We start from the raw sequence: 56,631 nt of genomic DNA, 5'->3' as shown, positions 1-56,631 counted from the left end.
TAAGGGTTGTCGAGCAGGTAGCGCAGGCTTTGATAGATCACTTCGCTACCGGGTTCAATCCCCAGCGCGGACTTGGCCAGGGCCTTGGCGCGGTACGCTGCGTCGTCTTCAGGGTTGAACAGTAGCAGGGCCGGCGCAATGCCGTTGACCTTGATGGTCGGCGCGTACCTCGCGGCGAAGGACAGCGTCAGGCTATCGAGCCCGGCCTTGCTCGCACAATAGCCGATGTGGCGGCTGCTGCCCTTGCGCGTCACGTCGTCACTGATGTGCACGATGTCTGCCGGGCTCGAGCGTTCAAGCAGGTCGGCACAATGCAGGTTGATCAGGTAGGGCGCCAGCATGTGTACATTGAACATGCGGGTGAAGGCGAGCGCGTCGGTGTCGGGGGTTTCAGCCAGCCATTCGGAGGCATTATGCACGATGGCCCGCAGGCTGTCGGTGTGGGTTTTCAGCTCGGCGATGAAGGCGAGAATCCCGGCTTCGCTGGAGAAGTCGGCGAACACCGCCGTGGCGCCCAGATCGCGCAGGGCCTGCACACCGGGGCGTTCGGTGCGATAGCTGAAGATGACCGGCTGACCTTCCTCGAGCAATCGCTGTGCACAGTGCAGGCCGACTCGCTGGCCGGCGCCGGTGATGAGGATTGGGGCTGCGCAAGAGGTCATGTCGGGCTCGCTTTGCGGTAAGAGCCAAACTATACCAGCGCCGGGGTGGATCTACCTCCGTCCTGTGAGGCTCCGGGATTGAGGCCTGAGTACTGAGACCTGAGCACTGTGGGAGCAAAGCTTGCTCGCGATGGTCTGCACGTCGCGGCAGCCACACTGTTGCCCCGCGTCATCGTTGGCGACCATCGCGAGCGAGCGCGCGCCTACAGGGGAGTGGTGGTGGCTTCAATGATTCTGCGCAGAAGCCTTCACCGCCACCCGCCGAGCAGAATCACCACTCAGCCATCCCGCCAGTACCTTCGTCGACAGCGGAATGAAGAAATAAACCATCAACGGCGTCAGGCACAGCGTACTGACCAGCACCCGCGGCAAAAGGCTCAGCTCGCCCAGCAACGGCTCCAGCACAAAGTTGAACAACAACGACACCGGAAAGAACGCCAGCCAGATAGCCACCGCCTGTTTCCAGCGCGGCGGACGTACACCTGCGGCGCCGAACCAGCCTTCAATACCGCTGACCCGATGCTCCTTGGGGTGGGCAAACAGGTCGCTGCCACGCGCCAGCCAGGCTGTACGCGAGGCGGAATGCTCCCAGGCGTGCATGGTTTGCTCGTCGGCGAAGCGGAAGATGATCTGGAATTCGTTATCGCCGGGCGGCGGAGCAAGCACGCCGGAGCCAAGATAACCCTTGAAGTCGGTGGCCAGCTGTTCGCCTTCGCGCAGCCAGTCCATCAGGTCCTGATAGCGCCCATCGGCGACTCGACGCGCAACCATCAGCGTGACGGGGGAAGTAGACATTGTGTATCTCCGTAAGACAAATGCGTCTCTCCGGGTAGGAGATTCGCCAGGCGCAGCACCGGGGTAATGGGCTGCGCGTTGAATCAAGCAAGGATTATTCCTGATTCTGGATAATTCACCAGCGCCTTTGGTCATTCATGAATTTCTTGAATGGTCAGGGGGCAGTAGAGCTAAGATGACTGCCTATTCTTGCAAGGACGTGGGCCGCGAAATGCCTGTATTGACTGACATCGCCGCTTCTACGCTGCAAGCGCGTTCGCTGGAGCGCGAAGACCTGTTTCCCATTCGGGAGGTCTGTCGCCTGACCGGAATCAATCCGGTGACCCTCCGTGCCTGGGAGCGCCGTTATGGGCTGCTTCAGCCCACGCGCACCGAAAGCGGGCATCGCCTGTATTCCATGGCCGATATCGAAAAAGTTCGCAGCATCCTCGGCTGGATCGAGCGCGGTGTAGCGGTCAGCAAGGTCGGCAAGATACTGGCCAAGGCCGAACCTCTCCAGGCCCTGGCGAACATCATCCCTGACGAACTGGTGCTCGCCGACTATGCCCAGTGGCAGCAGCAAGTGCAGGCGGCGGTCAGTGGTTTTGATGAAGTGCTGCTGGAACAGATCTACGGCCAGATCTTTTCGAGTTATCCACTGGCGGTGGTCTTTCAGGACATCCTCATGCCGCTGTGGCAACAGTTGCTGCTGCGCCATGAAGGGTTCGGGCAAACCAGCGAATGGCTATTTCTCGACGGTTTCCTGCGCTCCCGGGTGTTGCAGCGCATGCAACTGATGCGCGTCATGCAACCGCGCCGGGTGATTGTCTGCGCCTTGGGCGACCAGGCCCGTGAGCTTGAGGTACTGGTGACGGCGCTGTACCTCAGCCATGTCGACTCGGCCATTCAGTTCCTGTCGATCGGTCAGCCTTTTGACGAACTCACCCTGGTCTGCGAACGGGTCAAGCCGCAGGCACTGGTGCTGGTGTCTAATCACGCGCCAGCCCCCGACTTTCCTCGACGTCTGAATCGACTGGCCCTGAGCCTGGATTGTCAGTTGTTCCTGGCCGGTGATGCGTCTGACCTGGCGCAAGAATGCCTGGCCGAGTCGTCGATCGGTTGCCTGGGCAGTGAAGGTGTGGTGATGCGCCAGCGCCTGAAACAATTTCTGGCGGGCAATCTCGATACTTAAATCAGAGGTGCAGGGAGGGGTGGGTCAGGCGATGTTGCTGAAGGATGAACTGACGCAGCCGCTCGGTTTCGTCCTTGTCGCTCTGACTTAGCTGATAAGCAAAAAAGCCGCTTTCGGTTTCTTTCTCGAATGTTCCGCGCAACGCGATCCGTTCATAGCCGGACGGGCTGAACCACAAGGCGAAGTGTTTCGGCGGTTTGGTCTTGTTGCGCACTTCCAGCAGAACACCTTTGAACGACACCTCATGTACCCACAGGGTACCTGGCTGGCCGTTGGCGTTTTCCAGTGCTACCGGCTCCTCAAGCACCAGGCGCCAGGGCCTCACCATCGGCCCGTCTTCGTAGATGCTGGGCACGCCGAGGCGCAGATGCAGCGCATGGAATTCGTCTTCGACCAGGTGCAATGGAAAAGTCATCTGCTGATTTTCGAAATTGGCCTGGATGGTGACTTGCTCGTGCGCAGCCAGGCGCGTGAGCAGATCACGGATTTGCGAACCACCATTTACCAACAGGCTCGACGTCGCATCCCGCATGTTCAGTTGCGGGTTGTGTTGCATGGTCTGGATGAAATCCAGCTCATCCTGCGTCAGGAGCGCGTCGCGTTGCATGATCTACTCGAAAGAAATAGTTACAAAGTCATCGGTGATTGTAGTTAATGACAATTAATTCGCCTTTTTGTTTTAACCGTTCGTCGCTTTCAGCGCGGCAAGCTCGGCCTGGACTTCAGCCAGTTGGGTCTCAAGTTGGGCAATGCGCTGCCGCGCCTTGACCTGAGCGCTGACGTCCTTCTGCACGCCAACGATGTACGTTATACCGTCGCTTTCGCTTTTTACCGTGGAAAGCGACAGCTCGTTCCAGAAGGGCGTCCCGTCCTTGCGGTAATTGCGCAGCGTTTCCCGGCATGAGCCACCTGTGCTCAAGGTCTCGCGAATGACCGCCAGTGCGTCCTGGTCGCGGTCGCCGGACTGCAGGAAGCGGCAATCCTGGTACAGGACTTCCTCGCTGGAATAGCCTGTCAAGCGTTCAAATGCCGGGTTCACGTAAATCAGGATGGTGTCTTGATCGCCTTCTTTCTCGGCAATCACGATACCGTCGTTGGAGGCGTTGATGACCAGTTGCAGCAGCTGGGCGTTGATCATTGAGAATCCTTTCCTGTCTGATTGACCTTCGCATTCTAAAAGAAACCATTGTGGGCCTGCTGGTAATATCCTCCTTAATTACTCAGCATTAGGATCAGATTGATGAAAGTCGCCATTTTTTCCGGCTCGGTTTACGGTTCTGCCGAAGAAGTCGCTCGTCACGCGGCAGGCATTTTGAAGGAGGCCGGTTTCGACACCTGGCACAACCCTCGGGCAACGCTTGCTGATGTGCAGGCTTTCGCCCCCGAAGCCTTGCTCGCAGTAACCTCGACCACTGGCATGGGCGAGCTGCCAGACAACCTGCAGCCGCTTTATTTCGCCATTCGCGACCAGCTGCCGGCGGCCTGGCGCGGTCTGCCGGGTGCGGTCATCGGCCTGGGCGATGCGAGCTACGGCGATACTTTTTGCGGCGGTGGTGAGCTGATGCGTGAACTGTTCGGCGAGCTGGGCGTTCGTGAAGTACTGCCGATGCTGCGCCTGGACGCCAGCGAGAGCGTGACCCCGGAAACCGATGCCGAGCCCTGGTTGGCAGAACTGGTGGTGGCCTTACGTAACTGACTCGCTCGGCCATCAAGCTGGCTGCCAATGCAACTACGCGAATCCCGGAGGCTGACTAGACTGCTGTCACGTGCAGAACAATAAGAACAGGAGTTCCTTGTCGTGAGCGTAGCCCCCGTCTCGTCACCGCCTAACGTCAAAGATCAGGTCAGCGCCGCCGAATGGCAGGCTCGCGTTGATCTGGCCGCCTGTTATCGGCTGGTCGCCCAGCATGGCTGGGATGACCTGATCTTCACGCACATTTCTGCCAAAGTGCCTGGCACTGAAGATTTTCTGATCAACCCTTTCGGGCTGATGTTTCACGAGATCACTGCGTCGAGCCTGGTCAAGGTGGATCAGGCCGGCAACAAGTTGATGGACAGCCCCTACGAGATCAATCCGGCGGGGTACACCATCCACAGCGCCGTGCATGAAGTGCGTCACGACGTGGTGTGCGTGCTGCACACCCATACGGCGGCCGGTGTCGCGGTGTCGGCGCAGAAGCAGGGCGTTTTGCCGATCAGCCAGCAGTCGCTGTTCGTCTTGTCCAGCCTGGGCTATCACGCTTACGAAGGTGTCGCGCTCAACCATGAGGAGAAAGCGCGACTGCAAGCCGACCTTGGTCAGAACAATTTCCTGATGCTGCACAACCATGGCCTGCTGACCTGTGGCAGCAGCATCGCCGATACCTTCCTGATGATGTTCATCTTCCAGCGCGCCTGCGATATCCAGGTGCTGGCGCAAAACGGTGGGGCCGAGTTGATCGCCATCGAGCCGCAGATTCTGGCTGGGGCCAAGGCGATGATTGCGGGTGTGACCAAAAGTGCTCAAGGGATGGGTGGTGCACTGGCCTGGCCAGCGTTGCTGCGCAAACTCGATCAACTCGACCCGGGTTATAAACTCTGATGGCACTCGCCGAGATTCCGCTGTGCGTCTGGCGCAAACGTGGCCAGACCTTCATTTTCCGTGGCCATCACATCCGTTACTGGACGGCGGGGCAGGGTGAGCCGTTGCTGCTCATCCATGGTTTTCCCACCGCCAGTTGGGACTGGCATTGCCTGTGGCCGCCACTGGCCCAGCGTTACCGGGTGATTGCCTGCGACATGCTCGGCTTCGGTGATTCTGCCAAGCCCACCCAGCATGACTACAGCCTGCTGGAGCAAGCCGACTTGCAGCAAGCGCTGCTCGCGCACTTGCAAGTCGCAGACCCGGTGCATGTGCTTGCCCACGATTACGGTGACAGCGTTGCCCAGGAACTGTTGGCGCGGCACCACGAGACGCGCATCGAGCTGGCCAGCTGCGTATTTCTCAATGGCGGCCTGTTTCCTGAAACCCATCGTGCCTTGCTGGTACAGAAACTGCTGCTCAGCCCGTTGGGCTGGATGATCGGGCGGGCCTTTAACCGGGACGCGCTGGTGAAGAGTTTCCGGCATGTCTTCGGCCCTCACAGTGGCCCGAGCGAGAGCGAGATGGACGACTTCTGGAGTCTGGTGGAAAGCAACCGTGGCCCGCGCATCATGCACAAACTCATTGGCTACATTCCCGAGCGCCGCGCGCAGCGTGATCGCTGGGTCGCCGCCATGCAACGCAACGAAGTGCCCATGCGAGTGATCGATGGCGAGGCCGATCCCATTTCCGGCGGGCACATGGTCGAACGCTATCGCCAGCTGATACCCAACCCCGACACGGTCGTGCTGCCCGGTATTGGTCACTATCCACAAATCGAAGCGCCTGCGCAGGTGCTCAAGCACTACCTGGAGTTCCGCGACAATTGCGTGTTACTGCCGCGCAAGGTCGCCTGTTCGTAAATCTGCGGTAAATATCGCTGTCGGCGTTTCTGCAGGAACTGCCGAAGGCTGCGAGCTTTAACGCATCATCCCCCTGCCTTATCGAGCACTATTCAGCCCCAGCCGTTTTCATTGTGACCCGCAGCCCCGTGCCTGACACTCGGGCTCATGTCCCTTTGGCCTGGAGTTGTCCCCCATGAGTGAGTCTGTGCGCTTCGAAGATAAAGTCGTGATCATTACCGGTGCCGGCGGCGGCCTCGGTCGCGCCCACGCGTTGCTGTTCGCCAGTCAGGGCGCGAAGGTTCTGGTTAACGACCTGGGAGGTTCGGCCCAGGGGGAGGGCGCCAACGCTTCGGCGGCTGATCGAGTGGTCGCGCAAATTCGCGAAGCGGGCGGCATCGCCGAAGCCAACCACGACTCCGTCACTGACGGCGACAAAATCGTCCAGCACGCCATGGACGCCTTCGGCCGGGTCGATGTAGTCGTCAATAACGCCGGGATTTTGCGCGACAAAACCTTCCACAAAATGGAAGACGCCGATTGGGACCTGGTCTACCGCGTCCACGTCGAGGGCGCCTACAAGGTGACCCGCGCGGCCTGGCCGCACATGCGCGAGCAAAACTACGGCCGGGTGATCTTCACGGCGTCGACTTCCGGCATTTACGGCAACTTCGGCCAGTCCAACTACGGCATGGCCAAACTCGGCCTCTACGGCCTGACCCGCACCCTGGCCATTGAAGGTCGCAAGAACAATATTCTGGTCAACGCCATCGCCCCCACCGGCGGCACCCGCATGACCGAAGGCCTGATCCCGCCGCAAGTGTTCGAACAACTCAAGCCGGAGCTGGTCAGCCCGCTGGTGGTGTACCTCGCCAGTGAAAACTGCCAGGAGACTTCAGGGCTGTTCGAGGTAGGGGGTGGCTGGATGGGCAAAGTTCGCTGGGAACGCAGCCTGGGCGTCGGGTTTGATCCGCGGGTGGGGTTCTCGCCGGAAGATGTGGCGGCGAATTGGCAGCAGATTTGCGATTTCGAGGGGGCGGCACATCCCAAGGATAATATCGAGGCGCTGAAGGAGATGATGGGGAATTTGCAGAAGTACTCGTTGTAAACGCAGGTTGTTTCTCTGTGGCCGCACCTGTGGGAGCAAAGCTTTGCTCCCACAAAAACGCCATAAAAAAGGCCGCTGCAAACGCAGCGGCCAAAGTAAGACGTTCGATCAAGGAGCTACAAATCAACGTCTGTGTACACAGTGCAATGAACCGAAAAATCTTCAATTCATCTGAATCCGGTCAACGATGCAGTGGACAACAACACACCGCCATCGATCCGCGCCTCCAGCCTGTTCCCCCGAAAGCCCACCCAGAATAAAGCCTTGTTCCCAAAGGAAAAATAGCGATTATCGACATGCACTGTTGCAGCATCGGCAACAGTGTCTGCGCGGCGCATCCACGCCCCTGATACCGCCCCATACACCCCGCATACCCCGCGCGGAGCCTGGGCGCTCAGGCCACCCATCCTTTTTGGCGGATGACGCCCAGGCGTTCGTGCTGCTGCGCGATGCGCAGCGCTTGATGCAGCAACGGCAGATCGCCGACATCGTTTAACTTGGAGTACGGTTCCAGGTCAGCAGTCAGTCTGGTTGCCTCATCCTGAGGTCACGGGGCAGGGGCGGGCTCAAAGCCCATGCGCCAGCTGACGGCGCGGGTAGCGGCCAGCAATCGCTGCGCTGCGGGGCCGTCTTCATCGGCGTGGAACAACGACGCCGGGCCGACAATGGTCATCACCGCCACCACCTGGCCCACGGCGTTGAACACCGGCGCCGACAATGCATCGACGCCGGGCATCAATAACCCGTGCACGTGATGCAGGCCGCGGTCGCGGATGCGTTCACACAGCGTTACGTAGGCCTGATCGTCCGCCAGCGGGTGGGGCTTGCCTGCCTGTAGCTCCATCTCGCGCAGATCCACGGTTTCGCGCTTGGGCAAGTAGGCACCAAACACCAGGCCGGTGGACGAACTGAGCAGTGGCAGCACCGATCCCAGTTGAGTCACCACCGTGACGGCACGAACCGCGGGCTCAATGTGCACAACCGTCGCACCCTGGTTGCCCCACACCGCCAGGAAACAGGTTTCGTTCAGTTCGTCGCGCAAGTCGGCCAGGGGCAGGGCGCCGACTTTCAGCACGTCCATACTGTTCAGGGCTGCCAGGCCCACGCGAAGGGCTTCACGGCCCAGGCCGTAATGGTTGGTCGCGGAGTTCTGTTCGGCAAAACCACTGGCGATCAACGCCTGCAGGTAGCGATGCACTTTGCTCGCCGGCATCTGCACGTGTTCGGCCAGGCGTGACAGCGAAGTCGAAGGCGACAACTCGGCGAGCGCCTTGAGGATGTCGGTGCCGACCTCGGCCGAGCGGACTTTCTGCTTGTCGTTGCTACGCGGCGTTTCCATGAGGGCGATCTGATCCTGTTACGAATGGGCGTCTTTATAGCTTGACGGTAGAAACCAATCAAATTACGTTATGCGTAATCGAATTACGATAAAAATAACCCGGGCGTGCCGAGATTTCTGCGAAGCAGGACTGGCCACGGCCTGCTCCCTGTTCAGGAGGCTCCATGAACCTCGATTCAACCGCGTCCGCAGCCGGGCCTGCCTACCAGTCCGGATTCGGTAACCAATTCAGCAGCGAAGCCCTGCCTGGCGCCTTGCCGATCGGGCAGAACTCTCCGCAGAAAGCCCCGTACGGGCTGTACACCGAACTGCTGTCTGGCACGGCCTTCACCATGGCCCGCGCCGAGTCGCGGCGCACGTGGATGTATCGCATCCAGCCCTCGGCCAATCATCCCGCATTCGTCAAGCTTGAACGCCAACTGGCGGGCGGCCCGCTGGGCGAGGTGACGCCCAATCGCCTGCGCTGGAACCCGCTGGACATGCCGGATGAGCCGACCGATTTCATCGACGGGCTGGTCAGCATGGTGGCCAACTCGGCGGCGGAAAAACCGTCCGGCATCAGCATCTACAGCTACCGTGCCAACCGTTCCATGGAGCGCGTGTTCTTCAATGCTGATGGTGAGTTGCTGCTGGTCCCCGAGAGGGGTCGCCTGCGCATCGCCACCGAGCTGGGGATGCTGGAGCTGGAGCCACTGGAAATCGCCGTGCTGCCCCGGGGCATGAAGTTTCGCGTCGAACTGCTGGACCCACAGGCCCGTGGCTACATTGCCGAAAACCATGGGGCGCCGCTGCGCCTTCCGGACCTCGGGCCTATTGGCAGCAACGGCCTGGCCAACCCTCGGGACTTCCTGGCGCCGGTCGCGCATTACGAAAACCTCCAGCAGCCGACTACCCTGGTGCAGAAATTCCTCGGCCAGCTGTGGGGCTGCGAGCTCGATCATTCGCCGCTTAACGTGGTCGCCTGGCACGGCAACAACGTGCCGTACAAATATGATCTGCGCCGGTTCAACACCATCGGCACCGTCAGTTTCGATCATCCGGACCCCTCCATCTTTACCGTCCTGACATCGCCCACCAGCACCCACGGCCTGGCCAATCTCGACTTCGTGATCTTCCCGCCACGCTGGATGGTGGCCGAGAACACCTTCCGTCCGCCCTGGTTCCACCGCAACCTGATGAATGAGTTCATGGGGCTGATCAAGGGCGAGTACGACGCCAAGGCCGAAGGTTTCGTGCCGGGCGGTGCGTCCCTGCACAGCTGCATGAGCGCCCATGGGCCCGACGGCGAAACCTGCACCAGGGCAATCAACGCTGAACTGGCGCCGGCGAAAATCGATAACACCATGGCCTTCATGTTCGAAACCTGCCAGGTCCTGCGCCCGAGCCGGTTCGCCCTGGAGTGCCCGCAATTACAGAAAAACTACGACACTTGCTGGGCCACGCTGCCCGCCACTTTCGACCCGACCCGGAGATAACCCATGACTCAGACTTCCACTACTCGCAGCTGGGTTGCTTCGGCCAACGACCATGTCGATTTTCCGCTGCAGAACTTGCCACTGGGCGTGTTCAGCATTGACGGCGGTGCACTGCGCAGTGGCGTGGCCATCGGCGATCACATCTTCGATCTGGAAGCGGCGCTGGATGCCGGTCTGTTCGAAGGCGCTGCCAAAGCGGCGGCCGAAGCCACCTGCGGCGGGCAACTGAATGCTTTTTTCCAGGCCGGTACGCCAGCGCGCAAGGCGTTGCGCGAGCGGCTGCTGCAGTTGCTGGCAGAAGGCAGCACCCTGCACGGCAAAATCGAAGCCCAGGGCGCGAGGCTGCTGCCGCTGGCGGCAAACTGCGTGATGCACCTGCCGGCGAAAATCAGCGATTACACCGACTTCTACGTGGGCATCGAGCATGCGCAAAACGTCGGAAAACTGTTCCGCCCGGACAACCCGCTGCTGCCGAATTACAAGTACGTGCCAATCGGCTACCACGGTCGAGCCTCGACCATTCGCCCCTCCGGTACCGACGTTCGGCGCCCGAAAGGCCAGACCCTGCCTGCCGGGCAGGCCGAGCCGGTGTTCGGTCCGTGCGCACGGCTGGACTACGAGCTGGAGCTGGGCATCTGGATCGGCCAGGGCAACGAGATGGGCGACTCGATCGCCATCGCTGACGCCGCCGATCACATCGCCGGTTTCTGCCTGCTCAACGATTGGTCGGCGCGGGACATCCAGGCGTGGGAGTACCAGCCACTGGGGCCATTCCTGTCGAAAAGTTTCATCACCAGCATCTCGCCCTGGGTGGTGACGGCTGAAGCACTGGAGCCGTTCCGCCGTGCCCAGCCCGCACGTCCCAAAGGCGATCCGCAACCGCTGCCGTATCTGTACGACCCGCGTGACCAGGCCGCCGGGGCTTTCGACATTGAATTGGAAGTCCTGCTGCTCACCGAAGCGATGCGCGAGCAGAATCTGCCGGCCCATCGCCTGACCCTGAGCAACACCCGGCACATGTACTGGACTGTGGCGCAGATGGTGGCGCATCACAGCGTCAACGGCTGCCAGTTGCAGGCGGGCGACCTCTTCGGTTCGGGCACATTGTCCGGCCCGAAGAACGGTCAGTTCGGCAGCCTGCTGGAAATCACCGAAGGCGGGAAACAGCCGATTGAACTGGCGAGTGGTGAGGTGCGTAAATTCCTCGAGGACGGTGACGAGATCATCCTGCGCGCCCGTTGCAGCCGCGACGGGTTTGCCTCCATCGGTTTTGGCGAGTGCCGCGGCAAAGTGCTGCCGGCGCGTTAAGAGGATCGGCCGATGGAACTCTTTACCTATTACCGTTCGACATCGTCCTACCGGGTGCGGATTGCCCTGGCCCTCAAGGGCCTGGACTATCAGGCGCTGCCGATCAATCTGATCGCGCCGGCGGGGGGCGAGCACCGCCAGGCGCTGTATCTGGGCCTCAACCCGCAAGGCCGGGTGCCGGCCTTGCGCACTGATGAAGGCGATCTGTTGATCCAGTCACCGGCGATCATTGAGTACCTTGAGGAACGTTATCCACACGTGCCGCTGTTGGCCACCGATCTGGCCGCTCGCGCTCATGAGCGCGGGGTCGCGGCGCTGATCGGCTGCGATGTGCACCCGCTGCATAATGTCAGCGTGCTCAACAGGCTTCGGCAGTTGGGTCACGATGAACAGCAGGTAGTCGAGTGGATCGGGCACTGGATCAGCCAGGGGCTTGGGACCGTTGAACAGTTGATTGGTGACGAGGGGTACTGTTTCGGATCGCAACCTGGGGTGGCGGATGTTTATCTGATACCGCAGCTGTATGCGGCTGAGCGCTTCAACATCTCCCCGCAGGCCTGGCCACGTATTCGCCGGGTGGCGGCGCTGGCAGCGGCTCACCCGGCATTCATCAAGGCACACCCGGCCAATCAGCCGGATACTCCCTGACTGCACACGCCAATATAAGCATCCTGCAACCTGTGGGAGCACAGCTTGCTCGCGATGGCGGGGTGTCATTCAACATCAATGTCTACTGACACGACGCCATCGCGAGCAAGCTTTACTCCCACAGGATTGGGTGTCAGTGGACGATGGTGTTCGGCGGCAAGTGCCCCAGCCGTTCGGTCAGGCGAATCCGCTGGATCGGATCTTCGCTGAGCATCAATGCATGCTCCAGGTCGAAGCGTTCGGCGTTGGGACAGTCCAGTCTTTGATACAGGCTCGCCCGGGCCAGGTAGTCGGCGGCGCTGGCGTTGCCCAGTTCCAGTACCCGCTCGGCGTCGATCAGGGCACCGATATAATCATCGTGAGCCAGATGCAGTTGGCGCAGGTTGCGGGACAGGCGTTGCAGCATCTGCAACGGTTCGGCGGTGACCAGATGCTCGGCGCTCAGCTTCATGTTCGGACCGTACTGGCGATGCAGCAACTCCCGGCAATCATTCGGGTACAGACGCCGCCCGCCGCAAGGATCAAGCAGGTGGTCGGCGCCCGGAACCCGCAGTAGAAAATGCCCTGGGAAATTGACCCCGACCATCGGTATTTCCAGGCGCCGGGCCAGCTCAAGCGCGATCAAGCCCAGCGCCAGGGGTTGTCCGCGTCGGCGTGTCAGCACCTTGTCCAGCAATGCCGCCTGCGGACGCAGCGGCGTGAAGTCGTCCTGGGCAAACCCCAGGTCATTCATGCGGCGCAGCAACGGTTGCGCCAACTCGCTCACAGGCAACATTGGCAAACCATGGCTAACCCGTTGCTGCAGATCCCTGAACCCAGCCAGTAGGGATTCGACGTTCAGCTTCTGGTCATGCTCGACACAGATCCACAGCGCCGCTTCGAACAGCGCGGGCGGTGATCGTTGCAGGCACTCGAAGAAGCATTGGCGGGGCGTCATCAAAATCTCCCGGGACATGCCTCGTTTTAGCCCCGTCTCCCTCATTCGTCCAGTGCCCCGGAAGGTTATGTCCGAATGCCTGAGCCGCAGCGCTGCTTATTCCGGCGCGCTTCAGCAAAATTCAGGCGCGAGCCTATACTGGCGACTACAAGAAGTGATTTTCGGGAGCCTTACGATGTTCGCTCTCATGCAAAGCAATCGCCTTGAATCGCTGCATCTGAGCGTCGACCCGGTCACCGGGTTGAAGGCGGTCATTGCCATTCATGACAGCCGTCTGGGCCCGGCCCTTGGCGGATGTCGATACCTTGCCTATCCTGACGACGAATCCGCCGTCGAGGACGCTGTGCGCCTGGCCCGGGGCATGAGCTACAAAGCGGCGCTTGCCGGCCTGGCCCAAGGTGGCGGAGTCGCCGTGATCATCCGGCCGATGCACGTGGAAAGCCGCGCCGCGCTGTTTGAAGCGTTCGGTCGTTGCGTAGACCAGCTCGACGGGCGCTACATCACCGCTATCGACAGCGGCACTTCGGTAGCCGACATGGATTGCATCGCCCAGCAGACCCAGCATGTCACCAGCACCACCTCGGCCGGTGATCCCGCGCCACATGCTGCAATGGGGGTGTTTGCCGGTATTCGCAGCACGGCAATGGCACGCCTGGGCAGCGATAACCTTGAAGGCCTGCGCGTGGCAATCCAGGGGTTGGGCAATGTGGGTTACGCGTTGGCGGAACAGCTGCATGCGGCCGGCGCTGAACTGCTGGTGAGCGACATTGACCACGGCAAGGTCCAGCTTGCGATGGAGCAACTGGGCGCTCATCCAATCGCCAACGATGCATTGCTCAGTACGCCCTGCGATATCCTCGCGCCATGCGGCCTGGGCGGCGTCCTTAACAGCAACAGCGTGTCGCAATTGCGCTGCTCGGCGGTGGCGGGCTCGGCGAACAATCAGCTGACCCATGTCGAAGTCGCCGACTTGCTTGAGCGGCGGGGGATTTTGTACGCCCCCGATTATGTGATCAATGCCGGCGGTTTGATCTACGTCTCGCTCAAGCACCGTGGTGAAGAGCTGACCACCATCACCGCGCACCTGTCGAAAATCAGCTCCCGTCTTACCGAGGTGTTCGCCCATGCCCAGGCGGAAAAGCGTTCCCCTGCGCGGGTGGCGGATGAGCTGGCGGAGCGGGTGTTGTATCGCTGATGCCCAGGCATGAAAAAGGCCCTGAGTCGCTGGACTCAGGGCCTGTTCAATTCGGGCGCTGTTTACTTTGGTGCTTTTGCCGCCTTTGCAGGTTTGGCGGGGGCATCGGGTTCAACAGCTTCAGGTTCTTGCGCTACTTCAACGGGGGCAACCACTTCGGCAGGCGCGCTCAACAGTTCGGACAGGGCGTCCGGTTGGCTCTTGAAGGCCTTGGCGAACACGTCGCGGTTCTTCGCCATGTAGATCCCGGCTTCTTCCACTTGCTGTTCGGTCAGGGACGGAACGGCTTTTTGCAACACTTCAGCCAGCAATTCGGCGAGTTCGAGCATTTTGTCATGACGGTCAGCTTCGGCTTTATCCATGAACAAGCGCTCCAGATCTCGGCTGCTGCGGTATACCACTTCGACGGCCATTCACCACCTCACATGCCTTCACATTAAGTTGTCGTATTCGACCACTGTATTTATATACAGCTAAAAGGATAAGCGAATCCTGCCGATTTGGGTAGTGACATTTCACTGTAGCTGCGTTTTGGCTGGGGGTGGGCTATAGGGAGGTACCTGTGGGAGCAAAGCTTGCTCGCGATTCGGGATACCAGTCCCCATCAGTGTTGAATGCCAAATCGCCATCGCGAGCAAGCTTTGCTCCCACGACCGGCTCCCACAACCCCAAAGTGCCTCAAATCCCCCAGCCAACATCTCACTTCTCACCCCTGGCCTTTTTTCTGCATGCCAAACAACCGTCACGTCAAAACCGCATCATCCGGTCAAACCGACCTAAGGAAGAACCACCGTGAAAATCAACTGGGCCGAGAAACTGCGGCAGAACGTGCACCAACTGGCCGAATCCCTGGGTAACCTGTTCGTCGAAAGCTTCCACTACCTGGCACTGTTCGCCATTGGAGCAGTAACCGCCTGGGCGGCGGTGATGGAATTTTTGGGAATGCTGGACAAGGGACACATCAAGATCGATGACATCCTGCTGCTGTTCATCTACCTGGAATTGGGCGCCATGGTCGGGATCTACTTCAAGACCAACCACATGCCGGTACGCTTCCTGATCTACGTGGCCATCACCGCACTGACTCGCCTGCTGATTTCCAACGTGTCGCATCACAACCCACCGGATATTGGCATCATCTACCTGTGCGGCGGCATCCTGCTGCTGGCGTTCGCGATTCTGGTGGTGCGGTACGCCTCCTCGCAATTCCCTTCGGTGAAAATCGAGCACCCGCAGCGCAAGGTCGGCGCGGGTTCCAGCGAGCATCCCGAAGTGGAAAAGGGCGAGCTTTAAAGCCCGATCGCCGGACGCGGCAAGCCCTTGGCTGGTGGCGGTGGCAGCGTCCGGTTGTCGCCGTCAGTCATCGCTTCGAGAATGGCCACGGCACTGTGGCCCTGCTCTATGGCGATGCCGAACTGAATGCTTTGCACCAGGCGCTTGAGGCGCTTGGGATCATTGCGCTGTTCGGCACTGATCATCCGTTTGGCCACCACGCGACCACTGTTGGACAGCGTCAGCATGATGCTGCCGTCGAGCCCCTGAATGCTCAGGTTGATCTGGTAATCCGGCGCGAAGGCATCGGTAATGAGCTGAAAAGGATTGTCCATGATGCGTCACCGCCTGATTGAACGTGCAGTTGTTGACCGACCATGATCGGGTTGGTTCGCGTTACCGGACCATCGGCTGGCCGCTCGCGATCTCTCTCGGGGAACGTAGCAAGCGGCATGCCGGAAAGATTGTCGAACAAAAGCACAACCGTGTAGGAGTGAGCTTGCTCGCGAAGAACCCGAGAACGGCGCGGGCTGCAAGCTTTCCCCCGCGTTGACGATCATCCTTGATCGCCGCCCGGAGCAAGCGCGCACCTGCAGCCTCAGGCGATTTCCGCCCGATTCAGGGCAGGAATGAAAAGATGATCGCAGACAGTGCAATCAAGCCGATCAATACCACGAACACATTCGAAGCCTGGCCCGAATACTGGCGTAATGCCGGTACGCGGCGGATGGCGTACATCGGCATCAGGAACAGCAGGCACGCGATGATGGGGCCGCCGAGTGTCTCGATCATGCCCAGGATGCTCGGATTGAACGTCGCCACTGCCCAGCAGCTGAGGATCATGAACACTGCTGTCGCGCGGTTCAGCCAGCTGGCGGACATGACCTTGCCACGGCCGCGCAGGCTCTTCACGATCAGGCCCTGGAAACCTTCGCTGGCGCCGATGTAATGGCCGAGGAAGGATTTGGTGATCGCCACCAAGGCAATCAATGGCGCCGCGTAAGCGATCACTGGCGTCTGGAAGTGATTGGCCAGGTAAGACAGGATCGAGATGTTCTGTGCCTTCGCCGCCGCCAGGTCAGCCGGGGACAGCGCCAGCACGCAGCTGAAGCAGAAGAACATCACCGTCACGACCATCATTGCGTGAGCAATGGCGAGAATGCCGCTGCTCTTGGCTTCGGCCTGTTCGCCGTAGCGCTGTTTCTGATCCACCGCGAAGGCCGAGATGATCGGCGAATGGTTGAACGAGAACACCATCACCGGGATTGCCAGCCACAGGGTCTGGAAGAACAGCGGCATCGGCATGCCTTCACTGGCGGTGGCGAAGAACGCGCCGTTCCAGTTCGGAATCAGGCTGATACCGAGCAGCAGCAATGCGGCGACGAAAGGGTAGACCAGCACGCTCATGCATTTGACGATCACGCCCTGGCCGCAGCGAACGATGGCCATCAGGCCTAGGATCAACCCTAGCGACAGGATGGCGCGCGGCGGCGGGGCGATGTGCAGCTGGTGTTCCATGAAGCTGCTCAGGGTGTTGGTCAGCGCGACGCTGTACACCAGCAGAATCGGGAAAATCGCGAAGAAGTACAGCAAGGTGATCAGCTTGCCGGCACCAATGCCGAAGTGTTCCTCCACCACTTCGGTGATGTCACCAGAGCGACCGGACAGCACGAAGCGGGTCAGGCCACGGTGTGCGAAGAAGGTCATCGGGAACGCCAGCACTGCGAGGATCAGCAGGGGCCAGAAACCACCGACTCCGGCGTTGATCGGCAGGAACAGGGTGCCAGCGCCGATCGCCGTGCCGTAGAGGCCGAGCATCCAGGTGGTGTCGTGTTTACTCCAGCCTTTGCTGACTGTCGCGGTGTCGCGTGTTACTTCTACAGCAGGATTTTCGGCAGCAGGTGTACGTACATCGGTCATCGTATTGGCCTCGTTATTGTTCTTGCTCGGGCTCACGTGGTACGGGCGGTCAGGGAATGCTCCTCAGCACTCCACCCAGCTCACGGCCAGGCCGCCCCGTGAAGTCTCTTTGTATTTGTCGTGCATGTCGGCGCCGGTATCGCGCATGGTGCGGATGACCCGGTCGAGGGAAATGAAGTGCTTGCCATCACCGCGCAGCGCCATTTGCGTGGCATTGATCGCCTTGACGGCGGCGATCGCGTTGCGTTCGATGCAGGGCACCTGAACCAGTCCGCCCACCGGGTCGCAGGTCAGGCCAAGGTTGTGTTCCAGACCGATTTCGGCCGCGTTCTCCAGTTGCTCCGGCGTCGCGCCCAGCACGTCCGCCAAGCCGGCAGCCGCCATGGCGCAGGCAGATCCGACCTCTCCCTGACAGCCGACTTCGGCACCGGAGATGGACGCATTTTTCTTGCACAGAATGCCTACCGCAGCCGCGCCGAGAAAAAAGGCGACCACGTCGTCATCGGACGCTTCCGGATTGAATTTCATGTAGTAGTGCAGCACCGCCGGGATGATCCCTGCCGCGCCATTGGTCGGCGCCGTGACCATGCGCCCGCCGGCAGCGTTCTCTTCGTTGACGGCGAGGGCGAACAGGTTGACCCACTCCATAGCGGACAGCGTGGAAGTGATGACATTGGGCTTGCCGATTTCCAGCAGGGCACGGTGCAATTTCGCCGCCCGACGTGGCACGTTCAGGCCGCCCGGCAGGATGCCCTCGTGACGCAGGCCTTGCTCGACGCATTCGCGCATCACCGACCAGATATGCAGCAGGCCCTGGCGAATCTCGGCTTCGCTGCGCCAGGCCAGTTCGTTGGCCATCATCAGCTCGGAAACCCGCAGGCCGTTCTGGTTACACAGCTTGAGCAATTCGGCGGCGCTGGAGAAGTCGTAAGGCAATACGACGTCGCTGGACGGTGCGATGCCCGACTCGGCCTCGGCCGCCTCGATGATGAAACCGCCGCCTATCGAGTAATACGTCTGCTCGGCCAGTTCGCCGGTTTCGCCGAAGGCGGTCAGGGACATCGCGTTGGGGTGGTAAGGCAGGCTCTCGTCGAGCAGCAGCAGGTCGGTTTGCCAGTCGAAGGCTATGGTGGTTTTCCCGGCCAGCTTCAGCTCGCGGGTTTTCAACAGTGTGTTGATCCGGTCTTCGATGCAGTTCGGATCGATGCTGTCTGGCCACTCGCCCATCAGCCCCATCACGCACGCGCGGTCGGTGGCATGGCCGACGCCGGTGGCCGACAGGGAGCCATAGAGGCGAATTTGCACACGACGAACGGCGTCGAGCAGATTCTGGTCCTGCAGGCTCTGGGCGAAGGTTGCCGCAGCGCGCATGGGACCGACGGTGTGGGAGCTGGACGGGCCGATGCCGACTTTGAAGAGATCAAATACACTGATAGCCATGCTAAAGCCTATACAAGCAATGGAAGAGAAATCGCTGCCATTTTTGTAGGACAAGCGCAATGTCGGCGATACTGCCCACCTCGGTCCTACAAGACCAACGAAATTTCCTACTCAAGCCTTTAGCAGGACTAAACGATGAGTCGTCAATTGCATGCTCAGACTTACGTCTGGTTGCACGTATTTTCCTGTGCCGCGCGGCACCTGTCGTTTACCCGATGTGCCGAAGAGCTGCATATCACGCCGGGTGCAGTCAGCCAGCAGATTCGGCAACTGGAAGAGCGCCTCGGATTCCGGCTGTTTCATCGACGTGCCCGGGGCGTTGAATTGAGCGCAGAAGGCCAGCGATTGGCCATTACCGTGAACGAAGCGTACGGCAGCATCGATGCGGAATTGCGACGACTGGACGCCGGAATGATCAGTGGCATCCTGCGGGTGCGCTCGATTCCATCGTTCCTCAGCAAATGGCTGACGCCTCGGCTGCCGCGTTTGCAGCAGCGCTTTCCGGATATTCAGCTGCGGCTGGTGGCCGAGGACAGCAGCGTGCCGTTGCACGAAGGCGACTTCGACCTGGCGATCGACCTTAACGACGGCAGCTACCCAGGGTTGTTATCCACAACTCTGCTGGACGAGCAGATTTTCCCGGTCTGTGCCCCGGGCCTGTTGCGCGGCCGCCCGCCGCTGCACGGCCCGGCGGACCTGCTGCACTTTCCGTTGCTGCACGACATCACCGCCTGGCGCGGCAGCTATGAATACGCGGAATGGGAGTTTTACCTCAACGCCATCGGCTTTGAAGGCGCAGACGTGCGGCGCGGGCATACCTTCAACCGCAACCACCTGACCATCGAAGCGGCGATTGCCGGCATGGGCGTGGCGATCGCGCGGCGTACCTTGCTCAATGACGAACTGGAACGCGGCACCTTGATCGTGCCGTTTGGTCTGGCGGTGCCCAACCATAAACGCTACGTGCTGCTCTATGCGCCTGGGGCGCTGAGTCACCCGGGCGTGCGGGCGGTACATGACTGGCTGGTGGAAGAGGCGGGGGTCTTTCGAAGCCTGCACCCGCTGGGCGAGCGGCAGATGTGAACAGCCTGGGGGGCTGGAGCCTGGCTACCCAACTCCCGACCTTAACAGTGCTTTTGGCGGTTGTCCGGCTTTTTTTGCGAATAGATATTTATCTTTTTTTAGGGGTTGAAATGTTCTTCCGCCAGCCTGATTGTGTAAGTAAGAGGTCACGGTGATGACGCCCAAGGGCTAGCCTTAAGGCCTCTCGCGAGCTAGCTGAAATAAGGGATGAACTATGCAAATCCAAGTCAACAGTGATAACCATATTCAAAGCAGCATCCGACTGGAGGAGTGGGTACGTACTACCATTGAGAGCACGCTCGAACGCTATGAAGAGGACCTGACCCGTGTCGAGGTTCATCTGCGGGACGAGAACGGCGACAAGCCCGGTCCCCACGATATGCGCTGCCAGCTGGAAGCGCGGCCAAAAGGCCATCAACCGATTTCCGTAACCCACAAAGCCGACACCCTGGAGCAAGCCATCGATGGTGCGGCGGAAAAACTCGAACATGCGCTCGAGCACCTGTTCGGCAAACTGCGGGGCAAACCACGCGCCGCGATCGTGCCGTTCGAAAGGGTTCAGGCTGATGCACTGCTCGAAGACGAGTTTCTCGAGAACGAACAGGCTGCGCAAAACGGCTGACGCCTGATGTGATCTTTTTCCAGCCAACGACAAACGGGCCTGCATATGCAGGCCCGTTTTTATTTGGGTGGGGCGCGGACATTTCTGAGAGTGAGCTTGCTTCGGGGGCGGTCCGGGCGTTAGCGATAAGGTGAGGGATCTGTTATCCCGCGTCGTTCTCAGGTTTTTCGCGAGCAAGCTCGCTCCTACAGAAGCACACAGCAGACTCAAGCTTCATCGAACTCTTTTGCGTATGAGAATATTTATCATTATTATTGGCGCCTGCTTAGCCGCGTGATGATCGCGCAGCTCCACTGTTTCAAGGCCGAAACATGAAAGTCAAAACCAGAGCGCTCCCCGTTTCCTATCGACTGGCGGTCACTTCGCGGGTGCTTGCCGCCGTGGTGGGTGGCTATGTGGTCGCCGCATTGGCCAGTGTCAGCGTGACCCTTTGTCTGCCGATGCCGCGCGCCGAAGCGGTGGTGACCGGGATGATGATCTCGTTTCTGGTGTACCTGTGCGCCGTGCTGTGGTGCTTTGCCTGCCGCAGTGCGTGGCAGGCCTGGTACGGCTTGATTGTTCCAGCCCTGGTGCTGGCGGCAGTTTCCGGTGTGGCTTACTGGATGGGGCGAGCATGAAGGAAGGCTTTCGTCAGGCCATGGCCTGGGTCCATACGTGGACCGGGTTGCTCTTCGGCTGGCTGCTGTTCGCGATTTTCCTGACCGGCACACTCGCTTACTTCAACGACGAGATCAGTCACTGGATGCAGCCGGAGATTCCGACGCGTTCGGTCTCGTCGCAACACAGCCTCGATCTTGCCCAGCACTACCTGCAGGAGCACGCACCGGGAGCTTCGCGCTGGCTGATCGACCTGCCGAGCGCTCGTCAACCGGCACTGACGGTGCGCTGGCAACAGTCGCCCGCCAAGCGCGGTGAGCGTGGCCAGTTCAGTGAAAAAAGCCTCGACCCCCAAACCGGCACAGAAGTGCAGGAGCGGGAGACCCGTGGCGGCGACTTCTTCTATCGCTTCCATTTCCAGCTGCAGATGCCCCATCCGTGGGGCCGCTGGTTGTCGACGATCGCGGCCATGGTGATGTTCGTCGGCTTGATCACCGGGATCATCACCCACAAGAAAATCTTCAAGGACTTCTTCACCTTCCGCCCGCGCAAGGGCCAGCGTTCGTGGCTGGATGGCCACAACGCCGTGGGTGTGCTGGTGCTGCCTTTTCACCTGATGATCAGCTATAGCAGCCTGGTGATTTTCATGGCGATGGTCATGCCGGCGAGCATTCTCGCTTCCTATAAAGGTGATGTGCGGGCGTTCTACGATGAGGTCTTTCCTGCCTCCAGCACGCCGGAGCTCGCCGGTGCCCCCGGTCAGTTGGCACCGATGGCGCCGCTGCTGGAGCGGGCGCGGGAGCAGTGGGCCGGAGGGCGTGTGGCGCGCTTGACGGTGAATAATCCGGGAGATGCCAATGCCTCGGTAGTGCTGGTGCGAGACGCTGCCGATCGGGTAGTGCACGATGTGAGCAGTGCCGTGACCTTCAATGGTGTGACCGGCCAACTGCTCGGTGCCACGCCTGAGCAACCGGCGGCGATGGCTGTCGCCGGGAGTTTCTACGGCTTGCATATGGGCCGTTTTGCCGGCCCGGTATTGCGTTGGCTGTACTTTATCTGCGGCCTGGCGAGCACGGCGGTGATTGGCACCGGGCTGGTGATCTGGCTAGGCAAGCGCCAACTCAAGCATGCAAAGAGTGGCGTGATGCCGTTCGAGTTGCGGCTGGTGGAAGTCCTGAACATTGCCAGCATGGCCGGGCTGACGGTCGCGGTGGCGGCGTTCTTCTGGGCCAACCGCCTGCTGCCAGTGCAAATGACTGGCCGAGCGGACTGGGAGATCAACAGCTTCTTTATCCTGTGGGGCTTGAGTGTGATTCATGCCGGGACCCGCCCCGGGCGCACCGCCTGGGTTGAGCAACTGATTCTGGCTGCGCTGCTGTTCTGCGGCATTCCACTGCTCAATGCGCTGACCACCTCGCATCACCTCGTAGCGTCCCTGACCCAAGGTGATTGGGCGATGGCCGGATTTGACCTGGCGTGCCTGGGTAGCGGCCTGTTCCTGGCCTGGGCCGCATGGAAAATGCGCCGCAGCGGCCGGGTTGCAACCACCACCCGCCAGCGTGCACCTGCCGTCACCCTAGAGCGAGAGGCGAACTGAATGCTGCTGGCCCTGTTGCTCTGCTACAGCGGTTTTACCGTGTTATGTCTGTCGATGGACCGGCATCACGCCGAACTGCTCGGCCACAAGCCCACGGCGGGTCGCCGCAAGCTCCTGAAGCTGGCCGGTTGGTCGCTGCTGGCTGTTTCGCCATGGGTGCTGGTGAGCCGGATCGGTTGGGGCCTGGGCCTGGTCGAATGGTTTGCAGTACTGATGCTCAGCGCCTTGTTGCTGGTGCTGTTGTTGCCGTACCGCCCCCGCCTGGTGCTGGCGCTCGCAGGCCTGAGTCTGCTCGCCAGCCCTGTTGCCGTACTCGCGCAGTCATGACTCGATGATCGGACACCCGCCCGAATCCGGTGAAGACGAACACCAAGGCGGGGGACGCGCGCATTTCCTGCAAGTGTTCCTGTCCCAGCGCTCGCAAATGGAGGCATTGGTAAGCCGGCGGGTGGGCTGTCGGGCGACGGCCGCCGATCTGGTGCAGGACTTGTTCCTGCGTTTCTGGCGGCGGCCATTGGTGCAGGTCGAGGAACTGAGTACCTACCTGCTGCGTTGTGCCGGCAACATTGCCATCGACCATTTGCGCAGCGAAGGCGCGCGGGTGCGCAGCAACGAGGGTCGGTTGCCGGAACAGCCGGACAGCCATGGCAGCGAGCCCGAGGCGGCGCTGGAAGCCGGCAATGATTTGCGCCACGTCGAGGCAGCGTTGCGCGCATTGCCCGAGCGCACGCGGCAGATTTTTCTGCTCAATCGCCTCCATGGGCGCAAATATGCGCAGATCGCCAAGGCCATGGGCCTGTCCCAGAGTGCCGTGGAAAAACATATGATGCGCGCCCTCGACGCCTGCAAGGCAAGCTTGCGGGACACCGAACCGCGCACGCCAGGGAAAGCACCGTGAACCACGCTGAACGTATCATTCCCACGCCGGCTCAGGAGCAGGCCGCCTACGCCTGGCTGAGCCTGTTGCATGACCATCCCAGCAGTGGCGACCAAGTGACCTTCAGTCACTGGCTGCAAGCCGATCCCGCCCACGCGGAGGCCTATGCCCAGGCCCAGGTGGTGTGGGAACTGAGCGAAGCACCGGCACGCACCCTGGCCGCCGAAGATGCGCTTGCCTTGCAGGGTTACCTCGATGCGATGAGTCGTTCCGGCCAGTACCCTGTGCGGCGCTGGGCCGGTGGCTTGGCAGTGGCGGCTTGTCTTTTGTTGATGGTCGGCATGGGCGTCGGGTGGCAGCCGATGCGCTGGCTGGATGACCTGGGGGCGGACTATGTGTCGGCTCCGGGGGAGATCCGCACGGTGACGCTGGCTGATCAGTCCCAGGTGACGCTCGATGCAGACAGCGCCATCGCGGTGGATTTCACTGGTGGTGAACGGCACGTGCATTTGCGTCGCGGCGCCGGTTTTTTCAGTGTCGTTCACACCGGCGAGCCTTTTGTCGTCGACGCCGAACAAGGCCAGGCGCGGGTATTGGGCACGCAGTTCGAGGTACGCCTGCAACCCGTTGGCGCTCAGGTGACGGTGCTGTCGGGGCGCGTCGGTGTCACGGCGCACAGGCAGGCTGCGCAGCAGATTGTCGGCGCGGGCCAGCAGCTGACTTACGGCGCCGGCGCAGCGCAGACACTCCATGGTGTGGACAGTGAAGCGCAACTGGCCTGGCGCCAGGGCTGGCTCAATTACTACAGGGCGCCACTGGCGGATGTGGTGAAAGACCTTGGACGCTATTACCCGGGGCGGATCCTGTTACTGAACGATGAACTGGCGGCACGCCGGGTCAGCGGCAGCTTCCCAAGCAAGGATCCGCAGGCGGTGTTGAGTTCATTGCAGGGGGTGTTGGGGTTTGAGCAGACCCAGGTGTTCGGGCATCTGATTATTTTGCGGTAGAGCAAGATCAAAAGATCGTCCGAAGGCTCGGGCCGCGTTCGGACGATCTTTTGATCTTCTAGAAATATTTCAAAAATCAAGGTGAGGTAAAACCCCGCGCCATCCGTGTAGTGACTGAAACTGCGAGTCATTCGCATCCGTTGCGGTTCTACACAGGTCATGAGCAATGAAGTCCAGGGCAAAATTGGTTTCGGTCAAACATTGGTTGGGTGCATCTGCACTGGGCTTGACGGCGTCGGCCTTGCTGCCGTCGGGCGTTGCCTTGGGCGCTGACGCCGGGGCAACCCAGCAACATTCCCAGTTCACTTTCGCCCTGCCCGCCAAACCGTTGCCTCAGGCCCTGGCCGACTTCAGCCGGATCACCGGCCTGAGCGTGGTCTACACCGACGAAGCGCCCTACGGTATCAGCGCCCCGGCGGTCAGCGGGCAGATGAGTGCCGAGCAGGCATTGCAGCGTTTGCTGGGCGGCTCGGGCTTCACCTTCCGTCGAACGGATGCTCATACCCTCGCGCTGGAGCCGCTGCCCACCCAGGGCGCTGTGAACCTCGGCGCGACGACCATCACCTCGGTGCTGGATCAATCCACCAGCTATCAGCCGCCGCCCACCAGTTCGGTGATGCGCTCGCAGGCGTTGCTCCAGGAAATCCCGCAGACCGTCAACGTGATCCCGGCCCAGGTCATCCGCGATCAGGCACCGCGCAATCTGGATGATGCACTCGCCAACGTCAGCGGCATCACCCAAGGCAACACGCTGGGTAGCACCCAGGACTCGGTGATGACCCGCGGCTTCGGCGATAACCGCAATGGCTCGATCATGCGCGATGGCATGCCGGTGATACAGGGCAGGGGCCTCAACGCCACGGTGGACCGGGTCGAAGTGCTCAAGGGCCCGTCTTCGCTGCTGTACGGGATTCAAGACCCCGGCGGTGTCGTCAACATGGTCAGCAAGAAGCCCGAGCTTGAGCAATACAACGCCCTGAACCTGCGCGGCTCGACCTACGGCAACGGCAAGAACGGCAGCGGCGGCGGCCTCGACAGCACCGGTGCCCTGGGTGATTCCGGGTTCGCGTACCGCATGGTGCTGGACCACGATGACGAGGATTACTGGCGCAATTACGGAGTGCAGCGCGAGACCCTGGTAGCGCCGTCGCTGGCCTGGTTCGGTGACAACACCACGTTGTTGTTCGCCTATGAACACCGGGAATTTCTCACCCCGTTCGACCGCGGCACGGTCATCGATCCCCGGGACAATCATCCGCTGGACATCTCCCGCGGGCGTCGCCTCGACGAGCCGTTCAACGACATGGAAGGCCGGTCGGATCTCTATCATTTCGAGGCCGATCACCAGCTCAATGACAACTGGAGCGCGCACTTGGGCTACAGCTGGAACCGCGAGACCTACGACGCCAGCCAGGTCCGCGTCACGGCCATCAATACCACTAACGGCACGCTGACCCGCAGCATGGACGGCACGCACAACGCGATCAGCACCGATCGCTTCGCCACGGCCAGCGTGGAGGGGCGCGTCGATGTGGCAGGCATGCAGCATGACCTGGTGTTCGGGATCGATGACGAGTACCGCAAGATCTACCGTGCCGACCTGATCCGCCAGAAAAGCCTGAGCACCTTCAGCTACATCAATCCGGTGTACGGCCGCGAAGTGGAAGGCACCACAGTCAGCCCGGCGGACAGCGCACAGACCGACCTGCTGCGCAGCGATTCGATGTTCCTGCAGGACTCGATTCACTTGAACGAGCAGTGGATTCTGGTCGGTGGCGCGCGATTCCAGGCGTACGACCAGTACGCCGGCAAAGGCGTGCCGTTCCAGGCCAACACCGACAGCAACGGCCAGAAATGGGTGCCCCGCGCCGGCCTGGTGTACCGCTACACCGATGCCCTGTCGTTTTATGGCAGCTACACCGAATCGTTCAAGCCCAACTCGACCATTGCGCCGCTGAGCGGCAGCAGCACGGTGCTCGATGGCAGCATCGCCCCCGAAGAGGCCAAGTCATGGGAGGTCGGCGCCAAGCTGGATCTGCCAGGGCGCGTCACCGGCAACATCGCGTTGTTCGACATCAAGAAGCGCAATGTGCTGGTCGCCAATTCCGAAGGGCCGGTGACCCTCTACAGCGCTGCTGGCGAAGTACGATCCCGTGGCCTGGAAATGGATCTGAGCGGCCAGCTCAGTGACCGCTGGAGCATGATTGGCAGTTACGCGTACACCGACGCCGAGGTCACTGAAGATCCCACTTACAAGGGTAAGAAACTGCAGAATGTGGCGAAGAACAGCGGCTCGCTGTCGGCGGTGTATGACTTCGGCAATATAGTCGGAGGTGACCAGTTGCGGGTGGGCGCCGGCGCACGTTACGTCGGCGAGAGGGCGGGCAACGCGGTGAATGATTTTGACCTGCCCAGCTACACGGTGGCGGATGCGTTTGCCACCTATGACACCAAGGTCGAGGGGCAGACGGTCAAGTTCCAGCTCAACGTGAAGAACCTGTTTGATCGCACGTACTACACCTCGGCGGCGAGCCGCTTCTTCGTTTCTATGGGGGATTCGCGGCAGGTGACGCTGTCGAGTACGCTGGAGTTCTGACGAAGGCGGCAGCATAGGCGCCACCCCCCCCCAAGCCTATCGTAAAAAAGCCTGCCGATACTCCCCAGGCGTCCCACCCAACGCCTGGCGAAACCGGTTGGTGAAATGACTGGCACTGGAAAACCCGCACGCCAGTGCAATCTCCCCCAAGGGCTGTGCGCTTGTGCGCAACAGGTCCTGCGCCCGACGCAAGCGCCGCGCCAGCACATACTGGTGCGGCGGCAAGCCAAAGCTCTGGCGAAACATCCGCGCAAAGTGATACTCCGACAACGCGCACAATCCGGCCAGTTGCCCCAGGCTGATGGGCTCGGCCAGCTGACTGTCGATGAATTCGACCAGTTGCCGCCGCTGATGCGCCGCCAGTCCGCCCTTGAGCCGCAATCCTTCGCGCTTGCCCACCTGGCCAAGCAATACGTGACTGAGCATCTCGTGGGCCAGGCTGCTGGTGAGCAGGCGTTCGCCAGGCTCGTCCCAGTTGAGCGCGATCAACTGGCGAAAGCGCCGGACCTGGATCGGGTCGTCGAGAAAGGTGTGCTCGCGCAGGAGCAATTCGCGAGGTTCGCGGTCGAGCAGGGTGACGCAACCGAGGGCAAACTGCTCAGGGCTGAAATACACATGAGCCAGGCGGATATCGCCATTGATCACCCAGGCCGAGGGATGTTCGGCAGGCAGGATGCACAGCTTGTCCGGGCCGCCCATGATGCCGGGCTGATCACGGCGAAAGGTGCCGGTACCGCCGCCGATGTAGCAGGACAAGGTGTGGTGACTGGGCGCTTCGTAATCCTGAGCGTCGTGATGATTGTTCCACAGGGCTGCCGCCATGCCGTCACCGAGTTCGGCGCTGTGCTCGAGGCGAGCATGGGCCGAACGGTTAAGGGCTTGAAAGACTTGCAGGGATTCCAGTGCGGGCATTATCGATTCTCCAACGCCTTGCATCCTACTCCGTAGCACGTGACCTGCCAGCCCGTGGCCGGACAAAAGCGCAAGTTTATGCAAGTGCGCCGAAACCCGACGCAGGACACTGAGCTCCTATTCAGGAGTTTTGACCATGAACCTTTCGTTGTATTTGCTGACCGTGCTGATCTGGGGCACCACCTGGATTGCCTTGAAATGGCAGTTGGGCGTGGTCGCTATCCCGGTGTCGATCGTTTATCGCTTCGGCCTCGCCGCGCTGGTGCTGTTCGTGATGTTGCTGCTTACCCGACGCCTGCAGGTGATGAATCGCCGCGGCCATCTGATTTGCCTGGCGCAGGGTCTGTGCCTGTTCTGCGTCAACTTCATGTGTTTCCTCACCGCCAGCCAGTGGATCCCCAGCGGTCTGGTGGCGGTGGTGTTTTCCACGGCCACCTTGTGGAACGCCTTGAATGCCCGGGTGTTCTTCGGTCAGAAAATCGCTCGTAACGTCTTGATGGGGGGTGCTTTGGGCCTGATGGGGCTCGGTTTACTGTTCTGGCCAGAGCTTGCGGGCCACACCGCCTCCCCGGAAACCCTGCTGGGCCTGGGGTTGGCGCTATGCGGCACGCTGTGTTTTTCTGCCGGCAACATGTTGTCGAGCCTGCAGCAGAAAGCTGGCCTCAAGCCGCTGACGACCAATGCCTGGGGCATGGCTTATGGCGCAGCAATGTTGTCGGCCTGGTGCCTGGTCAGGGGCATCCCGTTCGACATGGAGTGGAATGGCCGTTACATCGGCTCATTGCTCTATCTGGTGATTCCAGGTTCGGTGATTGGCTTCACCGCCTACCTGACATTGGTCGGCCGCATGGGGCCGGAACGAGCCGCTTACTGCACCGTATTGTTCCCGGTGGTTGCACTGAATGTTTCGGCATTTGCCGAAGGTTATCAGTGGACCGCTCCGGCACTCGTCGGGCTGGTTTTGGTCATGCTGGGCAACGTGCTGGTGTTCCGTAAGCCTCGCGCGACGACCAGACCCATGGCCGGCAAATTGGCATAAGCAGCAGGGCCTTCACGAGTCTTTCACTGCTGTCAGATACATGGCACGCCGGTGAAGGCGTGCCAGGTCACAATCAGCCTTTCCAGGTCTGCGGATTGACCAGGTCTTGTGGGCGTTCGCCCTGCAGGGCGCTGCGCAGGTTAATAATGGCGCGATTGGCCATCGCTTCACGGGTTTCATGGGTGGCCGAGCCGATATGCGGCAGGGTGACGGCGTTCTTCAACTGGAACAACGGCGACTCGCTCAGCGGCTCTTTCTCGTAGACGTCCAGGCCCGCGCCACGAATGCGGTTGTTCTGCAGCGCTTCAATCAGTGCCGGTTCATCCACCACGGGCCCGCGCGAGATGTTCACCAGGATTGCGCCCGGCTTCATCAGTCCCAGTTCACGATGGCTGATCAGGTGTTTGGTCTTCTCGCTGAGCGGCACCACCAGGCAGACGAAATCGGCTTCGGCCAGCAACTGGTCGAGGCTGCGAAATTGCGCGCCGAGTTCCTGTTCCAGGTCGCTCTTGCGGCTGTTGCCGCTGTAGATAATTGGCATGTTGAAGCCCAGGCGGCCGCGCCGAGCGATCGCGGCGCCGATATTGCCCATGCCGACGATGCCCAGGGTCTTGCCATGCACATCGCTGCCGAACAGCGCCGCGCCGACGCTGGCCTGCCATTGGCCGGCCTTGGTCCAGGCATCCAGTTCAGCTACCCGGCGGGCGCTGCTCATGATCAGGGCGAACGCCAGGTCCGCCGTGCTCTCGGTCAGGACGTCAGGGGTATTGGTGAGCATGATGCCGCGCTCGTTGAAATACGCCACATCGTAGTTGTCGTAGCCCACCGAGACGCTGGACACCACCTGCAGCTTGGCTGCGGTCTCCAGCTGCGCACGCCCGAGCTTGCGTCCGACACCAATCAAGCCATGGGCGTGGGGCAGGGCCTCATTGAATTGGGCGTTGATATCGCCGTTTTTCGGGTTGGGCACGATGACGTCGAAATCCTGCTTCAGGTCTTCGATCATCTGTGGCGTGATGCGGCTAAAGGCGAGTACGGTCTTTTTCATGGGTGGAGGGCTCGTCGGGCGGTGAGAATGCCAAGCACGCTAACATTCTTTTCCGGTACCGGGCGAGCCTGGGCAGTCAATTCGCCAGCCGGACACCGGCCAGGCTGCCGCTCAATTCATAAGCCGCCAATTCCGCCTGATGCGCCGCCAATATTTCCGGCAACGACCCACGCAGGTACTCGACCCAGGTCTTGATCTTCGCGTCCAGATATTGCCGCGAAGGATAGATCGCATACAGGTTCAGTTCCTGTGAGCGGTAATTGGGCATTACCCGCACCAGCGTGCCGTTGCGCAGGCCTTCAATGGCCGCGTAAACCGGCAGAACGCCCACGCCCATGCCGCTGGTGATTGCCGTTTTCATGGCGTCCGCTGAATTCACCAGGAACGGCGAGGTATTGATGGTGACCATTTCCTGGCCCTCCGGGCCATCGAACGTCCATTTCTCAAGCGGTATCACCGGGCTCACCAGGCGCAGGCAGGCGTGGTTCAGCAGGTCGCTGGGTTTGTGCGCACAGCCATTGGCTTTCACATAGGCCGGCGAGGCGCAGACGATGCTGTAGGTGATGCCCAGTCGTTGCGAGACGAAGCCGGAGTCTGGCAATTCGCTGGCCAGCACGATGGACACGTCGTAGCCCTCGTCGAGCAGGTCTGGCACGCGGTTGGCCAGGGTCAGGTCGAAGGTCACGTCGGGGTGGGTTTTGCGGTAGCGGGCGATGGCGTCGATCACGAAGTGCTGACCGATACCGGTCATGGTGTGCACCTTGAGCTGGCCGGCAGGGCGGGCGTGCGCGTCGCTGGCTTCGGCCTCGGCTGCTTCGACGTAGGCAAGGATCTGTTTGCAGCGCAGCAGGTAGCGCTTACCGGCCTCGGTGAGCGCGATGCGGCGGGTGGTGCGGTTGAGCAGTCGGGTTTGCAGGTGGGCCTCCAGGTTGGAGACCGCGCGCGAGACGTTGGCCGTCGTGGTGTCGAGTTGCACGGCGGCGGCGGTGAAGCTGCCAGCCTCGGCCACGTAACTGAAGGCGCGCATGTTTTGCAAAGTGTCCATGGGGTGCTCTCTGGGCGAATGACAAATTGTGACACAACGTTTCAGAGTCCGAGACCCCGACCAAGGGATTATCGCGTTAACGGTAACAAAGATTCACAAGAATCCCAGCTTATCGCCAACAAAACCCGCCCCTAGAATTGCGCCCACCCTGGTAGGAGCTGCCGCAGGCTGCGATCTTTTGATCTTAAGATTCAAGATCAAAATATCGCAGCCTGCGGCAGCTCCTACGGGGATCTCCCTTATTTCAGGAATATCCGCAGTGCCGCGTCGCATCAGCAGAGCGCTTCAGACGTTCAGTGTTTTCGCCCTTTCCCTGGTCATCAGCGGCTGCATCGGCACCGCAGGCATCGCCCCGCAGGGCGAGGCACTGCAGGCCAATGCCCTGGCCACCGACGAAGCTATCCAACACGCTGCAAAGGACGCCAACTGGCCTGTCGCTCAATGGTGGCAGGCCTACCGCGACCCTCAGTTGAATCACTGGATCGACCTGGCCCTGCAGGGCAGCCCGACCCTGGCCATCGCAGCCGCACGGGTACGCCAGGCCAGGGCCATGGCGGGTATCGCCGAATCCGCCGAGTCACTGCAGATCAACGCCGAGTCGACCCTCAAGCGCCACAACTGGCCTTCCGATCAGTTTTACGGGCCGGGCGAACTGGCCGATACCACGACCTGGGACAACAACGCCGCGCTGGGCTTCAGCTACGCCCTCGACCTCTGGGGCCGCGAGCGCAATGCCAGCGAGCGCGCCGTGGACCTGGCGCATATGAGCGCCGCCGAGGCCAGGCAGGCTCAGCTCGAATTGCAGAACAACGTCGTGCGCGCCTATATCGAATTGTCGCTGCATTACGCCCAGCGCGACATCGTGGCCGCGACGCTGCAGCAGCAACAGCAGATTCTTGAACTGGCGCAAAAGCGCCTGGACGCCGGCATCGGTACGCACTTTGAAGTCAGCCAGGCCGAAACCCCGCTGCCCGAAACCCATCGCCAACTCGACGCGCTGGACGAGGAGATCGCCCTCAGCCGCAATCAGCTGGCGGCATTGGCAGGTTTTGGGCCTGGTAACGGGGCGCAATTGCAGCGGCCGACCTTGTCCTTGGGGGCGGCGTTGAAGCTGCCATCGGCGCTGCCGGCGCAGTTGCTTGGGCAACGGCCGGACGTGGTTGCCAGTCGCTGGCAAGTGGCGGCGCAGGCGCGGGGCATCGATGTCGCGCATGCGGGTTTCTACCCCAACGTCGACCTGGTCGGCAGCCTCGGTTACATGGCCACTGGCGGTGGGGCACTGGAGTTCCTGACCGGCAAGAAACTCAACTACAGCGTCGGTCCGGCGCTCTCGTTGCCGATCTTCGACGGCGGTCGGTTGCGGGCGCAGTTGGGTGAAGCATCGGCCGGCTATGACATCGCCGTGGCCCGCTACAACCAGACCCTGGTCAACGCCCTGAAGAACATCTCGGACCAGTTGATCCGCCGCGAGTCCATGGACAAGCAGCAGACGTTCGCCGCCGAGTCCGTGGCCGCCGCGCAGAAGACCTACGACATCGCCATGATCGCCTACCAGCGCGGTCTCACCGATTACCTCAATGTGCTCAATGCCCAGACGTTGCTGTTCAAACAGCAGCAAGTGCAGCAGCAGGTCCAGGCCGCGCGCCTGAGTGCCCACGCAGAGCTGGTGACAGCACTGGGCGGCGGGTTAGGGGCGGGCGCGGATGTGCCGCAAGACAGCCAGACCCAGGCGCCGAAAACCCCGGCCCTGCTCAGGAGCCTCTCCCATTGATCACCACACCTGCGGCAGACCCTGTGGGAGTGAGCCTGCTCGCGATGAGGGCGCATCAGTCAATGAGTGTGTTGCCTGACAAAGCGCCATCGCGAGCAGGCTCGCGCCCACAGGTTCCAAGTCGCCTGCAGGGCTTGCGTCCGACAAAATTTCATTGAGCAGGACACCATGACACCCTTGCCCGCACCGCTGCGCTGGCTGTACTCCCTCGAATGGCGCCGGGGCTTTTTTGACTGGGCGCGCAGCGATGGCGTGACCTGGGTCTACATCTTTAAAGTGCTGTTCGCCGCCTTCCTGACCCTGTGGCTGGCGATGCGCCTGGAACTGCCGCAGCCGCGCACGGCGATGATTACCGTGTTTATCGTCATGCAACCGCAGAGTGGTCAGGTGTTCGCCAAGAGCTTCTATCGCTTCCTTGGTACGCTGACGGGTTCGGCGGTGATGGTCGCACTGATTGCCCTGTTCGGGCAGAACACCGAACTGTTCCTGGGTTCGCTGGCGATCTGGGTCGGCATCTGTTCGGCTGGGGCGGCGCGTTACCGCAATTTCCGCGCGTACGGGTTTGTGCTGGCCGGCTACACCGCCGCGATGGTCGGCCTGCCGGCGCTGGCCCATCCGGACGGCGCCTTCATGGCGGCCGTCTGGCGGGTGCTGGAAATCTCCCTGGGGATTCTCTGCGCCACCCTGGTCAGCGCCGCGATCTTGCCGCAAACCGCCAGTGCGGCAATGCGCAATGCCTTGTATCAACGCTTTGGCGTGTTTGCCCTGTTCGTCACCGATGGCTTGCGCGGCCGCAGCCAGCGGGACGCGTTTGAAGCCAGCAACGTGCGGTTTATTGCTGAAGCGGTCGGCCTGGAAGGCCTGCGCAGTGTCACCGTATTCGAGGACCCGCACATGCGCCGGCGCAATGGCCGCCTCAATCGCCTGAACAGCGAGTTCATGGGCATCACCACCCGATTTAATGCCCTGCATCAGTTGCTGGAACGGCTGCGCAGCAGTGGCACCGATCACGTGGTGGCGGCCATCACCCCGGGCCTGCAGGACCTGGCCGAACTGCTCGACAACTTCAGCGGTCGCGCCCTGACCAGCCCCGATGCCGCACGCCTGGCGTTGGCTTTGGCGACCTACAAGGAGCATTTGCCAGCCCGGGTGCGCAGCTTGCGGGCAACATTCCAGGAGAGTGAACCGAGCGATTCCGAGCAGCTGGATTTTCATACCGCGTACGAGTTGCTGTATCGCTTCGTCGACGACCTGCACGGGTACGCCCAGACACACGCCTCGCTGGCCGAGCACCGCCATGCGCGGGAGCAGTGGGACGAGCCGTTCACCCCGCAGACCAACTGGCTGGCGGCGGCCGCATCAGGCATTCGCGCGGCGTTTGTGCTGGTGGTGCTGGGCAGTTACTGGGTGGCCACGGCCTGGCCGAGCGGGGCGACCATGACCCTGATTGCCGCCGCGACCATTGGCCTGTCCGCTGCCACTGCGAACCCCAAGCGCATGGCGTTTCAAATGGCCTGCGGGACCCTCCTCGGCGCGCTGATCGGTTTCATCGAGATGTTTTTCATCTTCCCCTGGATCGACGGTTTCCCGTTGCTGTGCGTGATGCTCGCGCCAGTAATCGTGCTGGGCTCGTTCCTGTCGTCGCGGCCGCAATATGCCGGTGTAGGCCTGGGCCTGCTGATCTTCTTCAGCACTGGATCTGTCCCCGATAACCTCACGGTCTACAACCCCTACACTTTCATCAACGACTACATCGCCATGGTGTTGGGCATGCTGGTGTGCGCGGCCGCCGGGGCGATCATTTTACCGCCCAACAGCCGCTGGCTGTGGCGCCGGCTGGAGCAGGACCTGCGCGGCCAGGTGGTGTTCGCCATCAGCGGCAAGCTCAAGGGCCTGGCCTCCAGTTTCGAAAGCCGCACCCGCGACCTGCTGCACCAGGCCTACGGGCTCGCGGCGGGTCAGCCTCAGGTGCAACGAGACTTGTTGCGCTGGATGTTCGTGGTGCTGGAAGTCGGCCACGCGATCATCGAGTTGCGCAAGGAGCAGGCGATCCTGCCGGTGCATCCGGCCTATGCCGAGTCCCAGCCGTGGCGCCAGGCGATTCGCGTGATGGGTCGCTCCCTGGTGCGCCTGTTCCTGCAGCCGAGCCAGAGCAATCTGGAGCGCGGCCTGATCGCCGTCGACCACGCCATCAGTCGCGTACAGGCCACCGACGAACCTTTCGCGCCGCACTTTGATACCTCGGCGCTACGTCGGGTCAAGAGCTACCTGCACTTCATCCGCACCTCGCTGCTGGACCCGCAATCGCCATTGGCCGCGTATGCCGCCACCCGGCCCCAAGGACTTGATCATGCCTCGTGAAATTGCCTTCCACGGCGTGTACATGCCGACCATGACGCTGATGTTCTTCCTCGCCGTCGCGTTGGCCTGGGCCCTGGACCGGTTCCTGTCCGGGTTCGACCTCTACCGTTTTTTCTGGCACCCGGCGTTGCTGCGCCTGAGCCTGTTTACCTGTCTGTTTGGCGCCTTGGCGCTGACTGTCTACCACTGACTCTCTGCCTTAGAGAATGCCTTGATGAAAAAGCTTTTCAGCCTGCTCGCCACGTTGCTGGTGCTGGCGCTTGCAATATGGATCGGCCGGACCCTGTGGGTGCATTACATGGACACACCCTGGACGCGCGATGGCCGGGTGCGCGCGGACATCATCAACGTTGCCGCCGATGTCACCGGGGAAGTGGTGGATGTGCCGGTGCGCGACAACCAGTTGGTTCGCAAAGGCGATCTGTTGATGCAGATCGATCCCGAGCACTACCGCATCGCGGTCAAACAGGCCCAGGCGCTGGTGGCCTCACGCAAGTCGACCTGGGAAATGCGCAAGGTCAACGCCCATCGTCGCGCCGACATGGACGCGCTGGTGATCTCCAAAGAGAACCGCGACGACGCCAGCAACATCGCCGACTCGGCCCTGGCTGATTACCAGCACGCCCAGGCGCAACTGGAAGCGGCGCAACTGAATCTCAAGCGCACCGAAGTACGTGCTGCAGTCGACGGTTATGTCACCAATCTCAACGTGCATCGTGGCGACTATGCGCGCATCGGCGAAGCAAAAATGGCCGTGGTGGATATGAACTCGTTCTGGGTCTACGGCTTCTTCGAAGAAACCAAGCTGCCCCACGTAAGGGTGGGCGACAAGGCGGACATGCAGTTGATGAGCGGCGAAGTGCTCAAGGGACATGTCGAGAGTATTTCCCGCGGCATCTACGATCGGGACAACCCGCAGAGCCGCGAGCTGATCGCCGATGTGAACCCGACCTTCAACTGGGTACGTCTGGCCCAGCGGGTGCCGGTACGGATTCACATCGACGAGGTACCGGAGGGGGTGCTGTTGGCGGCGGGGATTACCTGTACGGTGATCGTCAACAACGGACTCTGAAACGCTACGTATTGCTGGGTCGACTCGGTATCAGAGCTGCCCACGCAACCCGAACCGCTTCATCAACCCCGACTCCAGCAATCCCTTGGGCAACAACCCCGCCAGCAACGGCAACGCCCGGCTGCCATTGCCCAACCGCAGCAGTCGCGGTGGTTTGTTTTGTTGCACAGCCTTGAGCAGCCCCGCCGCAAATTCAGTGGCCGGGGTCGGGTTGTCTTGCGAGGCCTTGGCCCGCGCACGAATGCCTTCACGCAGCGGCCACCACGGTGATTGCTCGGTGATCAATTGTTCGGCTTCATGGCCGGCATTCTTCGCGAAGCTGGACTCGATTGCGCCCGGCTGAACTTCCATGACGCGGATACCAAACGGCGCCAGTTCCATGCGCAGCGCATCGCTCAAGGCATGTACCGCGGCCTTCGACGCACAGTAGGCGCCGGCGAATGGTGTCACCAGCACCCCGGATACGCTGCCGATATTCACCACCAGGCCTTTGGTGCGACGCAGCACCGGAAACATTGCGCGGGTGACACCGACAATCGCGAACACATTGGTTTCGAACTGGCGCTGCATCGCCGCCACACCGCCATCGAGCAGCGGCCCCATGGCGCCATACCCGGCGTTGTTGATCAGCACATCGAGGCCGCCGCGCTCCTGGTTGATCCGTGCACTCAATACCTCCAGCGCCGCAGCGTCGTTGACGTCCAGCTGCACGGCGGTAAAGCCGGCAGCGCTCAACGCGGCCACGTCTTCGGGTTTGCGGGCACTGGCCCAGACTTCGTAACCGGCCGCCTTGAAGGCGTCGGCTAGGGCGCGGCCAATGCCGCTGGAACAACCGGTAATCAACGCAATCGGCATGGCGCAGTCCTTGTGCAGGAGAAAATGGAGAGGTCAGTCGGAGAAACTGCCTTGCAGACGCTCGGCGCGAAACTCGAGGGTTTCCGGGCGATAACCGGGACGCAACGGCGGCATGGGCAAACAGTCTTCCCAGTTGCCACCGGCCTGCAGTTCGCCAGGGCCACGGTAGCGCGGTGCGGTGTATTGGTTGTCGGCGAGGTTGACCGTGTCGCCCGGCGCATAGGCACCGACGCGCCAGCGCAGTTCGGTCAGCGGCACGTCGTTGGCGTTGTTCATGGTCAGGTGCAACGGCCGGTCTGCGGGGCAGCTCTGTGGTGCATAGCTGATACGTAGCTCCAGGCGTTCGAGTTGCTTGAGCTCGCGATGATCCATCCAGATGACCCAGGTGGCCACGAGGCCCAGCCCAACGGCGGCCGCCAGGGACACCGGCAAGGCTTTGGCGGGGTAGCGCAGGAGCAGGACCAGCCAGGTAATGACCAGCAGGACGCCGATAAACATGACGCGAAACCTCAGGGTTAGAGGACGTCATCCTACCTAAGCGCAGGGGAGGTTGGCGATGGGCAGTGCCAAAGTCAAAAGATCGCAGCCTTCGGCAGCTCCTACATGGCGGCGCGCACCCTGTAGGAGCTGCCGAAGGCTGCGATCTTTTGATCTTGATGGATTACAAAAAAGCCCCCGACCAACCCGCTGCGGATGGGGATTCGCAGCGGTCTGGGCGGGGGCTTCCTGTTTTGCTGAACGCTTACTGCGCGATGGTTTTCACCGACACGCCACGCTCGATCGGGGTGGAGCGACCGTAGATATCTTCAAACCGCTCGATATCGTCTTCGCCCAGGTAGCTGCCCGATTGCACTTCGATGATCTCGAGTGGAATCTTGCCCGGGTTGCGCAAGCGGTGAACCGAAGCGATCGGAATGTAGGTCGACTGGTTCTCGCACAGCAGGAACACGTTGTCGTCGCAGGTCACTTCCGCCGTGCCGCTGACCACAATCCAGTGTTCGGCGCGGTGGTGGTGCATCTGCAGCGACAGGCACGCGCCCGGCTTGACCGAGATGTGCTTGACCTGGAAGCGTCCACCCATGTCCACCGAGTCGTAGGAACCCCACGGGCGATAGACCTCGCAGTGGTTCTGGGTTTCGCTGCGACCCTGCTCGTTGAGGGTATTGACCATCTGTTTCACGCCCTGGACCGAGTCCTTGTGCGCGATCATCATGGCGTCCTTGGTTTCGACCACCACGATGTTTTCCAGGCCGATCACCGACACCAGTTTGCCGTTGCCGTGGATCATGCAGTTCTTGCTGTCCTGGATCACCACGTCGCCTTTGGTGACGTTGCCGTTGGCGTCCTTCTCGTTGACCTCCCACAGCGACGACCAGCAGCCGACGTCGCTCCAGCCGGCCGTGAGTGGCACGACGCAGGCGCGTTGGGTTTTTTCCATCACCGAGTAATCGATGGAATTGTCCGGGCAGCAGGCGAAGGTGGCTTCGTCGAAGGTGATGGTGTCCGCGTCCTGTTCGCTGCGCTCAAGGGTCAGCAGGCAGGTGTCGTAGATGTCCGGATCGTGCTTCTTCAGCTCTTCGAGGAAACGGCTGGCGCGGAACAGGAACATGCCGCTGTTCCAGAAATAACCGCCGGACTGGACAAACTCGGTGGCGCGTTTCACGTCCGGTTTCTCGACGAATTGCGAGACGCGGCTGACGCCTTCGGGCAGCAGCGAATCATTGGTCGACTTGATGTAGCCGTAGCCGGTTTCCGGTTTGGTGGCCGGCACGCCGAACAGCACCATTTCGCCGTTTTCCGCAGCGACTGTCGCCAGGGCCAGGGCTCGCTGCAGGGCTTTCTGGTCTTCGAGCACGTGGTCGGCCGGCAGCACCAGCATCAACTCATCGCGACCCTCGTTGATCAGCATCATCGCGGTCAAGGCTACCGCAGGCGCGGTGTTGCGACCGAACGGCTCCATGAGGATGCGCTGGGTCTCCAGCTTGCGGGCACTGAGCTGTTCGTTGACGATGAAGCGGTGGTCCTTGTTGCAGACCACGATCGGGGTGTCCATGCCATCGAACACCAGGCGTTCCAGGGTTTGCTGGAACAGCGTGTGCTCGCCGGTCAGGGCGAGGAACTGCTTGGGGAATTGCTTACGCGAAAGCGGCCAAAGACGTGAGCCGCTACCACCTGACAAGATCACCGGAATCATGTTGTTACTCCTTGAAAATCGTTTGGTTAGAGCTACGAACGCTGTGTCGTTTCACTCTTGTTTTTGTTCCGTGTCAGAAGGTCGACGCAGCTCCTACAGGGGCCCGTTTCAAGGCCCCGGTGGGTGTCAGCCTTCCGAAAAAATGATTAGCGCGTCGAAACCGGGCGTTTTACCCAGACTGGCGACAGGCTGCTGCCTTTGCCGGTGACGTACAGCACGGCGGCTTCACCGCGTTCCAGGGCAACCGGTTTCACGTCGCCGACTTTGGTGGCGCCGTCGTACAGGGCCAGGCTGACTTTGACCGGGTTGATTTCACGCTCGCCACGGCCCTTGGCCGCCACGGACGGCACAACTTCAGTCTTGCCGTCAGCCGTTTTCAGGGTCAGGGCCTTGTCGCTCAGGTTTTGCACGCGTACCAGGGATTTCTGCTTGTTCTTGAACGGCGGTTCTTCGATCAGTTGCGGCGCGCCGCTGGCGTTGTTGACCAGGGTGTAATAGTGGTCACCGGCCAGTTTTACCGGCAGCGACTGGCTGCCGACCTTGGCGCTGTAGTCGCCGCCCGGCATGAAGCTGAAGTCAGTGCTGGACAGCGGCGCGACTTCGGCCAGGTTGGTGCTGCCGACGGTGGCGCTGACTTCAGCATTACCTGCGTTGTAGACACGCACGAAGCTCGAGCCTTTCGGTGCGGTCGGGCCGTAGAGCGCGGAGTCGCCACCGGCGAATGCGTTCATCGACAGGACGCTGAAGGTCGCGGCCAGTGCAAAGGTCTTGGCGAGACGACGAGGAGTTGTAGTGAAAGTCATGGTAGTACCTCTCTCTTTCAGTTTTGCGCCCGGTCGGGCGTCTCGGATTTAGTGTTTGCGGCTACGTTTTGTTGGCGGGCGCCGGCTTGTTTAAGCTCTGCGACCCACTGCGGGTCGGCGTCACCGATTTCGTTGTTCACAGGCAGATAACGTTCAGGAAACTCCCAGATCAGCACCTGTGGCGGGCTGTTCTTGAAAGCGTCGCTTTTGAGGTAGGTGAGCATCGGCAGAATCGGGCCATGGCCGTCTTCGGCGTAATTGACCACGTCGCTGTTGAGCGCCTGTTTCAGCGCGCCGACGAAGTTCCAGTTCGGGTTGGCGCTGTAGCTGGTGCCAATCAACGCCACGGGAACTTCGGTGTTGGCGAACAGGGCGTCATCACCGGCTGGCTGCTCGCCAGTGGCGACCGTGTTGCGCTTCTGCAACGGCTCTTGTGCCGGCATCAGGTTTTCGAACAGCGGGTCCAGCGGCAGGAACAGGCGCAGGTCGCCTTTGTGGGTGACTTTCTCCCCAGGCTGGGTGACGAAGTGTTGCGGTTCGCCGCTCAGCGGGAACTTGGCGGTAATGGTTTTGGCCAGGGTTTCGGCAGCCACTTGCGCGCCTTCCGGCGTCCAGTGAGTGTCGGTGCGCAGGAACACTTGCTCACCCCTGAGCTTGGCCTGGTTGAACGGGCCGAGCAGGTCCGGGGCGAGGATCTTGTTGGCTGCCACGCGGGCGTGGAAGTCCTGGTACAGGTTGCCGTGAATGCTCGAGGGCTTCACGTCACCCAGGTGCTCCGGATACAGGCGCGCCTTGGCCGGCACGATCGCCATCACCAGTTTCACGCCTTTGTCTTTCAAGGTCTGGCGTACGCCTTCGACCAGCGCGTAGTTGCCTTGCAGGTTCAACTCTTCGTTGACGATCGGGTTGAACTCTTCATCGCTGTACAGCCATTGATCGCGACCGAGCACCACGCCCGGACGACCTTCGTTGAACAGTTTGAAATCCAGCGCAGCCCACAGGTTGGTGCCCAGGCGCTTGATCGGGAACTCTTCGTCGTAGTGCGTCTCGACCGCTTTGGCCCAGCGCCCGTTGAGTACCGTGGTTTCGGCGTTGGTGCTGAAGCCCAGGAAGCTGCGCGTGGACCACAGCCCCAGGACCACCAGGATCACCATGAACAGGGCGATGTAGAACAGACGTAATGAGCGGGTCATGGTCAGATCCCTCAGAACTGGAAGTAAAGGAACGGCGAGAAGCTTTGCGCCGACAGTTTGAAAATCGAGGCAATGAACAGCAGCAGTACCAGGGTGCGCATCACGTAACGCGACCAGTCAGCGGTCCAGTAGGCCGGTTGCACGGTGGCTTCAACGCCAACGGTGTAGCCCGGTTCGTGGATGCTGGCCGGGTTGTCGCCCGGTACGGCCTTGATCATTCCAGGGGTGGCAGTCGCTGGGCCTTCGGCCGTAGCGTCCACCGCAGGTTTGGACTTTTCAGGCGGCAGGTTGCTGTAGAAATCACGAATGCCGAAGAACGCCAGGGTGGCGTAGGCCACGAACAGGGTCGCCACTTGCAGGCCGGTGAGGCTGGCCTGGTTGAGTTCCGACAGCGACCACTCGCCGAAGCTGAACATCGCGCCGTACATGCGACCGGCGACGTGCAGGTTTTCCGAGCGGAAGATGACCCAGCCCATGACCACCAGCAGGAACGTCAGGGCCCAGCGGATCGGGTTGATGCTGCGTGGCGAGGTATTCAGGCCCAGGGCCTTTTCGATCGCCAGCCACATGCCGTGCCATGCACCCCAGATGATGTAGGTGATGTTCGCACCGTGCCACAGACCACCGAGCAGCATGGTCAGGAACAGGTTGCGATATGTCGTCAGCGTGCCTTTGCGGTTACCGCCCAGGGTGATGTACAGGTAGTCACGCAGCCAGGTGGACAGGCTGATGTGCCAGCGCCGCCAGAACTCGGTGATCGACTGGCTGATGTACGGCTGCTTGAAGTTTTCCATGAAGCGGAAACCCATCATCAAGCCCAGGCCGATGGCCATGTCGCTGTAGCCGGAGAAGTCGAAATACAGTTGCGCGGTGTAGGCCAGGGCGCCGAGCCAGGCGTCGCCGGTGGTCGGGTTCTGCAAGGCGAAGCAGTGGTCGGCGACCACTGCCAGGGTGTCGGCGATGAAGACTTTCTTGATGAAACCCTGCATGAACCGCGTGCAGCCCTCGGAAAACTTGTCGAGGGTGTGGGTGCGGTTGTTGAACTGATCGGCGAGGTCGCGAAAACGCAGGACCGGGCCGGCAATCAGGTGCGGGAAGATCGCCACGAAAGCGGCAAAGTCGATCAGGTTGCGTGTCGCCGGGGTATCACCGCGATAGACGTCGATGATGTAGCTGATGGACTCGAAGATGTAGAACGAGATACCGATCGGCAGCAGCACGTGGGTCAGGATGAAGGGCGACAGGCCGACCGAGGTCATCATCGCATTGATGCTGTCGACGCCAAAGTTGGCGTACTTGAAGTAGCCCAGAATGCACAGGTCGACAGCCACGCCGAGCAGCAGCCAGCGCTGTGCCGGTTTGGTACGCACGCCGGCGGCGCCGACTTTGAGGCCGATCCAGTAGTTCCACAGCGTGACGGCTGCGAACAGTGCAAGGAAGTCCACGCGCCACCAGGCATAGAACACGTAACTGGCGAGCAGCAGCAGCAGGTTGCGATAGCGTATTCCGCTCAGATAGTACATGCCGAGAAAGATCGGCAAGAACAGAAACAGGAACACATTGGATGAAAATACCATCCCGATCTCTCCGTGTTTAACCAACATTCAAGGGCCAGCGGCCCCCCCAAACCCCCCACGAACAACCGGGGGCTAACTCACAAAACTCAAACTCGACACCGACCCTGTAGGAGCTGCCGAAGGCTGCGATCTTTTGATCCTGATCTTTACAAGCAAGATCAAAAGATCGCAGCCTTCGGCAGCTCCTACAGGGGTATGTATCCGGCTCTATGAGCCTTTGCCTTTTTCGCTGGCCGGGTCGTAGACCCTGGTCAGGTCACCCCCCAGCCGGAACGTCTTGAACGGTTGCATCTCGCGCTTCTTCTCAAGCACATCAGGGGAGCAGGTGTAGAGCGTGCAGAACGGTTCCAGCCAGGCGAATTTCGAGTCGACCTTGAGGTCGGTCATGTCCTGTTCCTTGCCGTTCTTCTTCTCAAATGCCTCAGGGTCTTCAACCCCGGCGAGCACTCGATCACCCAGGCGTTTGAGCGCGCCGTTGTTTTCCTGACGCACGTCCACACCGTTGACCAGCGCAAAACTGGCGATCATCGACAGCGGCGGCAGGGCGTAGTTGTGATAGGCGAGGGCGCGTTGCTGACGCTTCATTTCGTTAGGCAGGAAGCCATCGGCATCGACCTGATTGGCACCGACCTTGTATTCCTTCACGGCCCAGTCGAACAGGTCGCGGCGGTTGGTGGCGATGGAAGTTGCCATCACCGACCAGGCGGACCAGTAAGAGTGGTTGTTGGTTTTTTCCAGCGGCAGGTTGTCCCAGTCGCTCACCACCTGATCAGCCATCTTGCTGAACCAGGCCTCGATCAACTGCGACTCCTGCTGATGGTTCGCCAGCGGATGCGAGTCGGAGAATTTCAGGTGGATGTACGAAGACGCCATGCTGCCCAGCGCCCATTTGCGCATGGACTTGCCGGTGTGGTTGAAGTCCTTGGACATCAACGCATCGGCCTTGGCCCACGCGGTCAACCAGTTGAGCGTGCATTCGAGCTGTTCCGGGCGACCGTCACGCATGAACTGCATCACGCGCTTGCTGGTGCCGCGCTCGATCTTGGTGATATCTGCAGTGGTGTCGCGGAAGGCTTTTTCCGATGCTTTGTTCAGGGTCGAACGGGCCTTGTCGGAGCCTTCGTACTTGCTGCGAAATTGCAGCGAGCCGGTGTAGGGCGTCGGCATGGCATCACAGCCATCCTTGAAGTCGCCGGTCTTCACTTTCTCGATCGGCGCGAAGTAACCCTGGGGCGGCCGCAGTGGTGCGGCGGCCTGGGTGGCGCCGGCGAACATCGCCAGCGTCAGCAGAGAAGGTGCGAGCAACTTCTTCAGCGTTCGCGATTGCATGCATGTCATAAGAGGTAACCTCATTGCCCGGCTTGAGCGGTACGCTGCCCAGCGCCAGGGAACACGTTGCGTTTGCAGATTTTCGCTTCGACTTTCTGCGGCGCGGCACCTGCTTCAGGGCCCTGGACTTCGACGGCCAGCAAATTCTGCGAGGCCCAGTCTTCGTCCGTGCGCAACTCGAAGGCGAAACGCCCGTCGGTGTCGGATGTTTCCGGTTTGTCGATCTTGATGTCCTCGTGGCGACCGTTCATGTACCAGAGGGTGGCTTGCAGGGTTTTCACCGATGGATCGGCGAACCGGATGTCAACCTGGTGGCTGCTGTTTTGCAGGTTCAGGTTCTTGCTGTTGACCATCAATTCCTTCTTGCCCGGCTTCAATGTAGTGCTGCCGGTCATCTGTGCTTCCTTGCCTTCGCAACCGTTATCCAGCAGCGCCATCATCTGGCGGTAGATGGTTTCCTGGTCGAGGCGATAGAGCGGCGAGAATTCCCAGATCAGGATCTTCGGGGGCTTGGTCTGGAATTCTTCGCTGCCCAGGTACTGCAGCATCGAACCTTCCAGGCCACCGCCAGGGAACGCTACGTTGAGGATGTCAGCGCCGATGGCCTCTTGAAGGAAACCGGCGAAGTTGTAGTTCTTGCCACTGTGACTGGTACCGACCAGGGTGATCTCCGGATTACCGGAGTCGCTGAACAGATCGCCATCGGCGGCTTCGCCTTTGGGTTCCGTGGTGAATTGATCCATGTACTGGATGGCGTAACTGGTGCCGCAGAGTTGACCGGCCATATTGTGTAATGTTCCGGTCTTGCCCATGCGACCCGACTTATGGGTCTCGAATTCACGCTTGGGAATGTCGGCAAAGGCAGGAATCTGCTTGACCTTCTCGGCCACGATTTTCGCCGTGCGCTGGGCGCCATATGGGGTCCAGTGCTGGTCGCCGCGGAAGTAGAAATCGTGGGCGGGCAGGGTGTCGGGCAGCGATTCGTTGGTCAGCGGCGACAGATCCGGCACTACGTAGCCCATCTGCGCGAAACGCCCGAGCATGGTCTTGTAGTTCTTCAGCGCCTTGTCGAAATCGAACTGGGCTTTATCCTGCGGATTGAGCTTGTTGCGGTTCACCAGGCCACGGGTGGGCTGGTACACGACCACCAGCTCGACGCCTTTACTCTTGAACGCATCGTGCAGTTGCTGCATGCGCTTGTAGCCGGCTGGCGTGGTGTCGAACTCGGTGCGCAAGTCTTCCTGCGTACGGAACAGCCAGTCGCCCTGGGCCTGTACCAGCGTGGTGAAGTTCTGCTGGTAACGCGTGGTGTAGTTCTTCGCGTCATGGGCTTCGGGGCACAGGTTGCAGCAAGGTTCGGCAGTGAAATCCGGCGCCTTGAGCTCGTCGGCGCGCACACCGTTGCTGGCAGCGAGAATCCCCAGGGTCAGGCCCGACAGGCTGAGTAATTTGATCAAGTGTGGGTGCATAAAATTATCCTCAGTCCTGCAGTTCGGTCTGGCGTTCGACAGGGTCGATCAGCACGGCTTTCTGCTGGCGTACCAGCAGGTCGAGAATTTCATCCTGGCGTTCGCCAAGAATCCCGTTGAAGCTGATGCCGCTGGATTTGGTCGGGGCGAGCATCGATACGCGATACAGCTCGACGCTCAAGGGCGAGTCGATGGACAGCGGGCCGCTGCCGTTGCCGGCCAGTTCGCCGCCAACGATGATCAGCGAGACCTGGGCGTCGAACGGGTCGAGCTTGATGTCGCGGTCGGTATCGCTCAGGTCCTTGATGTGGCCGTACACGCCGGTCAGGCCGTTGGCCATGGCCAGGTTTTCGTAGAGGCGGATGTTCACGCTGTTACGAATGCGGATGCCGTGGCGACGGTTGCTGATCACCTTGTTGCCATACAGCAGGTTGTCGGCACTCTCGTAGAGGGTGATGCCGTCGGTGTGGTTCTTGTAGATCTCGTTGTAGGCGACCAGGTTGTTGACGCTGTTCCGGTCGATCACCAGGCCCGACAGCTTGTTGTCGTAGCTGCGGTTGTTGAAGATGAAGCTGTCGTTGACCTCACGGGAAATGATGATCCCGTGCTTCTTCTTGGTTCCGTACACGGTGTTGTCGGCGATGATCAGGCCGTGGGAGCGGTCATGCGGGTCAATGCCGTAGACGATGTTGTCCTTGTAGGTATTGCCCTTGACCACGAAGCCTTCGGTTTCGTAGCAGTAGAAGCCGTACCACATGTCCGAGAACTCGGAGCCGACGATCCAGCCGGTCGGTTCGGCGCGCTTGAGCACCTTGGCCATGTTCGGCGTGTATTGGGAAATACTCACGCCGTAGGACTTGCTGTTGGCGTAGCCGAAACTGGCGAGCTTGCTGTTGGCGATGTAGGTCTCGGTGCCGCCCCAGGACAACAGGAACGGACGGAATTCCTTGGGCGACTTGAAGGTCGCCGGGCCATTTTCCTTCTCGCGCCAGCCGGTGATTTTGGTATCACGCACGAACAGCTGGCCGTCGTTGACCAGGAACGAGCCGGCCTCCTGGGACAGGCGCAGTTCCTGGGTCTGCTGGTCGATTTCGAGGATGCCTTTTTCACCGACCACGATCGGCAACTTCGCCAGGTAAACCCCCGGCGAGGTTTCGCTGAAGTACTGCTTGGGCAGCTTCTTCGCCAGGTCCTTGAGGTTCATGTAGCCGTCGTCGATGAAGATCGCCTGGGGGATGCCGTGCTGGCGCACTACCCATTCGGCCATCTTGTTATCGCCGCCGATGAAATCCTTCAGGGCGTTTTCCTGCATCATCCGGCGCACGCTGACTTTGCCGGCCTTGGTGCGAACGATCTTGGCGGCAATGGCTTCGGCGGTGTAGCCGGAGGTGTCCGGCAGCTTGGGTTTTGCCAGCTCCAGCGGCGCAGTCGGCGCACTGGTAACGGTGTAGGTTTTGGCCTGTTGCAGTTCCTTGCCCATGGTCACCGGCTTGCTCGCCGGCTCCACGTTGGCGAAGGCGGCCGCGCTTGCCAGCAGCATCGCGCCGGCCAGCAAGGTGATTGAACCTCGCTTCGGATTGTTCATGTCGGGCACTCCCTTCGCAGTTGGCATCAGAAGCGCCAGATCACGTCGATGAACGCACGGTGCATGTACGAGTCGACGTCCTTGCCATACGCATCACCCGGCTTGAACACGCCGCCACGAAAACGCACGAGGGCCGAAGGCTCGTCGATGGACTGGCTCAGGGAGGCTGGCAGCAAGCCTTGCTTGAAGTACTTGGTGACCACCAGGTCCATCTCCTGACCCAGGTCCTTGGTGCCGTCTTCCAGTGGCAGGGAAGTGCTGGAGAGCACCGCACCGGTGACGTCGTCGGTGTCGTTCTGTACGGCATTGATGCCGTTGCTGCCGACCGGCTTGTTGCCGTCGACGCGCCAGAACTTGTGGTAGATCAGGCTGGCGTCGTATTCGTCGTTGAGCATCCAGGAACCGAACAAGGTGGCGGTCTGCATGTTGTTCATTTCGCCGCGGAACGCTTCGCCGAAACGGTGCACGCGCGAACGGGTACCGGTGTAGTTCGAGCGGTTGCTTTCCAGGCCGTTCTGTTCGTAATCGGCGCTGGCGCGGGCGTAGGCGGCACCGACTTGCCATTGCTGATCAAGGCGCAGGCGCAAGCCGATGTCGGTGGCCCAGCCGTTGAGGTCTTCACCACGCTTGGCTTCGGCCGGACGGGTGCCGTCGGCATTCAGCGCATTGACCGTGTCGGTGTCGCCGCTCATGCCGGTGATGCTGCCCCAATAATTGAGGGTGTTGGTGTTGCGGTAGTTATAGGCGTCGCTGTCGGCGGTGAGGCCCAGCCAGCTGATGTCGCCGTTCTGCTGCTTGTCCAGCGAGTCGCCCGCTACACCCGGTTCCGGGTAGTCGAGCTTGCCGTCGTCGTGGGTGTGGTGACCGCGAACGCCGACCCAGTTGCCCGGTGTCCACTGATAGGCCGCGTCGGCATAGGCGTGCAGGCGATCCTTGTCCTTGGGCGCGAGTTCCTTGAGGTCGGTGCGGTATTCGCTGAAGCGTTCGGCAACGCCGACGTTGGCGCGCAACAGGGTGGTATCGAAGGTCCAGTTCAGCGCTTCGATATTGGTGTCGCGCCATTGGCCGTCGTCGTTGCGCAGGCGCTGGCGCCCCAGCTTCAACTGCTCGCCCGGGTAAGGCGTGAGGCCGCTGTAGCCGACCCAGAACTCGCGCATGGCCAGGTAGTTCTTCTTGGTCTTGCGATCACTGTTGTCGGTGGTCTGGGTGCCGTCGCTATCGGACTGCTGCAGGGTGTCGGTTTCGATGATGTCGGTGGACGTTACCGCCTGACCCATGGCGTAGGCGCTCCACGCGCCGCTTTCGCCGTAGATCCAGGGGCGCAGGTCCAGGCCCACACCGCTGACGTCGCCGCCGCTGGCGGTACCCAGGTCACGGTCGTCCTCGGATTGGCCGGTGATTTTCACGTCCAGGCCGTAGTTCTGGGTTTCAGTCAGTGCCGCCAGGGTCGGGCACGACCACAGCAAGGCGAACGTCAGGCCAATGCCGGCCTGCACAAAGGGATTCAACTTCATAGGGATTCCTCGCCGTCTTCTTCTTGCAGGGCGTGCAGTTGCAGCGTGTTCTGGCTCAAGGCACCCCGAACGGCCTGTTCCTGTTTCAACAGGCGTTGGGCCTCGGCGAGCTGGGCAGGCGGCAGTTGGGCTTCGAGTGTTTGCGCAAGCTCGGTGGCTTGAGGAGTGTCTTGAACCTTGGCCAGCTGGCTGAAGACATAGGCATTGAGCGGGTTAGGCTTGGTGCCCTTGCCTTGGGAGAACAGCTGGGCGATGGCGAAGTCGGCGCTGTTCTGGCCATTGCGCGCAGCGGTCAGCAGGTGGTCCAGGGCCTTTTGCGAATAGACTTTGCCCAGGTAGCCACGGCGATAAATCTGGCCGAGGTAGTAATCGGCGGCGACTTCGCGGCCGACGGCTTTCTGGAAGTGTTCTTCGGCTGCCTTGGCGTCGGCCGGGACCATCTTGCCTTCGTAGTAGAGCTTGCCCAGCAACAGTTCGGCGCGCGGCTGATCGGCGGCGCGGCCGTTGTCCAGGTACTTCATCATCGTGTCGACGTCGCCCAGTTCCGGGAAGTCGTAGAGCAGTTGCGCCAGGCTGACCCAGGAAGCGGGGTAGCCGGGGGCGATGCCTTCGAGCAGCGACTGGGCGGTTTTCTCGTCGGTAGTCCCAAGGGTTGCATCGCCGAGGACGCGGGCGACGCTGTCCACTCGCTGGGCGGAAACCGTGCCGCGGGCATGGGCGGCTTGCATCTGCTTGATCAGCTCGGCCTGTTGCTCGGGCTTGGCCTGTTTCTGATAGACCGTGGCCAGCTCGACGTAGCAGATGTCGGTGGTATTGAGCGCGGCTTTGCAGATGGTCTCGACTTCGTCCAGGTGCTGGTCGTAAGTGCCTTGGGTGCGATACAGCAGCACCTGGGCCAGACCGGCTTCAGGCTTGCCTTCGGCGCGCCATTGGCTGATCTGCTGTTGCGCGTTGACGTCCGGGAAGCTGTGGGGGTATTGCAGGTACAGCATGGCCAGTGGAATCAGGGTATTGCCCTGGCCATTGGCCGAGGCTTTCTTCAACAGGCCTTCGGCTTCGTGCTGTTCGGCTTCGGTGGAACCGGGCTTGGCCACCAGCAGGCGACCCAGGCGCGCCTGGGCCCGCGGCGAGACATCGACGGCCGCGCGATAAGTCGCCTCGGCCTGCCGGATCTGCGCCGGGTCACGGCTGTCGACCTGGATATCGGCGAGGCCTACCTGGGCTTCGCTGTAGCCGAGGTCGGCCAGTTGCTTGTAATTCTGCTGGGCCAGGGCGGTGTCGCCGCGCTTGAGGGCTTCGTTGGCCAGGCGCTGGTCGGGCAGGCCGGCGCAGCCAGCGAGGCTGACCGCCAGGGCCAGTGCACACATCGCACCCCTGTGGGAGCCAGCCTGCTGGCGATTCAAGCGGCTCGGTGCATCAGACAAACCGCAGCGATCCCATCGCGAGCAGGCTCGCTCCCACAGGGATTGCGGTGTTCTGAGGATAAGTGGAATCGTCACGGGCATGTCCTCCGGTTACAAACCAGCAGCCATGGCTTTGTCGATCAGCCAGTTCAGGTTGGGGCCACGGTCGCTGTTCACTTCAACCGGGCGACCGGCGAACTTGCTGTCCAGCGGCTCGTCCGGCTGGATCAGGACGCGGATGTCGGAGGACAGGTCGGCGCTTTTCAGGCTGGTGCTGCTGACGATCTTGCCGGTGCGGGATTTGTCTTCGCCGGCGATCTGGAAGCTGACCTGGGTACCCGGGCGCACGTCGCTGAACTGGCGGTACGAGAACCGCGCTTCGACGTTGGCTTCGCTGTTGCGCGGTACCAGTTGGAAGATCACGTCACCCTTGCTGGCGTACTGACCGTCGGCAACCAGTTGCTGCGACACGGTGCAGTCGCACGGCGAGGTCAGGGTGCCGGTCATTTGCTTGCCGAACAGCTCTTCAACCTTGGCCGGCTGCAACTGGTCTTCTTCCAGATGGCCCTTGAGCACATCGAGCATGCTGGTGCTGAAAGTCGCCAGTGGGGCGCCTTTGGCGGCGATGCCGTCGGCCTTGATCAGGCTCTGCACGGTGCCGTCGCGGGGCATGGTGATGTTCATGCCCGGCACGCTGACCAGACCCGCCTGGGCGTGGCTGACGAAGTACATGCCGTACACCGACTTGAAGATGAAACCGAACGCCGTGAGGCCGACGAGGAAAATCGCCAGGCTGAACGTCACCGCACGCAAACGCCCGAACGGGGTCATGCCGTGGCCGCCGTCCTTCATTTTGCGCGCCTTGGTGAAGTTGTCGCGCTGCAGGGTCGCCAGTACTTCACCCATGCTGACGATGTCGCCGGACAGGTGCGAAGTGATCAGGTGACGCAGAGTCGAGATGTCCTGCGGTTCCAGGTTCTGGAACTGGCAACCGGCGCGACCGGTCTGGCGATCGAACGAGCGCACTTGCAGTTCCACGTCCATGGCCAAGCCGAGGTTGTCGATCACGAATTGCAGGCGAGCCTTGTGCACGTCGCCGATCTTCAGCGGCAGCTGGCCGGCGTTGAAGGCCAGGCCTCCGGCGGAAAGGTCGAGGACCCGGGCTTCAATCGGGGTCCGGTCGGGACCGAAGAAACGCAGCTTTGCCGGGATTTTCACGCGGGCGTGTTGGCGCTGGGCTTCTGATTCGTGCACTACGTTGGCGTTGACGGCGGTATTCATATAGGCGATTTCCTGGTTAATTCAATAAGGGGGCGGTCAGACCATCATCAGCAGCACGGCGACAAAAATGCTGCCGGCGGAGAAGGTCATGGTCCGAGACGACCAGGTGTTGAACCAACGTTGAAAGCTGGCGAGATCACGGGTCAGTTTGGTGTCCTGGCGGGTCCAGGATTGTTGGTCGAGGCGGAAGAACACGTAGATCTTCACCAGCGCGCCGACGATCTGGTTGTAATAGAGGATCGCCGGGTAGGCCGGGCCGATCTTGTGACCCGAGCACGACAGCAGCAGGGTCAGGATCAGGCGGGTGATGCCGATCCACAGCAGGTAGACCAGGATGAACGCGGTGCCGTACTTGAAGCTGGCGATGATGGCCACGGTCAGGCCCAGCAGCGAGGTCCACATCGATACGCGTTGATCAAACAGCACCACCGAAGTGAACAGGCCGAGGCGTTTGACCCCCAGGCCCAGGGCGCGAGCGTTCTGGCGCAGGTTGTTGCCGTACCAGCGGAACATCAGTTTGCGGCTGGCCTTGATGAAGCTCTTTTCCGGCGGGTGTTCCACGGTGTGGATCGCCGCGTCCGGCACGTAAAACGTGTCGTAGCCCAGGCGCATCAGGCTGAACCAGCTCGACTTGTCGTCACCAGTGAGGAACTTGAAGCGGCCCAGGCGCCAGTGTTGCAACGAGTCGCTTTCCACGTCGGCGATGAAGTCCGGGTCGGTCACCACGGTGGCGCGGAACACCGACATCCGGCCGGTCATGGTCAGGACGCGCTTGGACAGAGCCATCGAGCACATGTTGATGTGGCGCTGGGCGAAGCGCAGTTTGTGCCACTCGCTCATGATGTAGCCGCCGCGCACTTCGCAGAACTCGTTGGTGGTCAGGCCGCCGACGTTGCCAAACAGCTGGAACCACGGCACGGTCTTGAGCACCACGCCCTCGGCGAGCACGGTGTCGCCATCGACCACGGCGACAACCGCACGGTCGTCCGGCATGTGCCGGGAGATCGCACGGAAACCGTAGGCCAGGCCATCACGTTTGCCGGTACCCGGAATGCGCACGAAGTCGAGCTTGACCCGCTCTGGCGGGTTCATCCGCAACCAGAGGCTTTTGACCAGCAGCTCATCGGACATTTCCACGATGGAGCAGACCACGGTGGTCGGCAGGCCGCAGTCGATCGCTTCGCGAATCACCGAGCTGTAGACCTGGGCGGTGGTCAGCGCGTCGATACGGAAACTGGTGACCATCAGGAAGACGTGGGACGGGTCCGCCGCCTTGCCCAGCTTGCGCACTTTGCGGCGCAGGTGCGGGTAGACCACGTACAGAAACAGCATGCCGCGCAGAAAGTGCGTGGCACCCATCGAGTAGCGCCAGATACCGACGATACCGATCAGGAAGATGAAGTCCTTCGACTCGGAGTCGAACGTGGACACAGGCAGCGCCATGGCGATGCCCATCAAAATAGTGAGGTAAAACAGCCAGCCGGCGGCCTGAAGTAGGCCGTGCTTTAGCCTGTGCATAATCTGCATCCGTCTCGATCTCGGGCGAGCCTGTGGGGTGGCCCGATGGGGTTAAGGCAGGCTTACAAAAAACTTGCAAGGTTACGGGTGACACCGATCTTTTCGGGTTCACTCGAAACCCGGGTGAACCTGTGTAGGAGCTGCCGAAGGCTGCGATCTTTTGATCTTGATCTTTCAGGGTTCGCTCAGAACTCAAGTGACCCTGAAAAGATCGCAGCCTCGTTTCATTCGTCAGCTCCTACGACGGGTTCGCACAATTGTTGCGCGGCGCCGAAGAGATGCCTTGCGGTTACCAGCAGATGCCTTCGGTGCGATCTTTGACGCTGGTGGCCTGGGACATGAAGCCAACCAGGTCGACCACTTGCTTGCCGTGCGGAGCGTTCTGCGCCAGGGCGCGGAATTTCTCGTCACGGTTGCCGAGGATGATCACGTCGGAGTTGTTGATCACATCGTCGAAGTCGGAGTTGAGCAGGGACGAGACGTGAGGGATCTTCGATTCGATGTAGTCCTTGTTGGCACCGTGGACACGGGCGTACTCGACGTTGCTGTCGTAGATGCTCAGGTCGTAACCCTTGCCGATCAGCATTTCGGCCAGGTCGACCAGCGGGCTTTCGCGCAGGTCGTCGGTGCCGGCCTTGAAGCTCAGGCCCAGCAGGGCGACTTTGCGTTTGTCGTGGCTGGAAACGATGTCGAAGGCGTTCTGTACCTGCGACACGTTGCTGCGCATCAGCGAGTTCAGCAGCGGCGCTTCGACGTCCAGGGAACCGGCGCGGAAGGTCAGGGCGCGCACGTCCTTGGGCAGGCAGGAACCGCCGAAGGCGAAGCCAGGGCGCATGTAGTACTGGGACAGGTTCAGTGTCTTGTCCTGGCAGACCACTTCCATCACTTCACGACCATCGACACCGACGGCCTTGGCAATGTTGCCGATCTCGTTGGCGAAGGTCACCTTGGTGGCGTGCCAGACGTTGCAGGTGTACTTGATCATCTCGGCAACGGCGATGTCCTTGCGGATGATCGGCGCGTCGAGCTCTTCGTACAGCGATTGCAGGACGTCGCCCGAGGCTTTGTCGAATTCGCCGATGACCGTCATGGGCGGCAGGTCATAGTCGGCGATCGCGGTGCTTTCACGCAGGAACTCAGGGTTCACTGCAACGCCGAAGTCGACGCCGGCTTTCTTGCCGGAGCAGTCCTCGAGGATCGGGATGACAACGTTTGCGACAGTGCCCGGCAGTACGGTGCTGCGAACCACGATGGTGTGGCGGGTGGTCTTGTCACGCAGGACAAAACCGATCTCGCGGCACACAGCCTCGATGTAGTTAAGTTCCAGGTCGCCGTTTTTCTTGCTCGGTGTGCCGACGCAGATCATCGACAGGTCGGTGTCGCGAATCGCTTCGGCGAAGTCGGTCGTGCCGCGCAGTTTGCCGGTATCGATGCCCTTGCGCAGAAGTTCGCCCAGACCCGGTTCAACGATCGGCGATTTGCCGGCGTTGATCATATCGATCTTGTCTTTGGCAACATCGACGCCAACCACGTCGTGGCCCCGTGCAGACAGGCAGCCGGCACAGACAGCGCCCACGTAACCCAAACCAAATATGCTGATGCGCATCGCAAATTACCTCAGTGTTTTATCAAGCCATTACATGGCCGGAGTTAATGGTGTTCAGCGGTCAAAGTGCACTCGGAAGTACGGCATACAAGCGCCGCCGTGCCGCGTACAGGCATATAAGTTCCGAGTGTCTAAATAAGTGCACTCAAGGTGTGCGTAACTAGGCTTTATTGTTATGGCTTGCCCTGTCATGCAGCGGATCCTCGGCTCAGAGGACCTTCGTGCAAAGGTCTTGCGCGCTCGATGCCAGGCTAAAGGCCCGTAGATCAAGCGGTTGGGTGCTCAGGCGAGCACGTTTATAGGGGCGCAGCCTTGGCCTTTCAGGGGATAGCAGTGTGGCTTATCTCCAGTCCTTTCAGTGTTGCCCAAATGAGCGATTAGTTAGCGCTAGTTCATGTGACAACTTCGCTGCATGAATCCCTTATCTGCGTAAGTTATCTCGTACAACCTCACGGATAATCGTTACCGGTGGTATGAGCGACGCATGTGGACATAGTTCCTGTCCGCCCATCGCGAAATCTGAAATTTCTTGAAATATAGAGAAAGATGGCACTGCTCTCATATTGATAGCACTTGCCGTCTCGCCCTTTATATATAGGCGTATAATTGCCGGAGATAGTTTTGTGCCACTACAGAGAAAAATTTTCGGTGCCACTACTGAAAAAAAACGTCGACGTCGAGTGAAACAAAAGTTAGGGGAGAGTGCGCTGTATTTTTGACGCCAGAATGTCGGCGATTCGGTGAGGGATTGTCAGACGATCAAACGCCGGCGCACGGAGATCGTGCGCCGAGCCGGTGCATCACTCGGGAGCGTGATCGCGAAGGAATACCAGGTTGTCCGGTTTAGACTGCTCGGCACTGAACCGATAGCCCTGGACGTCGAACTGCTTGAGCGCCAGCGGATCGTTGATGCGCTCTTCAATGACGAAGCGGCTCATCATTCCGCGGGCTTTTTTTGCGTAGAAACTGATGATCTTGTACTGGCCGTTTTTCAGGTCCTTGAACTCGGTATTGATGATGCGTGCGTTCAAGGCGGTGCGTTTGACGGCCGAAAAATACTCGTTGGAGGCCAGGTTCAGCAGCACGTCATCGCCCTGGTCGGCCAAGGCTTCGTTCAACCATTCGCTGATGCGCGTGCCCCAGAAGGCATACAGGTCCTTGCCACGGGCGTTTGCCAGTTTGGTGCCCATCTCCAGCCGGTACGGTTGCATCAGGTCCAGGGGGCGGAGCAGGCCGTACAGACCCGAGAGCATGCGCAAGTGTTCCTGGGCGTAATCGAAATCGGCTTCGCTGAAGGTTTGCGCGTTCAGCCCGGTGTAGACATCACCCTTGAAGGCCAGCAAGGCCTGTTTGGCGTTTTCCGGGGTGAATGCAGGCGTCCAGCTGCCAAAGCGCGCGGCATTGAGGCCGCCGATCTTGTCGGAGACGTGCATCAGCTCACTGATCTGCGCGGGCGTGAGGTCGCGCAATTGCTGGATCAGTTCCTGGGAATGGTCGAGGTACTGCGGCTGGGTGAAGCGCTGGGTGGCCGGCGGTGTTTCGTAGTCGAGGGTCTTGGCGGGGGAAATCACCATCAGCATGAAGTCGTCTCCTTTAATCGTGGGGGCGATTCTAGGGGGTTGTCTGCGTTGACTCCAGCTATGGGTGTGATAGGTGATCGGTGGTGTCATGGAAAAAGATCGCAGCCTCGTTTCACTTGGCAGCTCCTACGGATCGGGTTCACCGGGGATTGGGTGTGCTCCTGTAGATACTCTGTTACCGGTCAAGCTTTCAGCAGGTGTTTTTCGCTGAAAAGCTTGGCCGTGTCGAAATCTTCTCCTGCGCGTATGCACGCCCACAAGCCTGTCAGGTATTTGCGCATAACCGCGCAGATGGCCTGCATTTTTCGCTTTCCGCGTGCGATCAACGCATCATAAAAAGCCTTCACATTCGGGTCGCTGCGAAT

At 60.9% G+C, this 56,631-nt stretch carries 50 protein-coding genes and 2 pseudogenes (1 of these 52 only partly in view); 23 read left to right on the top strand and 29 right to left on the bottom strand.

All coding sequences use genetic code 11. The annotated features are described in order from the left end of the window. Positions 1-662, bottom strand: partial view of a dihydromonapterin reductase gene (folM, locus tag UB23_RS22115; protein WP_045061419.1) — the 5' portion only. It extends 49 nt beyond the left edge of the window; only the first 662 of its 711 coding nucleotides appear in the window; it begins with the start codon at positions 660-662; the stop codon falls past the left edge of the window. A 225-nt stretch (positions 663-887) separates the two neighbouring features. Beyond that, complete coding sequence (locus tag UB23_RS22110) at positions 888-1,457, bottom strand: antibiotic biosynthesis monooxygenase (protein ID WP_045061418.1); 570 nt, start codon at positions 1,455-1,457, stop codon at positions 888-890. 211 nt (positions 1,458-1,668) lie between these two features. Between UB23_RS22110 and UB23_RS22105 the strand changes: the two genes are divergently transcribed. Beyond that, positions 1,669-2,628: a MerR family transcriptional regulator gene (locus UB23_RS22105; protein WP_152644312.1), complete on the top strand. Its 960-nt coding sequence runs from the start codon at positions 1,669-1,671 to the stop codon at positions 2,626-2,628. Between the two features lies 1 nt (position 2,629). Here UB23_RS22105 and UB23_RS22100 read toward each other — a convergent pair whose 3' ends face one another. Next, positions 2,630-3,235 (bottom strand): hypothetical protein, encoded by a 606-nt coding sequence (locus tag UB23_RS22100; protein WP_045061416.1) that lies wholly within the window; start codon positions 3,233-3,235, stop codon positions 2,630-2,632. 72 nt (positions 3,236-3,307) lie between these two features. Continuing rightward, on the bottom strand, positions 3,308-3,766 hold the full coding sequence (locus UB23_RS22095; protein ID WP_045061415.1) for a PAS domain-containing protein: 459 nt from the start codon (positions 3,764-3,766) through the stop codon (positions 3,308-3,310). A 102-nt stretch (positions 3,767-3,868) separates the two neighbouring features. Between UB23_RS22095 and UB23_RS22090 the strand changes: the two genes are divergently transcribed. From UB23_RS22090 to UB23_RS22075, 4 genes are all read left to right on the top strand, one after another. After that, positions 3,869-4,324: a flavodoxin gene (locus UB23_RS22090; RefSeq protein WP_045061414.1), complete on the top strand. Its 456-nt coding sequence runs from the start codon at positions 3,869-3,871 to the stop codon at positions 4,322-4,324. 102 nt (positions 4,325-4,426) lie between these two features. After that, complete coding sequence (locus tag UB23_RS22085) at positions 4,427-5,209, top strand: class II aldolase/adducin family protein (protein WP_045061413.1); 783 nt, start codon at positions 4,427-4,429, stop codon at positions 5,207-5,209. After that, on the top strand, positions 5,209-6,111 hold the full coding sequence (locus UB23_RS22080; RefSeq protein ID WP_045061412.1) for an alpha/beta fold hydrolase: 903 nt from the start codon (positions 5,209-5,211) through the stop codon (positions 6,109-6,111). Before UB23_RS22085 ends, UB23_RS22080 begins: the two co-directional genes overlap by 1 nt. 175 nt (positions 6,112-6,286) lie before the next feature. After that, on the top strand, positions 6,287-7,198 hold the full coding sequence (locus tag UB23_RS22075; protein ID WP_045061411.1) for an SDR family oxidoreductase: 912 nt from the start codon (positions 6,287-6,289) through the stop codon (positions 7,196-7,198). Positions 7,199-7,745: 547 nt separating this feature from the next. On the opposite strand, the gene UB23_RS22070 is transcribed toward UB23_RS22075, so the two are convergent. Further along, positions 7,746-8,537, bottom strand: coding sequence for an IclR family transcriptional regulator (locus tag UB23_RS22070; protein ID WP_045061410.1), 792 nt, complete (start codon positions 8,535-8,537; stop codon positions 7,746-7,748). A gap of 164 nt (positions 8,538-8,701) precedes the next feature. Here UB23_RS22070 and hmgA point away from each other — a divergent pair, with 164 nt between their 5' ends. The 3 genes from hmgA to maiA are packed head-to-tail and all read left to right on the top strand — an operon-like array spanning position 8,702 to position 11,968. Beyond that, positions 8,702-10,012, top strand: coding sequence for a homogentisate 1,2-dioxygenase (gene hmgA, locus UB23_RS22065; RefSeq protein ID WP_045061409.1), 1,311 nt, complete (start codon positions 8,702-8,704; stop codon positions 10,010-10,012). 3 nt (positions 10,013-10,015) lie between these two features. Next, positions 10,016-11,320 carry a fumarylacetoacetase gene (gene fahA / locus UB23_RS22060; protein WP_045061408.1) on the top strand — a complete coding sequence of 435 codons (1,305 nt, stop codon included), beginning with the start codon at positions 10,016-10,018 and terminating at the stop codon, positions 11,318-11,320. Between the two features lie 12 nt (positions 11,321-11,332). Then, positions 11,333-11,968 (top strand): maleylacetoacetate isomerase, encoded by a 636-nt coding sequence (gene maiA / locus UB23_RS22055; protein ID WP_045061407.1) that lies wholly within the window; start codon positions 11,333-11,335, stop codon positions 11,966-11,968. Positions 11,969-12,101: 133 nt separating this feature from the next. On the opposite strand, the gene UB23_RS22050 is transcribed toward maiA, so the two are convergent. After that, a complete protein-coding gene (locus UB23_RS22050) occupies positions 12,102-12,905 on the bottom strand; it encodes a SirB1 family protein (RefSeq protein ID WP_045061406.1) in 804 nt (267 codons plus the stop codon). Between the two features lie 175 nt (positions 12,906-13,080). On the opposite strand from UB23_RS22050, the gene UB23_RS22045 reads away from it, so the two are divergent. Then, positions 13,081-14,100: a Glu/Leu/Phe/Val dehydrogenase family protein gene (locus UB23_RS22045; protein ID WP_045061405.1), complete on the top strand. Its 1,020-nt coding sequence runs from the start codon at positions 13,081-13,083 to the stop codon at positions 14,098-14,100. 158 nt (positions 14,101-14,258) lie between these two features. On the opposite strand, the pseudogene UB23_RS22040 reads toward UB23_RS22045, so the two are convergent. Beyond that, a pseudogene (locus tag UB23_RS22040) lies at positions 14,259-14,513 on the bottom strand (YebG family protein); the annotation flags it as partial. A gap of 379 nt (positions 14,514-14,892) precedes the next feature. On the opposite strand from UB23_RS22040, the gene UB23_RS22035 reads away from it, so the two are divergent. After that, positions 14,893-15,393: a phosphate-starvation-inducible protein PsiE gene (locus tag UB23_RS22035; RefSeq protein WP_045061403.1), complete on the top strand. Its 501-nt coding sequence runs from the start codon at positions 14,893-14,895 to the stop codon at positions 15,391-15,393. Here UB23_RS22035 and UB23_RS22030 read toward each other — a convergent pair. The 3 genes from UB23_RS22030 to UB23_RS22020 form a co-directional block, all read right to left on the bottom strand. Continuing rightward, on the bottom strand, positions 15,390-15,707 hold the full coding sequence (locus UB23_RS22030) for a DUF3509 domain-containing protein (RefSeq protein WP_045061402.1): 318 nt from the start codon (positions 15,705-15,707) through the stop codon (positions 15,390-15,392). The two genes, UB23_RS22035 and UB23_RS22030, sit on opposite strands and share 4 nt — an antisense overlap. A gap of 283 nt (positions 15,708-15,990) precedes the next feature. After that, positions 15,991-17,292 carry a serine/threonine transporter gene (locus UB23_RS22025; RefSeq protein WP_045061497.1) on the bottom strand — a complete coding sequence of 434 codons (1,302 nt, stop codon included), beginning with the start codon at positions 17,290-17,292 and terminating at the stop codon, positions 15,991-15,993. Positions 17,293-17,355: 63 nt separating this feature from the next. Beyond that, complete coding sequence (locus UB23_RS22020) at positions 17,356-18,732, bottom strand: L-serine ammonia-lyase (protein WP_045061401.1); 1,377 nt, start codon at positions 18,730-18,732, stop codon at positions 17,356-17,358. A 135-nt stretch (positions 18,733-18,867) separates the two neighbouring features. Here UB23_RS22020 and UB23_RS22015 point away from each other — a divergent pair, with 135 nt between their 5' ends. The 8 genes from UB23_RS22015 to UB23_RS21980 all read left to right on the top strand — a co-directional run bounded on the left by UB23_RS22015 (position 18,868) and on the right by UB23_RS21980 (position 27,111). Then, complete coding sequence (locus UB23_RS22015; protein ID WP_045061400.1) at positions 18,868-19,815, top strand: LysR substrate-binding domain-containing protein; 948 nt, start codon at positions 18,868-18,870, stop codon at positions 19,813-19,815. 214 nt (positions 19,816-20,029) lie between these two features. Further along, complete coding sequence (locus UB23_RS22010; protein WP_045061399.1) at positions 20,030-20,437, top strand: HPF/RaiA family ribosome-associated protein; 408 nt, start codon at positions 20,030-20,032, stop codon at positions 20,435-20,437. 311 nt (positions 20,438-20,748) lie between these two features. Then, positions 20,749-21,054 carry a DUF3649 domain-containing protein gene (locus tag UB23_RS22005; protein ID WP_045061398.1) on the top strand — a complete coding sequence of 102 codons (306 nt, stop codon included), beginning with the start codon at positions 20,749-20,751 and terminating at the stop codon, positions 21,052-21,054. Next, positions 21,051-22,631 (top strand): PepSY-associated TM helix domain-containing protein, encoded by a 1,581-nt coding sequence (locus UB23_RS22000; protein WP_045061397.1) that lies wholly within the window; start codon positions 21,051-21,053, stop codon positions 22,629-22,631. The genes UB23_RS22005 and UB23_RS22000 overlap by 4 nt, the downstream gene beginning before the upstream one ends. Next, positions 22,632-22,958, top strand: a complete 327-nt coding sequence (locus tag UB23_RS21995) for a DUF3325 domain-containing protein (protein WP_045061396.1) — start codon at positions 22,632-22,634, stop codon at positions 22,956-22,958. A gap of 4 nt (positions 22,959-22,962) precedes the next feature. Next, complete coding sequence (locus UB23_RS21990; RefSeq protein ID WP_045061395.1) at positions 22,963-23,529, top strand: RNA polymerase sigma factor; 567 nt, start codon at positions 22,963-22,965, stop codon at positions 23,527-23,529. Then, positions 23,526-24,515, top strand: a complete 990-nt coding sequence (locus UB23_RS21985; protein WP_045061394.1) for a FecR family protein — start codon at positions 23,526-23,528, stop codon at positions 24,513-24,515. Before UB23_RS21990 ends, UB23_RS21985 begins: the two co-directional genes overlap by 4 nt. A 166-nt stretch (positions 24,516-24,681) precedes the next feature. Continuing rightward, positions 24,682-27,111: a TonB-dependent siderophore receptor gene (locus tag UB23_RS21980; RefSeq protein ID WP_045061393.1), complete on the top strand. Its 2,430-nt coding sequence runs from the start codon at positions 24,682-24,684 to the stop codon at positions 27,109-27,111. Between the two features lie 36 nt (positions 27,112-27,147). On the opposite strand, the gene UB23_RS21975 is transcribed toward UB23_RS21980, so the two are convergent. Then, the gene (locus tag UB23_RS21975) at positions 27,148-28,023 is read right to left on the bottom strand and encodes an AraC family transcriptional regulator (RefSeq protein WP_045061392.1); all 876 of its coding nucleotides are present in this window, start codon (positions 28,021-28,023) and stop codon (positions 27,148-27,150) included. Between the two features lie 136 nt (positions 28,024-28,159). Between UB23_RS21975 and UB23_RS21970 the strand changes: the two genes are divergently transcribed. Continuing rightward, positions 28,160-29,062 carry a DMT family transporter gene (locus UB23_RS21970; protein ID WP_045061391.1) on the top strand — a complete coding sequence of 301 codons (903 nt, stop codon included), beginning with the start codon at positions 28,160-28,162 and terminating at the stop codon, positions 29,060-29,062. Between the two features lie 73 nt (positions 29,063-29,135). Here UB23_RS21970 and UB23_RS21965 read toward each other — a convergent pair whose 3' ends face one another. Both UB23_RS21965 and UB23_RS21960 read right to left on the bottom strand, forming a co-directional pair. After that, a complete protein-coding gene (locus UB23_RS21965; protein ID WP_045061390.1) occupies positions 29,136-30,110 on the bottom strand; it encodes a 2-hydroxyacid dehydrogenase in 975 nt (324 codons plus the stop codon). 76 nt (positions 30,111-30,186) lie between these two features. After that, entirely contained in the window at positions 30,187-31,155 is a 969-nt protein-coding gene (locus UB23_RS21960; RefSeq protein WP_045061389.1) for a LysR family transcriptional regulator, read from the bottom strand. A 259-nt stretch (positions 31,156-31,414) separates the two neighbouring features. Between UB23_RS21960 and UB23_RS21955 the strand changes: the two genes are divergently transcribed. The 4 genes from UB23_RS21955 to UB23_RS21940 all read left to right on the top strand — a co-directional run bounded on the left by UB23_RS21955 (position 31,415) and on the right by UB23_RS21940 (position 36,359). After that, complete coding sequence (locus UB23_RS21955; protein ID WP_045061388.1) at positions 31,415-32,926, top strand: efflux transporter outer membrane subunit; 1,512 nt, start codon at positions 31,415-31,417, stop codon at positions 32,924-32,926. Between the two features lie 168 nt (positions 32,927-33,094). Continuing rightward, positions 33,095-35,287, top strand: a complete 2,193-nt coding sequence (locus UB23_RS21950; protein WP_045061387.1) for an FUSC family protein — start codon at positions 33,095-33,097, stop codon at positions 35,285-35,287. Continuing rightward, positions 35,277-35,477 carry a DUF1656 domain-containing protein gene (locus tag UB23_RS21945; protein ID WP_045061386.1) on the top strand — a complete coding sequence of 67 codons (201 nt, stop codon included), beginning with the start codon at positions 35,277-35,279 and terminating at the stop codon, positions 35,475-35,477. The genes UB23_RS21950 and UB23_RS21945 overlap by 11 nt, the downstream gene beginning before the upstream one ends. A gap of 24 nt (positions 35,478-35,501) precedes the next feature. After that, a complete protein-coding gene (locus UB23_RS21940; protein WP_045061385.1) occupies positions 35,502-36,359 on the top strand; it encodes an efflux RND transporter periplasmic adaptor subunit in 858 nt (285 codons plus the stop codon). A 30-nt stretch (positions 36,360-36,389) separates the two neighbouring features. Here UB23_RS21940 and UB23_RS21935 read toward each other — a convergent pair whose 3' ends face one another. From UB23_RS21935 to UB23_RS21860, 16 genes and pseudogenes are all read right to left on the bottom strand, one after another. Beyond that, positions 36,390-37,214 carry an SDR family oxidoreductase gene (locus UB23_RS21935; protein ID WP_045061384.1) on the bottom strand — a complete coding sequence of 275 codons (825 nt, stop codon included), beginning with the start codon at positions 37,212-37,214 and terminating at the stop codon, positions 36,390-36,392. Positions 37,215-37,247: 33 nt separating this feature from the next. Further along, positions 37,248-37,712, bottom strand: a complete 465-nt coding sequence (locus UB23_RS21930; RefSeq protein ID WP_045061383.1) for a multidrug transporter — start codon at positions 37,710-37,712, stop codon at positions 37,248-37,250. A 244-nt stretch (positions 37,713-37,956) separates the two neighbouring features. Beyond that, on the bottom strand, positions 37,957-39,408 hold the full coding sequence (locus tag UB23_RS21925; protein ID WP_045061382.1) for a mannose-1-phosphate guanylyltransferase/mannose-6-phosphate isomerase: 1,452 nt from the start codon (positions 39,406-39,408) through the stop codon (positions 37,957-37,959). Positions 39,409-39,554: 146 nt separating this feature from the next. Next, the gene (locus UB23_RS21920) at positions 39,555-40,211 is read right to left on the bottom strand and encodes an alginate O-acetyltransferase AlgF (RefSeq protein WP_045061381.1); all 657 of its coding nucleotides are present in this window, start codon (positions 40,209-40,211) and stop codon (positions 39,555-39,557) included. A gap of 17 nt (positions 40,212-40,228) precedes the next feature. Further along, positions 40,229-41,404 carry an alginate O-acetyltransferase gene (locus tag UB23_RS21915; protein WP_045061380.1) on the bottom strand — a complete coding sequence of 392 codons (1,176 nt, stop codon included), beginning with the start codon at positions 41,402-41,404 and terminating at the stop codon, positions 40,229-40,231. An 11-nt stretch (positions 41,405-41,415) separates the two neighbouring features. Further along, positions 41,416-42,981, bottom strand: coding sequence for an MBOAT family O-acyltransferase (locus UB23_RS21910; RefSeq protein WP_045061379.1), 1,566 nt, complete (start codon positions 42,979-42,981; stop codon positions 41,416-41,418). A gap of 207 nt (positions 42,982-43,188) precedes the next feature. Further along, the gene (locus UB23_RS21905) at positions 43,189-44,319 is read right to left on the bottom strand and encodes a mannuronate-specific alginate lyase (protein ID WP_045061378.1); all 1,131 of its coding nucleotides are present in this window, start codon (positions 44,317-44,319) and stop codon (positions 43,189-43,191) included. An 11-nt stretch (positions 44,320-44,330) separates the two neighbouring features. Beyond that, positions 44,331-45,779, bottom strand: coding sequence for an alginate O-acetyltransferase (locus tag UB23_RS21900; RefSeq protein ID WP_045061377.1), 1,449 nt, complete (start codon positions 45,777-45,779; stop codon positions 44,331-44,333). Between the two features lie 10 nt (positions 45,780-45,789). Next, a complete protein-coding gene (algG, locus tag UB23_RS21895; RefSeq protein WP_045061376.1) occupies positions 45,790-47,364 on the bottom strand; it encodes a mannuronan 5-epimerase AlgG in 1,575 nt (524 codons plus the stop codon). A 26-nt stretch (positions 47,365-47,390) separates the two neighbouring features. Beyond that, positions 47,391-48,878 carry an alginate export family protein gene (locus UB23_RS21890; protein WP_045061375.1) on the bottom strand — a complete coding sequence of 496 codons (1,488 nt, stop codon included), beginning with the start codon at positions 48,876-48,878 and terminating at the stop codon, positions 47,391-47,393. Beyond that, complete coding sequence (algK, locus tag UB23_RS21885; RefSeq protein WP_082069234.1) at positions 48,875-50,377, bottom strand: alginate biosynthesis TPR repeat lipoprotein AlgK; 1,503 nt, start codon at positions 50,375-50,377, stop codon at positions 48,875-48,877. Before algK ends, UB23_RS21890 begins: the two co-directional genes overlap by 4 nt. A 15-nt stretch (positions 50,378-50,392) precedes the next feature. Then, positions 50,393-51,562, bottom strand: a complete 1,170-nt coding sequence (locus UB23_RS21880; protein ID WP_045061373.1) for an alginate biosynthesis protein Alg44 — start codon at positions 51,560-51,562, stop codon at positions 50,393-50,395. A gap of 36 nt (positions 51,563-51,598) precedes the next feature. Further along, on the bottom strand, positions 51,599-53,080 hold the full coding sequence (gene alg8, locus UB23_RS21875; RefSeq protein WP_412548515.1) for a mannuronan synthase: 1,482 nt from the start codon (positions 53,078-53,080) through the stop codon (positions 51,599-51,601). 289 nt (positions 53,081-53,369) lie between these two features. Continuing rightward, positions 53,370-54,686, bottom strand: coding sequence for a nucleotide sugar dehydrogenase (locus UB23_RS21870; protein ID WP_045061371.1), 1,317 nt, complete (start codon positions 54,684-54,686; stop codon positions 53,370-53,372). Between the two features lie 800 nt (positions 54,687-55,486). Further along, positions 55,487-56,266, bottom strand: a complete 780-nt coding sequence (gene yaaA, locus UB23_RS21865) for a peroxide stress protein YaaA (RefSeq protein WP_045061370.1) — start codon at positions 56,264-56,266, stop codon at positions 55,487-55,489. A gap of 182 nt (positions 56,267-56,448) precedes the next feature. Continuing rightward, positions 56,449-56,631 (bottom strand): annotated as a pseudogene (locus UB23_RS21860) (IS110 family transposase); the annotation flags it as partial.

Origin of the sequence: Pseudomonas sp. ES3-33 (genome assembly GCF_000952175.1) — a bacterium.
GTDB classification, from domain to species: domain Bacteria; phylum Pseudomonadota; class Gammaproteobacteria; order Pseudomonadales; family Pseudomonadaceae; genus Aquipseudomonas; species Aquipseudomonas gregormendelii.
This window is presented reverse-complemented; position numbering and strand designations above follow the sequence as displayed.

What these genes read in the sequence shown, in the direction of transcription:
- UB23_RS22110 (WP_045061418.1), bottom strand. Translation starts at nt 1,457, where the DNA reads ATGTCTACTTCCCCCGTCACGCTGATGGTTGCGCGTCGAGTCGCCGAT.
- UB23_RS22105 (WP_152644312.1), top strand. Translation starts at nt 1,669, where the DNA reads ATGCCTGTATTGACTGACATCGCCGCTTCTACGCTGCAAGCGCGTTCG.
- UB23_RS22100 (WP_045061416.1), bottom strand. Translation starts at nt 3,235, where the DNA reads ATGCAACGCGACGCGCTCCTGACGCAGGATGAGCTGGATTTCATCCAG.
- UB23_RS22095 (WP_045061415.1), bottom strand. Translation starts at nt 3,766, where the DNA reads ATGATCAACGCCCAGCTGCTGCAACTGGTCATCAACGCCTCCAACGAC.
- UB23_RS22090 (WP_045061414.1), top strand. Translation starts at nt 3,869, where the DNA reads ATGAAAGTCGCCATTTTTTCCGGCTCGGTTTACGGTTCTGCCGAAGAA.
- UB23_RS22080 (WP_045061412.1), top strand. Translation starts at nt 5,209, where the DNA reads ATGGCACTCGCCGAGATTCCGCTGTGCGTCTGGCGCAAACGTGGCCAG.
- UB23_RS22075 (WP_045061411.1), top strand. Translation starts at nt 6,287, where the DNA reads ATGAGTGAGTCTGTGCGCTTCGAAGATAAAGTCGTGATCATTACCGGT.
- UB23_RS22070 (WP_045061410.1), bottom strand. Translation starts at nt 8,537, where the DNA reads ATGGAAACGCCGCGTAGCAACGACAAGCAGAAAGTCCGCTCGGCCGAG.
- hmgA (WP_045061409.1), top strand. Translation starts at nt 8,702, where the DNA reads ATGAACCTCGATTCAACCGCGTCCGCAGCCGGGCCTGCCTACCAGTCC.
- fahA (WP_045061408.1), top strand. Translation starts at nt 10,016, where the DNA reads ATGACTCAGACTTCCACTACTCGCAGCTGGGTTGCTTCGGCCAACGAC.
- maiA (WP_045061407.1), top strand. Translation starts at nt 11,333, where the DNA reads ATGGAACTCTTTACCTATTACCGTTCGACATCGTCCTACCGGGTGCGG.
- UB23_RS22050 (WP_045061406.1), bottom strand. Translation starts at nt 12,905, where the DNA reads ATGACGCCCCGCCAATGCTTCTTCGAGTGCCTGCAACGATCACCGCCC.
- UB23_RS22045 (WP_045061405.1), top strand. Translation starts at nt 13,081, where the DNA reads ATGTTCGCTCTCATGCAAAGCAATCGCCTTGAATCGCTGCATCTGAGC.
- UB23_RS22030 (WP_045061402.1), bottom strand. Translation starts at nt 15,707, where the DNA reads ATGGACAATCCTTTTCAGCTCATTACCGATGCCTTCGCGCCGGATTAC.
- UB23_RS22025 (WP_045061497.1), bottom strand. Translation starts at nt 17,292, where the DNA reads ATGACCGATGTACGTACACCTGCTGCCGAAAATCCTGCTGTAGAAGTA.
- UB23_RS22020 (WP_045061401.1), bottom strand. Translation starts at nt 18,732, where the DNA reads ATGGCTATCAGTGTATTTGATCTCTTCAAAGTCGGCATCGGCCCGTCC.
- UB23_RS22015 (WP_045061400.1), top strand. Translation starts at nt 18,868, where the DNA reads ATGAGTCGTCAATTGCATGCTCAGACTTACGTCTGGTTGCACGTATTT.
- UB23_RS22010 (WP_045061399.1), top strand. Translation starts at nt 20,030, where the DNA reads ATGCAAATCCAAGTCAACAGTGATAACCATATTCAAAGCAGCATCCGA.
- UB23_RS22005 (WP_045061398.1), top strand. Translation starts at nt 20,749, where the DNA reads ATGAAAGTCAAAACCAGAGCGCTCCCCGTTTCCTATCGACTGGCGGTC.
- UB23_RS22000 (WP_045061397.1), top strand. Translation starts at nt 21,051, where the DNA reads ATGAAGGAAGGCTTTCGTCAGGCCATGGCCTGGGTCCATACGTGGACC.
- UB23_RS21995 (WP_045061396.1), top strand. Translation starts at nt 22,632, where the DNA reads ATGCTGCTGGCCCTGTTGCTCTGCTACAGCGGTTTTACCGTGTTATGT.
- UB23_RS21990 (WP_045061395.1), top strand. Translation starts at nt 22,963, where the DNA reads ATGATCGGACACCCGCCCGAATCCGGTGAAGACGAACACCAAGGCGGG.
- UB23_RS21980 (WP_045061393.1), top strand. Translation starts at nt 24,682, where the DNA reads ATGAAGTCCAGGGCAAAATTGGTTTCGGTCAAACATTGGTTGGGTGCA.
- UB23_RS21975 (WP_045061392.1), bottom strand. Translation starts at nt 28,023, where the DNA reads ATGCCCGCACTGGAATCCCTGCAAGTCTTTCAAGCCCTTAACCGTTCG.
- UB23_RS21970 (WP_045061391.1), top strand. Translation starts at nt 28,160, where the DNA reads ATGAACCTTTCGTTGTATTTGCTGACCGTGCTGATCTGGGGCACCACC.
- UB23_RS21965 (WP_045061390.1), bottom strand. Translation starts at nt 30,110, where the DNA reads ATGAAAAAGACCGTACTCGCCTTTAGCCGCATCACGCCACAGATGATC.
- UB23_RS21960 (WP_045061389.1), bottom strand. Translation starts at nt 31,155, where the DNA reads ATGGACACTTTGCAAAACATGCGCGCCTTCAGTTACGTGGCCGAGGCT.
- UB23_RS21950 (WP_045061387.1), top strand. Translation starts at nt 33,095, where the DNA reads ATGACACCCTTGCCCGCACCGCTGCGCTGGCTGTACTCCCTCGAATGG.
- UB23_RS21945 (WP_045061386.1), top strand. Translation starts at nt 35,277, where the DNA reads ATGCCTCGTGAAATTGCCTTCCACGGCGTGTACATGCCGACCATGACG.
- UB23_RS21940 (WP_045061385.1), top strand. Translation starts at nt 35,502, where the DNA reads ATGAAAAAGCTTTTCAGCCTGCTCGCCACGTTGCTGGTGCTGGCGCTT.
- UB23_RS21935 (WP_045061384.1), bottom strand. Translation starts at nt 37,214, where the DNA reads ATGCCGATTGCGTTGATTACCGGTTGTTCCAGCGGCATTGGCCGCGCC.
- UB23_RS21930 (WP_045061383.1), bottom strand. Translation starts at nt 37,712, where the DNA reads ATGTTTATCGGCGTCCTGCTGGTCATTACCTGGCTGGTCCTGCTCCTG.
- UB23_RS21925 (WP_045061382.1), bottom strand. Translation starts at nt 39,408, where the DNA reads ATGATTCCGGTGATCTTGTCAGGTGGTAGCGGCTCACGTCTTTGGCCG.
- UB23_RS21920 (WP_045061381.1), bottom strand. Translation starts at nt 40,211, where the DNA reads ATGACTTTCACTACAACTCCTCGTCGTCTCGCCAAGACCTTTGCACTG.
- UB23_RS21915 (WP_045061380.1), bottom strand. Translation starts at nt 41,404, where the DNA reads ATGACCCGCTCATTACGTCTGTTCTACATCGCCCTGTTCATGGTGATC.
- UB23_RS21910 (WP_045061379.1), bottom strand. Translation starts at nt 42,981, where the DNA reads ATGGTATTTTCATCCAATGTGTTCCTGTTTCTGTTCTTGCCGATCTTT.
- UB23_RS21905 (WP_045061378.1), bottom strand. Translation starts at nt 44,319, where the DNA reads ATGACATGCATGCAATCGCGAACGCTGAAGAAGTTGCTCGCACCTTCT.
- UB23_RS21900 (WP_045061377.1), bottom strand. Translation starts at nt 45,779, where the DNA reads ATGCACCCACACTTGATCAAATTACTCAGCCTGTCGGGCCTGACCCTG.
- algG (WP_045061376.1), bottom strand. Translation starts at nt 47,364, where the DNA reads ATGAACAATCCGAAGCGAGGTTCAATCACCTTGCTGGCCGGCGCGATG.
- UB23_RS21890 (WP_045061375.1), bottom strand. Translation starts at nt 48,878, where the DNA reads ATGAAGTTGAATCCCTTTGTGCAGGCCGGCATTGGCCTGACGTTCGCC.
- UB23_RS21880 (WP_045061373.1), bottom strand. Translation starts at nt 51,562, where the DNA reads ATGAATACCGCCGTCAACGCCAACGTAGTGCACGAATCAGAAGCCCAG.
- alg8 (WP_412548515.1), bottom strand. Translation starts at nt 53,080, where the DNA reads ATGCACAGGCTAAAGCACGGCCTACTTCAGGCCGCCGGCTGGCTGTTT.
- UB23_RS21870 (WP_045061371.1), bottom strand. Translation starts at nt 54,686, where the DNA reads ATGCGCATCAGCATATTTGGTTTGGGTTACGTGGGCGCTGTCTGTGCC.
- yaaA (WP_045061370.1), bottom strand. Translation starts at nt 56,266, where the DNA reads ATGCTGATGGTGATTTCCCCCGCCAAGACCCTCGACTACGAAACACCG.